Source organism: Brevundimonas diminuta 3F5N (assembly GCF_900163625.1).
GTDB lineage: Bacteria > Pseudomonadota > Alphaproteobacteria > Caulobacterales > Caulobacteraceae > Brevundimonas > Brevundimonas diminuta_A.
The window spans coordinates 1-43,111 of the sequence record NZ_FUIE01000058.1; the positions used below are offsets into that span (position 1 = coordinate 1).

Below are 43,111 nucleotides of genomic sequence, written 5' to 3' on the forward strand. Positions count from 1 at the left end.
GCCCAACCTGCCGCGCGGGCGGCGGACAACTGGCTGGTCGCCGGCCTGTCGCCCGCGCGGCAGGTTGGGCCGAGGCTGGAGGGGCTGAAGCTGCAATCCTCGGCCGAGGGGGCGCCGATGGCCTGCGTCTTCGGACGGGCGCGCATGGTCGGGCAGGTGATCTGGGCGGCGCGCTTTCTGGAGCGCAAAGAGAAGCGGTCGGGCGGCAAGGGCGGGCGGAAGACGGTCGACTACGCCTATTCGCTGAGCTTCGCCGTGGCCCTGTGCGAGGGGCCGATCGACGGGATCGGCCGGGTGTGGGCCGACGGCCAGCCGATGGACATGGCGGGCGTGACGATGCGGCTGCATCGCGGGACCGAGGATCAATTGCCCGATCCGCTGATCGAGGCGGTGGAGGGACGGTCGCCCGCCTATCGCGGGACGGCCTATGTGGTGTTCGAGGATCTGCCGCTAGATGCTTATGGCGACCGGCCGCCGCAATTGGCGTTCGAGGTGTTTCGGCGGCCGCAGGGGGCTGAGCCGCAGTTGGAGGACCGACTGGAGGGGGTGTGCCTGATCCCCGGCGCGGGGGAGTTCTGCCTGGCGACGGAGCCGGTGATGCGGCGCGAGGGGCTGGCGAAATCCACGCCCGAGAACGTGCACCTGACGGCGGGTCAGACCGACCTGGAGGCCTCGCTGGATCAGCTGACGGCCCAGGCACAGAGGTTGAAGCGGGTCAGTCTGGTGGTCGGCTGGTTTGGCGACGACGTGCGGATGGGTCACTGCCGTATCCGGCCAGGGGTGGAGCGGCGCGACAAGCCGACCCGGCCGCTGGCCTGGAGCGTGGCGGGGGTGACGCGCGCGGATGGGCACCTGATCTCGCAGACGGATGGCGGCCCGGCCTATGGCGGGACTCCGTCGGACGACAGCGTGCGACAGGCGATCCGGGCGCTGAAGGCGCGCGGGCTGGAGGTGACGCTGTATCCCTTCGTCTTCATGGACTGCCCCGGCTATCCGTGGCGGGGGCGGATCGCTGGGACGGACGGCGCGGGGGCGACGGCCGAGGTCGCGGCCCTGTTCGGGACGGCGGGCGGTTGGGGCTTGAGGCGGCTGGCGCTGCACTACGCCCGGATCGCCGCCGAAGAGGGGGCGGACGGCCTGCTGATCGGCTCGGAGATGCGGGGGCTGACGTGGACGCGCGATGCCGACGGGGGCTTTCCGGCGGTGGCGCAGTTCAGGGCGCTGGCGGCCGAGTGCCGGGCGGTGGTCGGGGCGGGGGTAAAGCTGAGTTACGCCGCCGACTGGTCGGAGTATTTCGGTTGGCAGAGGGGTGGAGAGGCAAGGTTTCACCTTGACCCGCTGTGGGCGGACCCGAATATCGATTACGTCGGCATCGACTGGTATCCGCCGATGGGCGACTGGCGCGGGGGCGCAGGCGGCCTGGATGGGCAAGCGTTCAAGGGGGCGTCAGACCCGGCCTATCTGGCGGCGCAGGTCGCGGGCGGCGAAGGGTATGACTGGTTCTACGCCAGCGCGGCGGATCGGGCGGCGCAGCGGCGCACGGTGATCACGGACGGCGCCCACGGCGAGGACTGGATCTGGCGCTACAAGGATCTGAAGGGCTGGTGGTCGAACCGGCACCATGAGCGCGTCGGCGGGGTGCGGCAGGCGGCGCCGACGGCCTGGGTTCCGGGGATGAAGCCGATCCGGCTGACCGAGTTCGGCTGTGCGGCGGTGGATCGCGGGGGCAATGCGCCGAACCTGTTTCAGGACCCGAAGAGCAGCGAGAACGCCCTGCCGCCGCACTCGACGGGCGCCCGCGATGACCGGATGCAGCGGCGGCTGATCGAGGCGGTGCTGACGCATTATGCCCAGCCGGCGAACAATCCGATCTCGGGCGTCTATGGCGGGGCGATGCTGCAGGGGGCGGACGTCTGGTGCTGGGACGCGCGGCCCTATCCGGCGTTTCCGGCGCTGGGCGAGGTGTGGGCGGACGCGGGCGCCTGGCGCACGGGGCACTGGCTGAACGGGCGGATGGGCGGCGATGCGCGGGGGCTGATCGAGGCGATCCTGAAGCGCGGCGGCCTGAGCGAGACGGACTATGCGGTCGGGGCGGTGGACGGTGCGGTGACGGGCTATGTCATCGACCGGCCGATGGCGACGAAGGATGCGCTGTCGCCGTTGGTGCAAGCACTGGGGGCGACGACGGCCGAGCGCGACGGTCGGGTGGCCGTGCTGGGCGAGACGGCGCGGGAGATGACGCTGCAGCAGGCGGTGCTGGCTCTGCCTGACAAGGGCGGGAGCGAGGCGGCGGATCGGCGGCTGACGCCTCGGCCCGGCGCGGCGCGGCTGCGCTTCATCGACGAGGCGGCGGATTATCAGCTGGGCGTGGCGACAGTGCGCGGCGACGGCGAGGGCGGCGGCGTGGATGCGGCCCTGCCCGCCGTGGTCGGGGCCGGGCTGGCGACGGCGGCGGCGCAGCGGCTGTTGCAGGGCGAGGCGGCGGAGCGTCTGACGTTGAAGCTGGGGCCGCTGGAGGCGCTGAGGCTGGAGCCGGGCGATGTGACGGCGGTGGAGGGGCATGCGGGCGACTGGCGCATCGAGCGGCTGGACTGGGACGAGACGCCCAGCGCGGTGTTGGCGCCGGTGGTCGAGGTGGCGGTCGTGGATGCGCCGGAGGACTGGCGCGGCGACGGCGGCGGGGTTGCGACGCCGGGGGCGCCGTTCCTGATGCTGCTGGACTTGCCGCCCCTGCCGGGGGAGGAGGCGGACGGGCGGCCGGTGGTCGCGGCGGCGGCCGAGCCGTGGACGCCGATGGCGCTGCATGGCGGGGCCTCGGTCGACAGTCTGACGCAGAGGGCGGTGGTGGAGACGCCAGCGACGGTGGGGACGCTGACGGCGGCTTTGCGGCCCGGCGTGGTCGGGCGCTGGGACGAGACGGGCGTGCTGACCGTGCGGATCGAGGGGCAGGCGCCGCAGAACCGACCGGCCGAGGCGGTGCTGTCGGGCGCCAATCTGCTGGCGGTGCGGAGTGTCGACGGATGGGAGTTGGTGCAGTTCCGTCGGGCCGAACTGGTCGGCGGCGACGTGTGGCGGTTGGGCGGCCTGTTGCGCGGACAGCAGGGGACGGAGGAGGCGGCCGCGGGCGGGGCGGAAGCGGGGGCGCTGGTCGTTATGCTGGAGCGCGGCACGCCGCGCGCCGAGGTTGATGCGGTCGAGCGCGGATTGCCTCGAATCTGGCGGGCGGGGCCTGTGGGCGCGCCGCCGGGCGGGACGGGGACGACGGAGGTCGGCTTCGTATGGAGCAACCGGAACGCGGCGCCGTGGCGACCGGCGCACCTACGGGCGACGGCGCAGGGCGGCGGGTGGCGGTTGAACTGGTTGCCGCGCGTGCGTCTGGGCGGCGACGGCTGGGAGGGCGAGCCGGTCGAAGTTGATCCGAGGCGTTTTAGGGTGCGGGTGCTGGACGGCGCGGTCGTGCGCCGGATCTGGGAGGTCGAGGGATTGGAGGCCGTTTATGGGGCGGCTGAGGTCGCGGGGGACTTTCCGGGCGGCTTCGGGGCGGGCGTGCGGGTCGCCGTGGCCCAGCGGGGCGACGGGTATGGCTGGGGAACGGAGGCGATAGTTCCGCTGAACCTGCCGATCTAAACCATGTCGGCCCCTTTCGGCGGGCGGGCGCATGGCTTAACTGACGCTCTGGTCCGTATTGATCCGAGTGGAGCGAAAATTGGCTGGCGATCCCTATCAGGAACTAGGCGTTTCCAAGGGCGCGAGCGCGGACGAGATCAAGAAGGCGTTCCGCAAGCTGGCCAAGGAACTGCACCCCGACAAGAACCCCGGCGACAAGCCGGCCGAAGAACGGTTCAAGCGCATCACCGCCGCCTTCGACCTGCTGGGCGACGCTGAGAAGCGCGCCAAATATGATCGCGGCGAGATCGACGCCGATGGACGCGAGCAGTTCCGCGGCTTCGGCGGCGGAGCGCAGGGCGGACGGCCCGGCGGCTTTGGCTTCGGCGGGCGCGGCGAAGGCGGCCCCGGAGGGCGCGCCAGCTTTGACGACATCGACTTGGAGGACATCTTCGGGGCCTTCGGCGGCGGACGGGGGGCCGGGCGCGGTTTCGGCGGCGGGCGCGGGCAGGACGTGCGCGCGACGCTGGATATCAGCCTGGAGGACGCCATCGCCGGGACGACGCGGCGCATCCAGTTCTCGGATGGGCGGATGCTGGACGTGGCGATCCCCAAAGGCGCTGCCGAAGGCCAGGTGATCCGGCTTAAGGGCCAGGGCGCGCCGGGACGCGGGGGGCAGGCGGGCGACGCCCTGATCGAGCTTCGCATCCAGCCGCATCCGGTGTTCAAGCGCGACGGGGCCGATCTGACGATGGACCTGGCGGTGTCGGTCCCCGACGCGGTTCTGGGCGGCAAGATCCAGGTGCCGACGCCCGAAGGCGCGGTGATGATGACCATCCCCAAGGGCTCGAACTCGGGCAAGGTGCTGCGGCTGAAGGCGCGCGGCGCCTATGCGAATGGCAAGCGCGGCGATCTGCTGGCCCGGCTGGTGGTGACGCTGCCGGAAACGCCGGACGACGAACTGGTCCGGTTTGCGACCGAATGGCGTGAGCGCCGGCCCTACAAGCCAGGCCGTTGATGGCCTAAGGGCTTCGCTTCCTTTCTTCTCCTCCCCGAGACTTCAGAGACCGTCATGACGCCCAAGCCCGCCGCCAAGCCCGCTCGCCCCTGGTTTTCGGCCGGGCCGACGGCCAAGCGTCCGGGCTGGTCGCTGGCGGGGCTGCCGACCAATCTGATGGGCCGGGGCATCCGCGCGCCGGAGGTGGTCGAACGCTTCGCCTATGGGCTGAAGCTGACGCGCGAGGTGCTGAGCCCGCCGGACGACTATGTGCTGCTCTATACGCCGGGGTCTGACACGGGCGCGGTCGAGGCGGCGCTGTGGTGCATGCTGGGCGAGCGGCCGGTGCAGGTCGTCGCCTATGAGAATTTCGGCCAGGTCTGGGCGACCGACGTGCGCGACCACCTGGAGCTGGAGCCGGAAGTGCTGACGGCGCCCTGGGGCGAGCTGCCGGACCTGTCCCAGGTCGATCCCAAGAAGGACGTGGTGTTTCCCTGGAACGGTACGACCTCGGGCGTGCGCGTGCCGAACGGCGACTGGATCGCTGATGATCGCGAGGGGCTGACCATCTGCGACGCGACCTCGGCAGCGTTTGCGATGGATCTGCCGTGGGACAAGCTGGATGTGACGACCTTCAGCTTCCAGAAGGCGCTGGGCGGCGAGGCGGGCATCGGCCTGATGGTGCTGTCGCCGCGCGCCGTGGCGCGGCTGGATGCGTATCGTCCGGACCGGGCGGTGCCCAAGGTGCTTCGGATCGTCGACAAGAAGGGCTTTGACCGGACCCTGGCGGACGGGGTGGTGATGAACACCTTCTCGGTCCTGACCATCGAGGACTGGATCGATGCGCTGGACTGGGCCAAGGTCGTGGGCGGATTGCCTGCGCTGATCGCGCGTACCGACGCCAACTATGCGGCTCTGGCCGAGTGGGTGGAGCGGACCGACTGGATCGACTTCCTGCCGGAACGACCGGACATCCGCTCGACCACTTCGGTCTGCCTGAAGTTCGTCGATCCGCGCATCGCGGCGATGGATGAGGCGGGACAGAAGGCCTTTGTGAAGCGGTTCAAGGCGCTGCTGGAAGACGAGGGGGCGGTCTATGACATGGAGCCGCACCGCTACGCTCCGCCGGGCCTGCGCCTGTGGTGCGGCTGCACGATAGAGACGGCGGACGTCGTGGCCGCGACGCCGTGGCTGGAATGGGCGTTCCAGACGGCGGTCGGTGAACGGGTCGGATAATTCTGCGGCCCATTCCGTGCCCTTTGGGGGGCGACTCCGGACGATTCAGGGGTTATAGGCTCCCACCGCATTCTGGATTGCGGAGAAACGATCTTGGCGAACGTCGCAGTAGTCGGCGCCCAATGGGGCGACGAGGGCAAAGGCAAGATTGTCGACTGGTTGTCGAACCGGGCCGACATGGTCGTGCGGTTCCAGGGCGGCCATAACGCCGGGCATACGCTGGTCGTCGACGGCAAGGTCTACAAACTCGCATTGCTGCCGTCGGGCGTGGTGCAGGGCAAGCCTTCGATCATCGGCAACGGCGTGGTCGTCGATCCCTGGCATCTGGTCGGCGAGATCGAGAAAATCCAGGCGCAGGGCGTGGCCATCACCCCCGACATCCTGACCATCGCCGACAACGCCTGCCTGATCCTGCCGATCCATCCGGCGCTGGACGTGGCGCGCGAGGCGGCCGCCAGCGCGCCGGGCGCCAAGATCGGCACGACCGGCCGCGGCATCGGCCCGGCCTATGAGGATAAGGTCGGCCGCCGCGCCATTCGCGTCTGCGACCTGGCCAATGAAGACGACCTGAAGATCAAGATCGACCGCCTGCGCTCGCACCATGATCCGCTGCGCGCGGGTCTGGGGCTGGAGCCGATCGACCCGGCGGCGCTGCTGGCGCAACTGCTGGAGATCGCGCCGAAGATCCTGCCTTACGTCAAACCGGCGTGGCGCGTGCTGGACGCCGCGCAGAAGGCGGGCAAGCGCGTGCTGTTCGAGGGGGCGCAGGGCGCCTTCCTGGACGTGGATCACGGCACCTATCCCTATGTGACCAGCTCCAACACCATCGCTGGACAGGCGGCGGCGGGGTCGGGCGTCGGCCCGCGCGGCGTCGGATACGTGCTGGGCATCGTGAAGGCCTATACGACCCGCGTGGGCGAAGGCCCCTTCGCCTGTGAACTGAACGACGAGGTCGGCGAGCATCTGGCGGTCGTCGGCCGCGAGGTCGGGGTGAACACGGGCCGGGCGCGCCGCTGCGGCTGGTTCGACGCGGTGCTGGTGCGCCAGTCGGTGGCGATCAACGGCATCGACGGCATCGCCCTGACCAAGCTGGACGTGCTGGACGGCCTGAAGACGCTGAAGATCTGCGTCGGCTATCGCATCAATGGCGAGGTGCTGGATTATCTGCCGTCGAGCCTGAAAGATCAGGCCTCGGCCGAACCGGTGTTCGAAGAGCTGGAAGGCTGGACGGAAAGCACGGGCGGCGTCCGCAGCTTCAAGGACCTGAACGCCCATGCGCTGAAGTATGTGCGGCGGATCGAGGAGCTGATCGGCGCGCCGGTGGCCCTGCTGTCGACCAGCCCCGAACGGGACGACACCATCCTGATGCGCGATCCGTTCCAAGGATAACCCTTGAAACGGAGGCCTGATGCGCGACTTGTTCCAAGGCTAGATTTACATTTTTGGTCGAGGCAACGACGCCTTAACCCGTGAGGCATAGGGTCGGGCTCTGAAATGGAGCTCGCCCCGTGTTCGCCCTAGACGCCAAAACGATACAGAGGATCGCGCCGGTGGTTCGGCGCGTGCTGATCGTTGACCCCAATCCCGCCGCCGCGCGCCTGCTGATGGACCTGTTGAAGGGGTTCGGATCGCGCGAGATCGTGGTCGAGGGCGACGAGGCGCGGGTGCTGGACCTGGCGCGCGAGATGGAGCCGGGCCTGATCTGCACCGAGCGGGCGGGACCGAAGCTGGACGGCGAGGCCCTGGTGCGGCGTATCCGTCGCTCCAGCCTGTCGTGCCGACGCGCGCCGATCATCATGGTGACGGCCGAGGCGACCGCCAGCGCCATCAAGGGCGCGCGCGATTCCGGCGTGCACGAGTTCCTGAGAAAGCCCTTCACCAGCGGCGATCTGCAACGGCGGATCGAGAACCTGGCGACCAAGCCGCGCGATTGGGTCGAGGCGGTGGGCTATGTCGGGCCGGATCGGCGACGCTTCAACTCGGACGATTACGCCGGGCCGCAGAAGCGCAAGGCGGACAAGCCGCGTTCCGGCGCGGAAGCCGCCGTGGCGGTCAAGGATCAGGCGATGCGGATCCTGTTCTCGGCCCTGACGCAGTTCGACAGCGATCCGATGCAGGCCGTGCGGGCTATCAAGCAGCAGGCGGAGACGCTGAAGGCCCTGGCCATCAAGACCGGCGATGCGCCGCTGGCGATCGCCGCGGCGGGGCTGGATACGGTGCTGGCCGCCGGCGCGCCGACCAAGGCCGCCCTGACGGCGCCGGTTCAGGCGGTGCTGAAGCTGGCGCCGCCCGAGACCCTGGCGCGGGCGGGGTAGGGGGAGAGATGGGTCGACGTCAGGCGTCGACCAGGTTCCGTTCCTCAGCCGCAGCCCGCATGGCTTTCTGCAGCTTTTCGAAGGCGCGCACCTCGATCTGACGCACGCGCTCGCGGCTGACGCCGTACTGGCCGGCGAGCTCCTCCAGCGTGACCGGGTCGTCCTTGAGGCGGCGTTCGGTCAGGATGTGCTTCTCGCGGTCGGTCAGTTCCTCCATGGCCTCTTGCAGCAGGCTCATGCGGATCGACTTCTCCTCGTTTTCAGCGAGTTGAGTCTCCTGGCTGACGGCGTTGTCGTCGGCCAGCCAGTCCTGCCACTCGCTTTCGCCGTCCGCGCGCAGCGGGGCGTTCAGCGAGGCGTCGCCGCCGAGGCGGCGGTTCATGTTGGTGACTTCTTCTTCCGACACGCCCAGCTTGGTGGCGATGGCCGCCAGGTGTTCCGGGTGCAGGTCGCCTTCCTCGAAAGCCGAGATCTGGCTCTTGGCCTTGCGCAGGTTGAAGAACAGCTTCTTCTGCGCCGCCGTGGTGCCCATCTTCACGAGCGACCAGGAGCGCAGGATGTATTCCTGAATGGACGCGCGAATCCACCACATGGCGTAGGTCGCCAGGCGGAAGCCCTTGTCGGGATCGAATTTCTTGACGGCCTGCATCAGGCCGACGTTGCCCTCGGAGATCACCTCGCCGATCGGCAGGCCGTAGCCGCGATAACCCATGGCGATCTTGGCCACGAGGCGCAGGTGAGAGGTCACGAGACGGTGGGCGGCCTCAGGATCCTGGTGTTCGCTCCACCGTTTGGCGAGCATGAACTCCTCATCCTTGGTCAGCATGGGAAACTTACGGATTTCCGTAAGATAACGGGACAGTCCCTGTTCAGGCGACATCACCGTCAGCGTATTGTTGGCCATATGGTCCCTCCGGCTGCATGAGCTGGCGCTACGGTTCCGACCACATGACGTGCATCATCACCTCGCCCCTCAACTGACAAGATGGGAATCCGTTGCCCGAAGCGAAAGGGGCGGATTGTCCCAATTCGGCGGCGACCCCTGGCCGTTCACCGTGGCGGATTATCTAGCACAGATATTGTTGCTAATAAAGCGGACAGTTTGGCGCAGCCGCGACGCCGGGGCAGAGCGTCAGAGCTCGGCCAGCAGGGCTTCCAGCCGTTGCATATCCTCTGGCGGGGCGGTTTCGAAGCGCAGCGCCTGGCCGGTGACGGGATGGACGAAGCCGAGGACGGCGGCGTGCAGGGCCTGGCGTTTCAGGCCGGACGCCTCGACGGCGGCGCGGACGGGGGCGGCGGGGCTGCCCGAGCCGTAGACGGGATCGCCGAGCAGGGGCGCGCCCTTGGACGCCATATGGACGCGGATCTGATGGGTGCGGCCGGTGTGCAGGGTGCAGGCGACGCGGGCCGCCAGGGGGGCGTTGGAGGCCTTGGCGGGGCGGCCGAATGTCTGCTGAACCACATAGTCGGTGATGGCCTCGCGTCCGCCGGAGCGCAGCACGGCCATCTTCTTGCGGTCGCCGCTGGAACGGCCGATTTGGGTCTGGATGCGGCCTTTCTCGGGCGTGGGCGCGCCGCGCGTAAGGGCCACATAGGTGCGCTCGATGTCGTGGGTCGCGAACAGGGCGGACAGCCCTGCATGAGCGGGGTCGGACTTGGCGGCGACCATGACGCCGGAAGTGTCTTTGTCGAGGCGATGGACGATGCCGGGACGGGCCACGCCGCCGATGCCGGACAGGCTGTCGCCGCAGTGGGCCAGGAGGGCGTTGACCAGGGTGCCGGTCTCGCAGCCGGGCGCGGGGTGGGCGGCCATGCCGGGGGCCTTGTCGATGACGATCAGGTCGGCGTCCTCGAACAGGACGGTCAGAGGGATGACCTCGGGCTGAGGCGTGGCCGGGGCGACCGGCGGCAAGGCGACGGCATAGAGGCCAGGCTGGGTCTTGGCCGAGCCGTTGGAGATCGCCTGACCGTCGCGGGTGACGGCGCCTTCGGCCAACAGGGCCTGAAGCCGGGCGCGCGACAGGGTCGGGAAGGCCTCGGCCAGGGCCTTGTCCAGGCGCACGCCGGGGGCGTCGATGCGCGCGTTAAGCACGTCCGGCGTTTCGTCGTCTTCCATCAGCAAAGGTTCATCGGCCATAGTGTGAAATAGCACGGCTTGCGTGAAGAGGCGTCATCGGACCTCAGGCGCGGCCTGCTATGGAGAAGACTAAATGAAGTTGCTCACCGCCGCCGTCATTGCGGTATCGAGCGTCGTCCTGTTGTCGGGCTGCGCCACGATGAGCGAAGGCCAATGCATGGTCGGCGACTGGGGCGGGCAGGGCTATCGCGATGGCGCGGAGGGGCGTCCGTCCAGCCGTCTGGATGACCACGCCAAGGCCTGCGCCAAGCACGGCGTCAGCCCGAACATGAGCGCCTATATGTCGGCGCGCGAGGACGGACTGCGGACCTACTGCACCTGGGAGAACGGTTTCCGCGCGGGGCGTGCGGGCGGAACCTATCAGGGCGTCTGTTCCCCGGCGGAAGAGCGGGCCTTCGTGCCCGCGCATCGCGACGGGCGACAGCTCTATGAGGTGGAGCAGGCGGTCTCTTCGGCCGAAAGCGCGCTGAACTCGGCGATCCGTCGCATCGAAAGCCGCGAGGACAAGCTGGACGCCAAGCGGCGCGAACTGCGTCAGGAAGGCCTGACCTCCGAAGAGCGCCAGCGTATCCGCAACCGCATTCGCGAGGTCGAGGGCGAACTGGACGACGCGCATCGCGCCGCGCGCCGGGCCGAAGACGACCTGCGCTACGCCGAGGTCGAGCTGCGGGCGGTGCGACGCATGCTGGATGGCCGTTACGGCGTCTGGTGAATATGAAGACGCCCGCCTCCGGTCGACGGAGGCGGGCGTTTCAATCTGATCAGACTGCGACCGGCGATCAGCCGATGCGCGGGTCCAGTTCGCCGCCGGCGTAGCGCTTGGCCATCTGGGCCGTGGACAGCGGCTTGATCTTGGAGGCCATGCCTTCGCAGCCGAACTGCAGGTAGCGCTCCTGGCACAGCTTGCGCATGGCTTCCTTGGCGGGCTTTAGATAGGCGCGGGGGTCGAACTCGCCCGGCTTCTCGGTCAGCAGCTTGCGGATGGCGCCGGTCATGGCCATGCGGTTGTCGGTGTCGATGTTCACCTTGCGCACGCCGTTCTTGATGCCGCGCTGGATTTCCTCGACTGGCACGCCCCAGGTCTGGGGCATCTGGCCGCCATAGGCGTTGATGATGTCCTGCAGGTCTTGCGGCACCGACGACGAGCCGTGCATCACCAGGTGGGTGTTGGGCAGGCGGCGGTGGATCTCCTCGATCACGTTCATGGCCAGGACTTCGCCGTCCGGCTTGCGCGTGAACTTATAGGCGCCGTGGCTGGTGCCCATGGCGATGGCCAGGGCGTCGACCTTGGTGGCCTTGACGAAGTCGACGGCCTGATCCGGGTCGGTCAGCAGGGCCGAGTGGTCCAGCTTGCCCTCGAAGCCGTGGCCGTCTTCGGCCTCGCCCATGCCGGTCTCCAGCGAGCCCAGCACGCCCAGTTCGCCCTCGACCGAGACACCGCAGCTGTGGGCCATCTCGGTGACGCGGCGCGTCACTTCGACGTTGTATTCGTAGGAGGCGGGCGTCTTGGCGTCTTCTTCCAGCGAGCCGTCCATCATCACCGAGGTGAAGCCGTACTGGATGGCGGTGGCGCAGGTGGCCGGGCCGTTGCCGTGGTCCTGGTGCATACAGACCGGGATGTGCGGATACAGTTCGGCCAGGGCGTCGATCAGCTTGGCCAGGACGACGTCGTTGGCGTAGGAGCGGGCGCCGCGCGAGGCCTGGATGATGACCGGCGCATTCACGGCGTCGGCGGCCTCCATGATGGCCAGGCCCTGCTCCATGTTGTTGATGTTGTAGGCGGGCAGGCCGTAGTCGTGCTCCGCCGCGTGGTCGAGCAGTTGTCGCAGCGTGATGCGCGCCATGGGTAGTCTCCTGAACCAGATATGATTTTGCCCGAGGTCTTAGCCGTTCGAGCGGGGGAAGTCACGCCGATGTGACAGGGCGCAAGCGTGGTGGACTTTGGACGCGCAGCCTCTAAGTGGACGCGACGCCTCGGGCGTGTCTGATCAAGGAGCGGCGATGAGCCAGAACGATGATGCGCTGGATGAAGACGGCGGCGGTTTCGACGTCGACGACTGGTCGCGGCTGACGCCCTTCGCGGGCGCGGTGGCGACGCTGGACGACGTTCAGGCGGGCAAGGCCGTCTTCGCCCTGGGCGACACCGAAGAGGCGCGCGTCATCGACATGGAACTGCCCCAGCCGGTCATCTGGTGGGAAGACGACGGCGAACAGGCGGCTGTGATCGTTCAGGCCGAGGCCCATGTCGGGCCTGACGGCGAACTGATGGAAGTGCTGGGCCTGATCCTGCCCGACGGCGGCGGCGCGGTGGCCCTGCTGGACGACGTTGATCTGGTGGACGACACCGATCCGACGTGGCGCGATCTGGTCGCGCGGGCCGTCGATATGGACGGCGAAGACTGAAGCTTCGGACATCAGGGGCGAGGGCTGCGAACAGCCCTCGCTTTGACGTTTTTAGGCGGCGCGCAGGGCTTCGACGCCCGGCAGAACCTTGCCTTCCATCCATTCCAGGAAGGCGCCGCCCGCGGTGGAGACGAAGGTCATGTCGTCGGCCGTGCCTGCGTGGTTCAGGGCTGCGACCGTGTCGCCGCCGCCGGCCACGGCGACCAGCTTGCCGGACTTGGCCAGTTCGGCGGCGTGCTTGGCGGCCTCGACCGTGGCCTTGTCGAAGGGCGGAACCTCGAACACGCCCAGCGGGCCGTTCCAGATCAGGGTCTTCGACAGGTCCATGGCGCGGTTCAGGCGGGCGACCGTCTCCGGCCCGGCGTCCAGGATCAGGTCGTCGGCGACGATGCGGTCCAGAGCGCGGACGCCCGATTCGATGCCCGGCTTGACGCCCTTGGCCACCACCACATCGACCGGCAGCAGCAGTTCGCAGCCCTGGCGGCGGGCTTCCTCGATGATCTCGCGGGCGGTGTCGGCCAGATCCTTTTCGCACAGCGAACCGCCGACATCGACGCCCTGGGCGAACAGGAAGGTGTTGGCCATGCCGCCGCCGATGGCCAGGTAGTCCAGCTTGGCGACCAGGTTCTTCAGCAGGTCCAGCTTGGTCGAGACCTTGGCCCCGCCGACGATGCCGATGACCGGCTTCTGCGGCGCGCCCAGTGCGGCGTCCAGCGCCTGAAGCTCACGCTTCATCGCCTCACCCGCATAGGCGGGCAACAGGCGGGCCAGACCCTCGGTCGAGGCGTGGGCGCGGTGCGCGGCCGAGAAGGCGTCGTTGACGTAGAGGTCGCCCAGTTCCGCCAGCTGTTGGGCGAAGGCGGGGTCGTTCTTTTCCTCGCCCTTGTGGAAGCGGACGTTCTCCAGCAGCAGCACGCCGCCCGCGTCCAGATCGGCCACGGCCGCCTTGGCGTCATCGCCCACGCAGTCGTCGGCGAAGCGGACGGGGCCGTGCAGCAGCAGTTCCAGCGGCTCGACCACAGGCTTCAGGCTCATCGACGGCACGCGCTCGCCCTTGGGACGGTCGAAGTGGGCCAGCAGGACGACCTTGGCGCCGGCTTCGCGCAGGCGGTGGATGGTCGGCAGGGCGGCCTTCAGTCGAGTGTCGTCGGTGACGTTCCCGTCCTCCATCGGCACGTTGAAGTCCACGCGGACCAGGGCGGCCTTGCCTGAAAGGTCGGAAACGTCGTCGAGGGTGCGGAAGGTCATCGGTGATCCGTCTTTTGATCTAGGGCGGCGAGCCCGTCGTCTTGAAACAAGGGGCTCTCAGCCGTTCGGCGAGAGCCCCTCATAGGTCAGCGGTCTGTCAGGCGCGAGGCCGGATCAGAGGAACTTGGCCATCACCAAGGCGGTGTCGGCCATGCGGGTCGCGAAGCCCCACTCGTTGTCGTACCAGGTCAGGACGCGGGCCAGCTTGCCGTCGACGACCTGCGTCTGGGGCAGGGCGGCGGTCGAGGAGGCGGCGACGTGGTTCAGGTCGATCGACACCAGCGGATCGGTGGTCGTGGCCAGGACGCCGTTCATCGGGCCGTTGGCGGCGGCCAGCAGGGCGGCGTTGATTTCCTCGACCGTGACTTCGCGACCGGCGACGACCTTCAGGTCGACGACCGAGACGTTCGGGGTCGGGACGCGGATGGACGAGCCGTCCAGCTTGCCCTTCAGTTCCGGCAGGACCAGGCCTAGGGCCTTGGCGGCGCCGGTCGAGGTCGGGATCATGCTGAGGGCGGCGGCGCGGCCGCGGTACAGATCCTTGTGCATCGTATCCAGCGTCGGCTGGTCGCCGGTGTAGGCGTGGATGGTGGTCATGTAGCCACGCTCGATGCCGAACAGGTCGTGCAGCACCTTGGCCACCGGGGCCAGGGCGTTGGTCGTGCACGAGCCGTTGGACACGACGATGTCGTCGGCCGTCAGGGTCTCATGGTTGACCTTGAAGACGATGGTCTTGTCGGCGCCGTCGGCCGGGGCCGAGACCAGCACGCGCTTGGCGCCAGCCTTCAGGTGGGCCGAGGCCTTGTCCTTCGAGGTGAAGATGCCCGTGCATTCCAGGGCGATGTCCACTTTCAGCTCGGCGTGCGGCAGGTTGGCCGGGTCGCGCTCGGCCGTGACCTTGATCTTGCCGGCGCCGACGTCGATCCAGTCCTCGCCGGTCGTGACCGTGCCGGGGAAGCGGCCGTGCACCGAGTCATAGCGGAACAGGTGGGCGTTGGTCTCGACCGGGCCCAGGTCGTTGATCGCCACGACCTCGATGTCCTTGCGGCCGTGCTCGACGATCGAGCGGAGGACGAGGCGGCCGATGCGGCCGAAGCCGTTGATGGCGACGCGAACGGTCATGGGGCGGGGTCTCCAGAGCAGGGGCGATTATGATGGGCGCCTTAGTGGGACGGAGCGCGCGCAGTTGCAACCCCGTCGCCGTAACAAGGCCCGTAACAAGATATGATCGCCTGTAACCGTCCGAGGACGGTCAAGCCGCCTCAGCAGCAGCGGAAGCCGCCGCCTTCGCCGAAACGCCGGGCTTCATGCAGGCGGAAGAAGGCGGTGCGGTCCAGCGGCTCCTGATCCGGGTGGGTGACGGCCGCATGGGCGACATAGGCGTCATAGTCCGGCTGGCCGATCATCAGCCCGGCGGTGCGGCGGGCGTCCTTGCCCCACCGCACCAGCGTATCCCGGCAGGCGCAGAGCAGGTCCGCGCCGCCGGTTGATGCCGAGGATGACGACGACCTAAGCACGGGCGATGTCCATGGCCTCGTCGGCCAGGGTCAGCTCATGCGCGGCCGGGGTCTCGACCACGGTCGGCTGGTCGGACTTCAACGCCTTGAGGCAGGCTCCGACGCCATAGACCACGACCGTCAACACCACGAACAGGAAGCCCGCGGTCAGCGCCGAGTTGACGTAGTCGTTGATGATGACCCGGTGCATGTCGCCGATGGTCTTGGCCGGGGCCAGGATGTCGCCGGCGGCCATGGCGTCCTGATACTTCCGCGCGTGGGCCAGGAAGCCGATCTTCACGTCGGGATGGAACAGCTTCTGCAGCCCCGCCGTGACCGTGCAGATCAGCAGCCAGACCGCGGGAACCGCCGTGGCCCAGGCGAACCTCTGCCGCTTCATCTTGAACAGGACGACCGTGCCCAGGATGAGGGCGACCGCCGCCAGCATCTGGTTGGCGATGCCGAACAGGGGCCACAGGCTGTTGATCCCGCCCAGGGGATCGACCACGCCGGTATAGAGGAAATAGCCCCACAGGCTGACCGTCAGGGCGGTGGCCACGACGTTGCCGGTCCAGGACTGGGTCTGGCGCATCTTGGGCACGGCCATGCCCAGCAGGTCCTGGATCATGAAGCGGCAGACGCGGGTGCCCGCATCGACGGTGGTCAGGATGAACAGGGCCTCGAACAGGATGGCGAAGTGATACCAGAAGGCCATCATGGCCTTGCCGCCGATGACGCCCGACAGGATGTGCGCCATGCCGACGGCCAGGGTCGGCGCCCCGCCCGCGCGCGACAGGATGGAGTGCTCGCCCACATCCTTGGCCAGTTGCTCCAACTCGGCCGGGGTGATGTGGAAGCCCCACTGGGCCACGGCGGCGGCGGCCGATGCGGCGTTGTCGCCGATGACGGCGACCGGGCTGTTCATGGCGAAATAGACGGCCGGGTCCAGCACGGTGGCGGCGATCAGGGCCATGATGGCCACGAAGCTTTCACACAGCATGGCGCCGTAGCCGATCAGCGGAATCTGGTTCTCGTTCTCCAGCAGCTTGGGCGTGGTGCCGGACGAGATCAGGGCGTGAAAGCCGGACACGGCCCCGCAGGCGATGGTGATGAACAGGAAGGGGAACAGGGCGCCCGAGAAGACCGGCCCGGTCCCGTCGATGAAGGGGGTGATGGCGGGCATCTGCACATGCGGCCGCACGATCAGTATGCCGATGGCCAGGGCGACGATGGCGCCGATCTTCAGGAAGGTGGACAGGTAGTCGCGCGGCGCCAGCAGCAGCCACACCGGAATGACCGAGGCGATGAAGCCATAGGCCATCATGGCCAGAGCCAGGGTCGTGCCCGACAGGGTGAAGGCCGGACCCCAGAACGGATCGGCCGCAATATGGCCGCCGCCGATGATGGCCAGGACCAGCAGCACCACGCCGATGACCGACACCTCGCCCACGCGACCCGGCCGCAGATAGCGGGTGTACAGGCCCATGAAGATGGCGATGGGAATGGTGGCGGCGACGGTGAAGGTGCCCCACGGGCTCTCGGCCAGGGCCTTGACCACCACCAGCGCCAGCACGGCCAGGATGATGACCATGATCATCAGCACCCCGACCTGGGCGATGACGCCGGGGATCGGACCCATTTCGGTGCGGACCATGTCGCCCAGCGAGCGGCCGTCGCGGCGGGTCGACATGAACAGGACGATCATGTCCTGCACGGCCCCGGCCACGACGGCGCCGACCAGAATCCACAGCACGCCGGGCAGATAGCCCATCTGCGCCGCCAGCACCGGACCGACCAGCGGTCCCGCGCCCGCGATGGCTGCGAAGTGGTGGCCGAACAGCACGTTCCTGGGCGTCGGGACATAATCCAGCCCGTCGTTGTGCCGGACGGCGGGCGTGGGCCGCCTTGCGTTCAGGCCCAGGACCTTTCCGGCCAGATAGCGGGCGTAGAAACGGTAGGCGATGGCGTAGACGCACAGCGCCGCAACCACGATCCACACGGCGCTGATGCTTTCGCCCTGGTGCAGGGCGATGACGGCGAGGGACACGGCCCCCAGGATGGCGATGGCGCCGAATATCAGCGCCGTCTTGAGCTTGCCCATGGCGAACGGTCCTCCGGGTCGACTGGGTGCGACCTTTCGCCTTTTTTGAACCTTAATCGCGCGCGGCGCCAATCGACAAAAGTCGAAGAAGCGGTGCGGGAGACGTCAGGGCTTCACCACCCGCACCTTGCCCGCCGCCTCGGTCGCGCGCTGGCGGGCTTCGTCGGTGTCCGCGCCGCGGGCCAGGGCCACGCCCATGCGGCGGCGTTCGAAGGCTTCGGGCTTGCCGAACAGGCGCAGGTCGGCGGTCGGGACCGACAGGGCTTCGGCCACGCCCTCAAACACCACGCCCTCGGCCTCCATCCCGCCGTAGATGACAGCGCTGGCGCCTGGCTCGCGCAAGGTCACGTCGACCGGCAGGCCCAGAATGGCGCGTGCGTGCAGGGCGAACTCGCTCATGACCTGCGTGGCCAGCGTCACCAGTCCGGTGTCGTGCGGACGCGGCGACACCTCCGAGAACCAGACCTCGTCGCCCTTCACGAACAGCTCGACGCCGAACACGCCGAGACCGCCCAGCGCCTCGGTCACCTTGGCGGCGATGGCCTGCGCCGCCTTCAGCGCGGCGGAGCTCATGGCCTGCGGCTGCCAGCTTTCGACATAGTCGCCCTTCTGCTGGCGGTGGCCGATGGGGGCGCAGAAGTCGGTGCGGATGGCGCCGTCACGCAGCGATCGCACCGTCAGCAGGGTGATCTCATAGTCGAAGTCGATCCGCCCCTCGACGATGACGCAGCCGCCCGCGACCCGGCCGGACGCTTCTGCATAGGCCCAGGCGTCGGCCACGCCCTCGGGGCCTTCGACATAGGACTGGCCCTTGCCCGAGGACGACATCACCGGCTTGACGAAGCAGGGGAAGCCCACGGCCTCGGCGCCCGCCGCCAGTTCCTCGGCCGAGACGGCGAAGGCGTAGGGGCTGGTCGGCAGGCCCAGCTCCTCGGCGGCCAGACGGCGGATGCCCTCGCGGTTCATGGTCAGTTGCGTCGCCCGCGCGGTGGGGATGACGCGGGCCAGACCTGCCGCCTCGATGCCGGCCAGGACGTCGGTGGCGATGGCCTCGATCTCAGGCACGATGATGTGCGGGGCTTCAGCCAGGATGACGCCGTTCAACACCTGGGCGTCGGTCATGGGGATGACGTGGCTGCGGTGCGCCACCTGCATGGCGGGGGCGTTGGCGTAGCGATCCACCGCGATCACCTCGGTGCCGAGGCGTTGCAGCTCGATCGCGACCTCCTTGCCCAGTTCGCCCGAGCCTAGCAGCATGACGCGCGTGGCGTGGTCGGTAAGCGGCGTGCCGATCTTCATGGCGTCAGGCTCCAGCAGCGGGTTCGATCAGGTCCCAGGCGTTGCCGTAGAGGTCTTCGAAGACCACCACCTTGCCATAGGCCTCGTGACGGGGCGTTTCGCGGAAGACAACGCAGGCCTCTAGCCAGGCGGCGTGATCGCGCATCAGGTCGTCGGTGTAGAGAAACAGCCAGACGCGGCCGCCCGCCTGATCACCGATCCGGGCGACCTGTTCCGGCGTCGCGGCGCGGGCCAGCAGTAGGGAGGTCTGGCCGCCTTTCGGCGTGACGCGAACCCAACGCTTGCCGCCGCCCATGTCTGTGTCTTCGCTGAGGTCGAAGCCCAGCTTGCCGACATAGAAGGCGATGGCCTCGTCATAGTCGCGGACCAGCAGGCTGACGGCGCCGAGGTGGCTCATGGGGCAGGCGCCGCATAGAGGCGGCGGAAGGCGTCCAGCGCGGCGCCGTGATAGATGGTGGCGTGGCTCTCGTTCGGGCGCGGGGTGAAGTCCCATTTGACGCCGGGCAGGGCGTGGTCGCGCAGGTTGGCGGTCAGCACATCCATCGGCGCCTGCATCATCTCGCCCTCGTCGCCGAGCGTCAGGATCAGGGTGCGCGGGTCATTGGAGTGGTCGCGCAGATGCGCTCCCGACTGCCGCGCCAGCTTGCCGCCGTCCCACCACAGGCTGGGGCTGACGGCGACATAGGCGTCGAACGTCTGCGGCTCTTTCAGGAAGGTCTCGACCACGAACAGGCCCGCCAGAGACTCGCCCATCAGCGCCGTCTCGCCGCTGGTGCGCAGGCGGCTTTCGATGAAGGGCTGGACCTCTTCGGCGATGAAGCGGCGGAAGCGGTCGGAATGGCCCTGCGTCGGATAGCGGGCGATCAGTTCGGCGTCGTCGGTCGGCAGGGCCAGCTCGTTGCGGCGGTCGACCGAGGCGATGCCCACGACGATGACGTCGCGCGTCGTACCGACGATGGTCCCCAACTGGGCGATGCCCGAGATGTGGTGGAAGTCCTGATCCTGTCCGCCGTCCAGCACATAGAGGATCGGATAAGTCTGGCCGCTTGCAGCATAGCCGGGCGGCAGCCAGACGTTGATCTCGCGCGTCTGGTTCATGACGGCTGAGGGCAGGGCGTAGGACTGGCCGATGACAACGGGCGTCTCGACCGCCAGGGAGGCGCTTGTCTCGGCGAAGGCAGACGCGCCGCCCGCCATCGACAAGCCGAGGCTCAGGGCGAGGGCGAGGCGGCGCATGAGGTTTACAGCCGCGCCTTGGCGGCTTCGACCACGGCCTCGGCAGTGATGCCGAACTCGCGGTAGAGGACGTCGGCCGGAGCCGAAGCGCCGAAGCCGGTCATGCCGACGAAGCCGCCGTCCTCGCCGATGAAGCGTTCCCAGCCCTGCTTGATCGCGGCCTCGACAGCGACGCGGACGGTGCCGCGGCCGATGACGGCGTCCTGATAGGCCTTGGGCTGCTGCTCGAACAGGGCGAAGCAGGGGACCGAGACGACGCGGGTGGGCACGCCTTCGGCCTCCAGCGTCTCGGCGGCCTTCAGGGCCAGGGCGACTTCGGTGCCGGTGCCGAACAGGGTGACTTTCGCCTCGCCGTTGGCGGCCTTCAGCTCATAGGCGCCCTTCCTGGAGAGATTTTCGCCCGCGTCGGTCACGCGCACGGCCGGGGTCTTCTGACGCGACAGGCACATGGCGGTCGGCGTGGTCTTGTTCTGCAGGGCGACCTGCCAGCACTCCAGAGCCTCGACCGTATCGGCGGGGCGCATGGTCAGCAGGTTGGGGATGGCGCGCAGGGCCGCCAGATGCTCGACCGGCTGGTGCGTCGGGCCGTCTTCGCCCAGGCCGATGCTGTCGTGCGTCAGGACGTGAATCGCGCGCACGCCCATCAGGGCGCCCAGGCGGATCGCTGGACGGCTGTAGTCCGCGAACGCCATGAAGGTGCCGCCGTAGGGGATGACCCCGCCGTGCAGCGCCAGACCGTTCATCGCCGCGGCCATGCCGAACTCGCGGATGCCGTAGTTCAGGTAACGGCCAGCGTAGTCCGGCGCGTCCATGATCTGGGTGTTCTTGACGAAGGTGTTGTTCGAGCCGGTCAGGTCGGCTGAGCCGCCGACCATTTCGGGGATGGCGTTGAACACCGTCTCCAGCGCCTCGCCCGAGGACTGGCGCGTGGCCAGGGCGGGCTTATCGACGACCAGCTGCTTCAGCTTGGCGTCCAGCGTCTCGAAGGCGCCGGTGGGCAGGTCGCCGGCCATGGCGCGGGTGAAGTCGTCGCGCTGGGCGTGGTTCAGCAGGCGGGCTTCCCAGGTCTTGCGGGCCTTGCCGCCCTGCTTGCCGACCTTGGCCCAGGCCTTCTGGACGCCTTCCGGCAGTTCAAACGGCTCGAACGGCCAGTGCAGCGCCTGACGCGTGGCGGCGATCTCCGTGGCGCCCAGGGCGGCGCCGTGGGTCTTGTGGCTGCCTTCCATGGTGGCGGCGCCCTTGCCGATCTTGGTCTTGCAGGCGATCAGCGTCGGCTTGTCCTGCTTGGTCGCCCAGGCCAGGGCCTTCTGGATCTGCTTGTAGTCGTGGCCGTCGATGGCCTTGACCGCCCAGCCCGAGGCCTTGAAGCGGGCCAGCTGGTCCGTCGCGTCCGACAGCGACACCTTGCCGTCGATGGTGATCTCGTTGTCGTCCCACAGGACGCACAGCTTGTTCAGCTTCAGGCGGCCCGCCAGGGCGATGGCCTCCTGCGACACGCCTTCCATCAGGCAGCCGTCGCCGGCGACGACCCAGGTGCGGTGATCGACCAGATCCTTGCCGAAACGCGCCGCCAGATGCCGCTCCGCCAGGGCGAAGCCGACCGAGGTGGCCAGACCCTGACCCAGGGGGCCGGTGGTCGTCTCGATCCCCGCCATGTGGCCGTATTCCGGGTGGCCGGCGGTCTTGAAGCCCCACTGGCGGAAGTTTTCCAGCTGTTCCCGCGTCGCGTCTTTGTAGCCCGTCAGGTGCAGCAGGCTGTAGATCAGCATCGAGCCGTGACCGGCTGACAGGATGAAGCGGTCGCGGTCGGCCCAGTCGGGGCGGCTGGCGTCGAACTTCAGGAATTTCGAGTAGAGGACGGTGGCGACGTCGGCCATGCCCATCGGCATGCCGGGGTGGCCGCTCTTGGCCTTTTCGACCGCATCCATGGACAGCACCCGGATGGCGTCGGCCATCTGCTTGGGCGAAGGCTTGGCGAATGCGGCTTGGGCGTCGGTCACGGCGAGACCTTTCCTCAGGAACAGGATAAAGCGGGGGTGGCGCCGCTTTACCCCGGCGCGCCGGCAGGTTCTACACGGAATCTGGAAGAAAGGACCCCCATGGACGCCGTTACGGCTGCAAAGGCGCGGATCGATCGAGCGTTAGCCGATCTGGAGCGCAAGGTGCTGGAGCTGAAGGCGAGGCCCGCCTCGGCGCCGCCTATCGCGGACGACGACCTGTTCGCGCCGCGTCCCTCGAACGCGGCCGACTTGGCGCGCATCGCCGAGCTGGAGACGGCTGGTCAGGAAACCGCCCAGGCGCTGGCCCGCGCGGCCGACGCCGTGCGCGAGGTGCTGACGCAGCAACAGGCCGCGCAGCAAGAGGAGGCGAACTGATGGCGACGGTGACGGTAGAGGTCCACGGCCGCCCCTATGCGGTGGGTTGCGCCGACGGTCAGGAGGCGCGCGTGCGCGACCTGGCGGCTCAGTTCAACGAGCGGGTGCAGGGCGTGGCAGATCAGGTCGGCCAGGTCGGCGACGTGCGCCTGTTCCTGATGGCGGCGCTGATGCTGGCCGATGAGCTTGGGGAGGCGAAGCGTCAGGCGGCGGTTCAGAACTCCGGCCGCGCCAAGGCGGCGACGGCGGTGGTTGCGGCGCCCGCCTCGGCCAGCGACGGCGTGGCCGAGGCGCTGAACGCGGTGGCCGCTCGCATCGAGAAGATCATCCAGACGATATAGGGCGACGCCCCTCTTCCTCTCCATGAAGGGGAGGGATAAACACGCGCTTCGCCATTGTTGAAAGCGCCACGAACGCCTATCTTGCGCAGCGGCGGGTCCTGCTGCGGCTCACGTCGAAGACAACATATCCTTCTGACCTTAATTCACTCATAGGGATCTGTCCCTGTCCGGGCTTGAGGGCCTGGGCATACGGAGCCCACCTGGCTACCCAGGTCGAGAGGATTTAAACGTTCTTCACGGCTCACGCGGCGCCGCCAACCCTCTTCTTTTCCCGCTAACGCTTGCCGCGCGGCGGCGCGCTGCTTGAGCGCCTTCTCCTCCCCATTTGATGGGGAGGTGGATCGGACGCGATAGCGGACGAGACGGAGGGGCTGCTGGGTTCCGCTGATGTAAAGCCCCTCCACCGCTTCGCGGTCCCCCTCCCCACGGTGTGGGGAGGAAAGGCGGGCGGCGTTGGTGTAGAGAGCCCTCATGACCCCCAAGCACCAACTCCGCGCCGCCATGCGCGCCCTGCGCAAGCGTCTGGCCGAGACCGACCCCGAGGCCGCCGAACGCGCAGCGGGTCATGCCGAAGCCTTGCCGAGCGGCGCCGTCGTCGCCCTGTATCGCGCCATGGGGTCGGAACTGGACACGGACGCCTTGGCCAATGTGCTGCATCAGGCGGGGCGTCGCCTGTGCCTGCCGGTGGTGATCGAACGCGACGCAGCCATGATCTTCCGCGCCTGGACGCCGGGCGAGCCGCTGGAGCTGGACGCCGCCGGTTGCCCCGCGCCCCTGCCGCTGGGCGAGGTGGTGCGGCCGGACCTGATCCTGACGCCCCTGCTGGCTTTCGACGGTCACGGCGGCCGGTTGGGGCAGGGCGGCGGCTATTACGACCGGACGTTTGCGGTGCTGCCTGACGCGCGCCGGGTCGGCTTCGCCTACGCGGGACAGGCTGTGGATCGCCTTGATCTGGAGCCGCACGACATCCGCCTGCATGGCGTTCTGACCGAGACCGGTTATAGAGCCATCCCATGAGATTGGCATTTTTCGGTGACGTGGTCGGCAAGTCCGGGCGCGATGGACTTTCGGACCACCTGCCGGGGCTGAGGCGTGACCTCAAGCTCGACTTCGTGGTGGTCAATGCGGAGAACGCCGCGGGCGGTTTCGGCATCACCGAAAATACGGCCAACGACATCTTCAACGCCGGGGCCGACGTCCTGACGCTGGGCAACCACAGCTGGGACCAGCGCGAGGCCCTGACCTATATCGTGCGCGAGCCGCGCCTGATCCGTCCGGCCAACTATCCGCGCCTGATGGACGCGCCGGGGCGCGGCGCCGACGTCTTCGTCACGCCGGACGGTCGCCGGGTGTTGGTCATCAACGTCCTGGGCCGCGTCCACATGGACCCGATGGACGACCCGTTCAGCGCGGTGGAGCGCGAGCTTGAGGCCGCGCCCTTGGGCGTCGTCGCCGACGCCGTCATCGTCGATATGCACGCCGAGGCGACCAGCGAGAAGATGGGCATGGGCCACTTCTGCGACGGCCGCGCCAGCCTGGTGGTCGGCACCCATACCCACGTCCCGACCGCGGATGCGCAGATCCTGCCCGGCGGCACGGCCTATCAGACCGACGCGGGCGGCTGCTGCGACTATGACTCGGTCATCGGCAACGACAAGGAAGAGCCGTTGCGTCGCTTCACCACTCGCCTATCTGGCGGGCGCTACACCCCGGCCAGCGGCCCGGCGACTATCTGCGGCGTCTTTGTCGAGACGGACGACCGCACGGGCCTGGCTACGCGTGTCGAGCCGATCCGCGTCGGCGGCCGTCTCAGCCAGGCGATTCCGCAGGTCTGAGGGCGTTTACGCGCGCTTGGCCTGCACCAGCCGCTGACGCAGGGCGGCCAGTTGTTCGGCGCGGTGCGACGGCGTGTGGGTCTGGGTGACATAGGTCTGGGCCGCGCGCGCCATATCCAGGCGACGCTCAGGCTCCTGCACCAGTCGGCTGATGGCGTCCTCCAGCGTCTGCGGCGTCAGGTCGTCGACATAGAGAGCGTGGGGGCCGCTGGCCTCGCGCAGGCCGCCGCGTCCCGATGAGATCAGCGCTGCGCCCGCCGCATGGGCCTCCAGCGCCGTCAGGCCCAGAGGCTCGGCCCAGACCGAGGGCGTTAGGGCGATCGCCGCGCGCTGCATCTCGGCGCGCACCTGCGCCAGCGGCGCGGATTTCAGCACACGCACCCGCTCGCCGAACCGTTCCAGCGGCGCAATGTGGGGCGCGGCCCAGTCCGCATGACGGTCCCAGTCGTTGAGCATCAGCACGGCGCGCCAGTCGGGATGGCGCTCCAGCACGGCAGGCAGGGCGGCGCAGATCAGGTCCACGCCCTTTTCCGGCATGGCGCGCCCGGCGAAGGCGATCAGCGGCTCGCGCCCCTCGACCGGCGCGCGCCACAGGTCCACGTCGATGGGGTTGGGCACGGCGAAGGCCTTGGCCTCCAGTCGGGGAAAATCCTTCAGGAAGTCCAGCCGCGCCGCCTCGCTGACGAAGATCAGACCGTCCATGCGGTCATAACGCCGCTCATAGCGCCAGCGGTCGATGACGTGGCGCGGCGGTTTCACGGCATTGTGGCGATACAGGGTGATGGCCGCATGCGGGAAATGCGGAGCCAGCGCGACGGCCTGCTGCGTCTGCTGGTGGAACTCGATGACGTCGGGGCGATAGTCGGTCAGCGCCTGACGCAGGGCCTTCAGCCGGTTCGCAGCGGGCAGGGTCTGCACCGGCAGGTCGCCGTGCTCCTGGGCGCCTTCGCAGCAGAAGATGCGAACCTCGCCGCTGTCGGCCTGCGCCAGCGTGCGCGCCACCGTCTCCATCGAGTTCGGCTGATGCAGGTCGAAGCGCGCGCCGACAGGCATGACGACGGCGGTTCTCATGACCCTGCGTGTCTCCGGTTAGTTGGACGCTCTGGCGGCGGCGCGGGCTTCCAGCGCGCGCAGACTGGCTTCTTCAGCCTTCAGGTCTTCGGTCAGTTGAGCCTTCAGCGCCGGATCGGCGATGGCGGCCAGGGCCGTGCGTGTCTCTTGCACCGCCTGACGGCGGGCGGCGATCAGGCGCGACAATTCGTCCGGCTCATGCAGGGCCGGGCCGGAGGCGGTCGGGCGACGGATCGCCTGAGCTTCTTCTTCCTCGGTGGTCTTGAGCGCGGCGGCCTGCCGGGCGGCGGCCGCGTCGCGCAGGGCGTGCTGGACGGGATCGCCGCCCTCGAACTCGCAGGCCGACAGCAGGGCGGCGCCCGCGACGACGAGGATGAGGGCGGCGCTGCGCATCAGCCTTCGATCCAGTTCGGCATCCAGCCTTCGTGGAACTCACGTAGGTGGGCGACCGGCAGGCGGAACAGCTCGCCCTTCGGACCAGAGGAGGCGAAGTCCGTTCCCTTGACCAGGCCCACGACCGAGGCGTGCAGCCCCGCGTCCTTGGCCTTGGCGATCAGGGCGTCGGCGTCGGCCACGGCGACCAGATAGCGGGCCTGGTCCTCGCCGAACAGGAAGGCGTGGGCGTGGGCGGCGCTGGAGGCGTTCAGCTCGACACCGACGTCCGAAGCCAGGGCGATGTCCGCCGCCGCCCCGACCAGGCCGCCGTCCGACAGATCGTGGACCAGGGTCAGTTCGCCCGCTTCGATCAGACCGCGCACGAAGTCGCCGGTCTTGCGTTCCAGCTTCAGGTCCACCGGCGGCGGGGCGCCGTCCTCGCGGCCCAGAACCTCGCGCAGATAGATGGAGGCGCCCAGTTCGCCGTGCGTCTGGCCGATCAGCACCAGTTGGTCGCCCTCAGCCGCGCCGCCGAAGCCGGTGGTCACGTCATAGTTGGTCAGCAGGCCCACGGCGCCGACAGTCGGCGTCGGCGGAATGGCGACGCCGTTGGTCTCATTATACAGGCTGACGTTGCCGCTCACGACCGGGAAGTCCAGCTCGCGGCAGGCCTCGGCCATGCCGTCGGTGGCGCGCACGATCTGGCCCATGATCTCAGGGCGCTGCGGGTTGCCGAAGTTGAGGTTGTCGGTGATGGCGATGGGGCGGGAGCCCACGGCCGTCAGGTTGCGCCAGGCCTCGGCCACGGCCTGTTTGCCGCCTTCATAGGGGTCGGCCTGAACATAGCGCGGGGTGCAGTCGCTGGTGACGGCCAGACCCTTTTCCGTGCCGTGGACGCGGATCACGCCCGCGTCGGCGCCGGTCGAGGAATCCTGAAGCGTGTCGGCCATGACGTGGCGGTCGTACTGCTCCCAGATCCAGCGCTTGGACGCCATGTCGGGGCAGGCGACGACCTTCAGCACGGCGTCGTTCCAGCTTTCCGGCGCCGGGACTTCGGCCGGGTCGAGGCGCGGTTGCAGCTCGGGCTGGACCCACGGGCGGTCGTACAGCGGCGCATCGTCGAACAGCGGAGCCAGCGGCACGTCGCAGACCACGTCGCCATGGTGCTTCAGCACCAGATGGCCGGTGTTCGTGGTCTTGCCGATGACGGCGAAGTCCAGGCCCCATTTCTGGAAGATGCGATAGCCGACGTCTTCATAGCCGGGCTTCAGGACGGCCAGCATCCGCTCCTGGCTTTCCGACAGCATCATTTCATAGGCGGTCATGCCGGTTTCGCGCTGAGGCACCTTGTCGAGGTCCAGCTCGACGCCGACGCCGCCCTTGCCCGCCATCTCGACGGAGGACGAGGTCAGGCCCGCCGCGCCCATGTCCTGAATGGCGGCCACGGCGCCAGACGCCATCAGCTCCAGCGTGGCCTCGATCAACAGCTTCTCGGCGAAGGGGTCGCCGACCTGCACCGTGGGGCGTTTGGCGTCCGACTCATCGTCGAACTCGGCCGAGGACATGGTGGCGCCGTGGATGCCGTCGCGGCCGGTCTTGGAGCCGAAATAGACCACGTCGTGGCCCGCTTCCGGCGCGGCCGAATAATAGATCTCATCGGCGCGAGCCAGGCCGACGCACATGGCGTTGACCAGGATGTTGCCGTTGTAGCCCTTGTGGAAGTTGGTCTCACCCGCAACGGTCGGCACGCCGACGCAGTTGCCGTAGCCGCCGATGCCGCTGACGACACCCTTGACCAGACGCTTGGACTTCTCATGCGACGGATCGCCGAAGCGCAGGGCGTTCAGCAGGGCCACCGGGCGCGCGCCCATGGTGAAGACGTCGCGCATGATGCCGCCCACGCCCGTCGCCGCGCCCTGATAGGGCTCGATGTAGGAGGGGTGGTTGTGGCTCTCCATCTTGAAGATGCAGGCGTCGCCGTCGTCGATGTCGATCACGCCCGCGTTCTCGCCGGGGCCGCAGATGACGCGGTCGCCCGTGACGGGGAACTTCATCAACTGCTTCTTGGACGACTTGTAGGAGCAGTGCTCGGACCACATGACCGAGAACACGCCCAACTCGACCTGGTTGGGCTCGCGGCCCAGCCGGTCCAGCAGGACCTGATATTCATTGGGGGCGAGGCCGTACTCTTCGGCCAGCTGGGCGATGGTCTTTTGGGGCGCGCTCATGGGCGGGCCTTCTAGCCGTCTCTGGAGCGTCTGTCAGCCCGTCACCGGCGTTCGATACCGCGCCTCAGACCGAAGACGATGATGACCCCCGCCACGACCAGCGCGAAGGCGGCCGCCAGGGCCGTGAAAGCCAGCACTGGCTTGACCTCCTGCTCGGCCACAAAGGCCCCCACCAGCCCCCAGGCGATGGGCAGGGGATAGGCCAGGGTCCGCAGCGCCCAGGTCACGCCGACGCCGACCAGGGTCGTCACGACCACGGCCAGAACGGCCCAGCCGGTCGGCGACAGGGCGGCGGGCAGGGCCTCGAACGCCGTGGCCACGGTGATCAGGTTCAGCGGCGCCGCCACGGTCAGCCAGCCCGCCAGCGCCGCCAGCGGCCAGATCAGGAACCAGCGGTCCCGCTCCATCGTCCCTGTGGCGCGGATGGCGCGCGCGCTGGCCAGCATCGGCAGCAGTAGGGCCAGGAGCGAGGCGAGGATGACGACGACGCTGGCCGCCTTCAGGTTCAGCGCCGCCATGACGATCCAGAAGCCGATACCGAAGAAGGCCACGACCGACGGCCAGCCCATGCGGTTGATCAGTACGCTCTCGCCCGTCTGGGGCAGGGCCTGACGCCCGGCGTAGATCAGTATGCCCAGATACAGCAGGCTCCAGATCGAAAAGGCGTAACCCGCCACCCGCAGCGTCTGGTTTCCGTCGGCGGCGAACTCCGCCTGGCTCAGGCCGAAACCGCCCAGCATCTGAACCAGCGGGACCATGACAGCGAAGATGGCGGCGGCTAGCACGGCCAGGCGGCGCGTCTGCTGGGCGGGGGTGGGGCGTTCGATGGCGGTCATGCGTCTCTCCGGCTCAGCTTCGCCGTATCTACGCGCCGCGCTGAAGAAGGTTCAAGGGAACTTGTTCGCGGCTTTTCGCCTTGCTTTGAGACAGACCGAGAAGGAAGCCGCCATGCCTGATCCCAACGCTCCCGCGCCGATCGAGCAGACGCTCGAGGAAGAAGTCGAAACCAACCGCGCCCTGGAGCGGGGCCTGGGCGTCGGCGCCCGTGAATTGGCGGCCATCCACGAATCCGGCGCCGAAGGCACGCTGGAGCGCGCGGTCGACGAGGACGGCGAACCGATCGAGGAAGACGTCGAGGTCGGGGACGCCGGGCGCAGCGCCAGCGTTCTGGATCGCAAGGACGGCTGAACGCTTGACCGTCGCCGCAGGGGGCGGTTCCATCCGCTCATGACCGACGTTCACCCTGCGGATCCGCAGCTTCAGGCCGACGCCCTCATCCGCGAGGCTCGCCAGGCGCGCGAGCGGTCGGATGCGGTGACCCTGGCGGCGGCGGCTGAGGCCCTCTTGCGGCTCAATCCGCGCGAGCCGCGCGCCCTGGTGTTCAAGGGCGACGCCCTGAGCGCCCAGGGGGATCATCGCTCGGCCATGAGTTTTTACGGCGCCGCCCTGGCTCAGGGGCGGGCGATCGCCGCCCCGCCGCCGGACCTGCGCGCCGAGCTTCAGCACGCCGCCGCGGCTCAGGCTGAAGGCGCGCGCCGCTTTGAGCAGGGGCTGCGGGACGGCCTGGCCCAGCGCGGCTTCGACCCCGCGACGTCCAGCGCACGCTTCGCCGCTTCTCTGGATCTGATGACGGGACGGCGGCGGCTCTATTATCAGCAGCCGAAATTCTACATGTTTCCGGGCCTGCCGCAGATCGAGTTTCAGCCGCGCGAGACCGTCGCCTGGCTGGCGGAGGTGGAGGCGGCGGCGCCAGCCATTCGCGCCGAGCTTGACGCCATCCTGGCCGAACCGGCCCTGTTCGCGCCCTACATCGAGGATCGCGCCAACCGCCCCCGGCACGATCAGGCGGGCCTGCTGGGCAATGACGCTTGGAGCGCGGTTTTTCTCTGGAAAGACGGGGTCGAGGTTCCCGAGGTCGCCGAGCGCTGCCCGCAGACGATGAAGGCGCTGGCGGCGGCGCCCTTATGCCGCATCCCCGGCCGCTCGCCCTCGATTCTGTTCTCCAGACTTCAGGCGGGGGCGAAGATTCCGCCGCACCATGGACTGATCAATACGCGGCTGATCTGCCACCTGCCGCTGGTCGTGCCGCCGGACTGCTGGTTCCGCGTCGGCGGCGAAGAGCGTCAGTGGAAGGCGGACGAGGCCTGGGCCTTCGACGATACGATCGAGCACGAGGCCGCAAATGACAGCGACCAGGATCGCACCATCCTGATCTTCGATGTCTGGAAACCCGAGATCACCGCCGAGGAGCAGGAACTGATACGGGCCCTGTTCGCGACGATCGACGCCAGCGGCGCGGCTGCGCCTAAACTGGGCGTTTAGGCCGCCGCGTAGATGCTCTGGAACAGGGTCGCGCCGTCGGCGCTGCCCAGTTCGGCTTCGAACGCACGGTCCGGGTGGGGCATCATGCCCAGGACATTGCCGCGTTCGTTCTGCAGACCGGCGATGTCGCCGACCGAGCCGTTGGGGTTGTCGACGTAGCGGAAGACCACCTGGCCCTCGCCCTCGATGCGCTTCAGCGTCTCGGCGTCGGCGAAGTAGTTGCCGTCGGCGTTGCCCTGGGTCATGACGACTTCGCGCTGGCCCTGATAGCCCGAGGTGAAGCGGGTCTGGGCGTTGGCGACGGTGATGCTGATCGGCTTGCAGATGTATTTCAGGCTGCTGTTGCGCATCAGGGCGCCCGGCAGCATCCCGGCTTCGCACAGGACCTGGAAGCCGTTGCAGATGCCGACCACGGTGACGCCGTCGTCCGCAGCCTTCTTGACCGCCTGCATGATCGGGGCCTGGGCCGCCATCGCGCCGCAGCGCAGATAGTCGCCGTAGGAGAAACCGCCCGGCAGCACGATCAGATCGAGGCCCTTGGGCAGCTCAGTCTCGGCGTGCCAGACCATCTGGACCTGCTCACCAGTGGAACGTTCGACGGCGACCTTGCAGTCGCGATCGCAGTTGGAACCGGGGAATACAATGACGGCTGCGCTCATGGCCGGGCCTCCTAGCACCCTTCGCGACGAATGTCAGGCGTCGCTTTGCTGCGTGTTACGTCCTGTCGTCCACGCCACGACCCAGACGGCGAAACCGGCCAGCGACAGGGCGACGCCGACCCAGCCGGTCGAAGTCCAGCCCCAGCCCGCCGCCACGGCCATGCCCGCCAGCAGGGGGCCGATGGCGTTGGCCGTATTGAAGGCCGAGTGATTCAGGGCTGCGGCCAGGGTCTGGGCGTCGCCGGCCACGTCCATCAGCCGGGTCTGCAGCACCGAGCCCAGCCCGCCGCCGCCGCCGATCAGCAGCACCACGATCATCATCGCCCACAGGTGCGGCGCGGCGAAGGGGTAGAGGGCCAGCGCCGCCGCGCTCCACAGCAACAGGCCGCCCGCCGCCAGCATGCCGAAGCGGTCGGCCGCCCAGGCGCCCAGCAGATTGCCCGCCACCATGCCTAAGCCGAACAGGGCGAAGACCCAAGGCAGAACCTCCGGCCCGACGCCCGTCACCGCCTTCAACGTCGAGGCCAGATAGGCGTAGACCGCGAACATGCCGCCGAAGCCGACCGCGCCGACGCCGAGCGTCAGCCAGACCTGGCCGCGCTTCAGGGCGCCCAGTTCGCGCCAGGGGCTGACGTCGGGATGGGCCGGATCGCGCGGCGCGAACAGGGCGACCAGGGCCATGGTCAGCACCGCCAGCACGCTGACGATGGCGAAGGTCCAGCGCCAGCCGAAATGGTGGCTGATGGCGTTGGCGACCGGCACCCCGATCACTGTCGCGACCGTCAGGCCCAGCAGGATGGTGGAGACGGCGCGGGTTCGGAGCCTGAGCGGCACCAGCGACGCCGCCACCAGGGCCGCCACGCCGAAATAGGCCCCGTGCGGCACGCCGCTGAGGAAGCGGAAGGCCAGCATCCACTCATAGGTCGGGGCGATGGCGCTGAGCGCATTGCCGACGGCGAACAGGGCCATGAAGCCGATCAGCAGCAGCCAGCGCGGCAGGCGCGCGCCCAGCACGGCCAGAATCGGCGCTCCGACCACCACCCCGGCGGCATAGGCGCTGATGACATGGCCCGCCTTGGGCTCGCTGACGCCAAGACCCGCCGCGAAGTCGGGCAGGACGCTCATGGCCGCGAACTCGGTCACGCCGATGGCGAAGCCGCCCATGGCCAGCGCCAGCAGCACCAGCGCCACCTTGCCCGGCTCGGCTATGCGCTCGTCGCTGCCGGGCGCAACGTAGCGCGGATCGTCGATGCAGGGAGCGTCGGCAGAGGCCATGGATTGTCGCGATGCAGCAAGGGGGAGGTTGCGTTGCAAAATAAGGACGCCGCCCACGGCATCAACCGGGGCGGCGTCGAAGCGGTCATCACGCTTTGTGTCGGCTGGTCAGCCCCGGTTCTCGTAGGTCGCCGTGATCGATGTCTTGGCCAGGGTGTGGAAGTGCAGGTTGAAGCCGAAGACGGCGCCCGAGTTGTCCTCGTTCACGTCCAGCCGATCCACGTCGACGGCGAAGACGGTGAAGATGTAGCGGTGCGGGCCGTGGCCGGGCGGCGGGGCGGCGCCGCCGAAACCGGCCTCGCCGTAGTCGGTGCGGCCTTGAACGGCGCCTTTGGGCAGGTTCGCGCCGCCCTCGGCGCCCGCGCCGGCGGCCAGAGCGTTCACATCGGTCGGGATGTTGGCGACCGTCCAGTGCCAGAAGCCCGAGCCGGTCGGGGCGTCGGGATCATAGCAGGTGACGGCGAAGCTCTTGGTTCCTTCGGGGGCGCCCGACCACGACAGCTGCGGCGAGATGTTTCCCAACGCCTTGACCTGGGCGTCGGGCAGGACGCCTCCGTCGGAAAAATCGGTCGAGGTGACGGTGAAGCTCATGGCGGCGCTCTCCCTTGGGCGGCGGATCAGGCGACCCAACTAACGAAAGACTGGTCACGGACGTTGCGTCGCGACATTCTGTCCCTAGCTAAGGTCAAGCTGTCTTGATGAGCGGAGGAACGGGATGCTGCAAGCCCTGTTGGACCGAACCTTTCAAACGCGGTCGATCCGGGTGCGGCTTCCGGATGGTCGCGAACTGACGGCGGGGCCGGGCGAACCGGAACTGACGGCCGTGCTGGCCGATATGAAGACCGCCGTCGCCATCGCCGCCAATCCCGATCTGGCGCTGGGCGAAGCCTTTATGGACGGGACGTTCCGGATCGAGGGCGGAAGCATCTATGACTTCCTGCAACTGACGACCTCGCAACTGGCCCTGCGTCCGCGGTCGCCCAAGCTGACCTGGATGCAGCGGCTCAAGCGCGGAGCGGAGCAGGCCAACGACCGGCTCCACGCGCGTAGCAACGTCAGCCATCACTATGATCTGACGGTCGACTTCTATCGCCTGTTCCTGGACGAAGACCTGCAATATTCCTGCGCCTTCTTCGAGACGCCGGACGCCAGTCTGGAACAGGCCCAGGTCGCCAAGAAGCGCCGCCTGATCGACAAGCTTCTTTTGGAGCCGGGACACAGCGCCCTGGACATCGGCGCCGGGTGGGGCGGGCTAGGCCTGTCCATGGTCGAGCGCGGAGCGCGCGTGACCGGCGTCACCCTGTCCACCGAACAGCACCGCACGGCCAATGAGCGGGCGACGGCTTTGGGCGTCACGGACCGGGTCGATTTCCGGTTGCAGGACTATCGCGACCTGAACCAGACCTTCGACCGCATCATCTCGGTTGGGATGTTCGAGCACGTCGGCGTGCCGAACTATCAGGAGTATTTCGACACGGTCGCCCGTCTGCTGGACGACGACGGCGTGGCGGTGATCCACGCTATCGGCCGCAAGTCGCCGCCCAACCGAACCCAGCCGTGGGTGCGCAAATACATCTTCCCCGGCGGCTATATCCCGGCCCTGTCCGAAGTGCTGCCCGCCATCGAGCGCGCGGGCCTGTGGGTCACGGACATGGAAGTGCTGCGGCTGCACTACGCCGAGACGCTGCGGCTTTGGCGCGAGCGGTTCCTGGCGAGGCGCGGCGAGGCCCTGGCCATGTATGACGAACGCTTCTGCCGGATGTGGGAGTTCTATCTCGCGGCCAGCGAGGTCGCCTTCCGCGAGCTGGGCCACATGGTGTTCCAGCTGCAGCTGACGAAGAAGCAGACGGCCGTGCCGCTCAGCCGCGACTATCTGTGCGGGTGACTTTCCTCCCCATGCAATGGGGAGGGGGACCGCGTAGCGGTGGAGGGGCTTTACGACAGCGGAACCAAGTAGCCCCTCCGTCACGTCGGCTGCGCCTCCGCGCCACCTCCCCATTGCATGGGGAGGAAAAGAAAAAGGCCGCCCTTTCGAGCGGCCTTGATCGTCTGAACCGTCATCGCCCTCAGGCGACTTCGATCCGGTAGCTTTCGATGACCGTATTGGCCAGCAGGGTCTCGCACATGCGCTTCACCTCGGCCTCCTTGTCGGCGACGGCGTCGTCGAGGTCAAACTCGATCAGCTTGCCGACGCGGGCGTTGGCGACGCCGTTCCAGCCCAGACCCTGCAGGGCGCCTTCGACGGCCTTGCCCTGAACGTCCAGGACGCCGGGCTTGAGGAAGACGTGAACTTTAACCTTGGCCATTAATGCAGCCCTCCCTGAATCACGGTCGGCATGTCCTTCATGATGCCGAGGCGGCGGGCCACCTCGGTGTAGCTTTCGATGACGTCGCCCATGTCGCGACGGAAGCGGTCCTTGTCCAGCTTCTCGCCCGTGGTCGAATCCCACAGACGGCACGAGTCGGGGCTGATTTCATCGGCCAGGATGACGCGGGCGAAGTCGTTCTCCCACACGCGGCCGAACTCGATCTTGAAGTCGACCAGGGTGATGCCGACGGCGCCGAACATGCCGCACAGATAGTCGTTCACCCGCACCGTCATGGCCAGAATGTCGTCCAGTTCCTGGGTGGTGGCCCAGTTGAACGCGGTGATGTGCTCTTCCGTCACCATCGGGTCGTTCAGCTCATCCTTCTTGTAGTAGAATTCGATGATCGAACGGGGCAGGGGCGTGCCCTCTTCCTGGCCCAGGCGCTGGGCCAGCGAGCCGGCGACGACGTTGCGGCAGACGACTTCCAGCGGAATGATCTCGACTTCGCGGATCAGCTGCTCGCGCAGGTTCAGGCGTTTGATGAAGTGGTTGGTCACGCCGATCGAGTTCAGGCGCGACATGATGAATTCGCTGATGCGGTTGTTGATGACGCCCTTGCCCTCAAGCGTCGCCTTCTTCTGCGCGTTGAAGGCGGTCGCGTCGTCCTTGAAATACTGGATCAGCGTGCCCGGCTCAGGACCCTCGTACAGGATCTTGGCCTTGCCCTCGTAGAGCTTCTTGCGCTTGGTGTTCATCTTCGGGTCCCGGACGGGAAGGAAACGGACGGTCTCAAAACGAAAAACGCGCGGCCCGAAGGTCAGGGCGGCGCGGTTCTGAATCGATGGCGGCTATATAGAACCTCGCGCCCTTTAGCCGAAGGGCGTCTGTGACACAAATATCCTGAACCGCCCCTAGGTCAGCTTGTCCGACCGAAGTCTGGTTGCGTTCGGTCGCGCCGGGGGCCATAGAGCCGTTTGCGGACGAGACTGGTCCGTGACTGGAGTTACGACGCGCATGACGACCTTCGACGATCGGGAACAGGCCTATGAGGCCAAGTACGCCCTCGATCAGGAACAGGAATTCAAGGCCATCGCGCGTCGCAACAAGATGCTGGGCCTGTGGGCTGCCGAGAAGATGGGCCTGTCGACCGAGAGCGCCGAGCAATACGCCGCCGCCGTGGTCCGCGCCGACTTCGAACAGCCCGGCGAGGAAGACGTCTTCCGCAAGGTGGCCGGCGACTTCAAGGCCTCGGGCATGACCGTGTCCGAAGGCGAGCTGCGCTCCAAGATGGACGAACTGGCCTCGATCGCGCGCGAGCAGATCCGCGCCGGCGAGTGATCTGCGTCACAGACTGATCCCAGAAGGGCCGCAACCGTCGCCGGTTGCGGCCCTTCTTCGATCTGCCTCCCGCCGGGGAAACGGGAGTGACCGGAGGCGCCGGGGCGCATCTGATCAACGCGCCCGCAGCCGGTCGGTTCGATCCGACGTCTATTTCGGCATCAACACCGTATCGACGACGTGAACCACGCCGTTCGACTGGGCGACGTCGGCCTGGGTGATGGTCGAGGTTCCGCCCTTGGCGTCGGTGATCCGCCACTGGCCGCCGCCGGCGTCCTTGACCATCAGCTTCTCGCCCTGGACCGTGGTCAGGGTGGCTGTTCCGCCGTTGGCCTGGGCCTGGGCGGCGATGTCGGCGGCGGTCAGACGACCGGGCACGACGTGATAGGTCAGCAGCTTGGTCAGCGCCGCCTTCTGGGCGGGCTGCATCCAGCCCTCGCGCGTGGCCGCGGGAATCTTGTCAAAGGCCGCGTTGTCAGGGGCGAAGACGGTGAAGGGGCCGGGGCCTTGCAGCCGTTCGGTCAGACCGGCGGTCTGGATCGCGCTGACCAGGGTGGTCAGGTTCGGGGCCTTGGAGGCGTTGGCGACCAGGTTGTCGGACGGATTCATCGCCACGCCGCCGACCATGGGCTCGGTCGTGGCGGGAGCCATGGCGGGCGGGGCGGTCTCGACCGGCGCCGGCTCCTTCTTCGTCTCGTTCTGGCCGCAGGCGGCCACGGCCAGCAGGGCGGCGGACGATACGGCGAGGGCGGTGGTGCGGGTGAATGTCATGTGATTCCTCCATCGACGTCGGCTTGCGGGCGGGGGAAGGCCGCGTCGGGAAGGAATACGGCTGCCCGCGCAAAAGGATGCGCTCTCGATCAATTTTTCCGGCGCGGCGCGTGATGTGCGGTGAGGCTCGTCTCAGCTCAGATAGGGGGCGAGGGCTGACCAGTACGACAGTTTCTCGGCGAAGGGCCGGGCATGGGCGGCGCTGGACGAGGGCAGGTCGATAATGGCGACGCCGGACATTTCGGACAGGGCGCGTCGACCCAGTCGCGCCGCCGTCCCGCCGTTGAAGGCGACCGCGCGCAGGTCGGGCAGGCGCGCCGTCAGGTCGGCCAGGTCGGCTCCTTCGGGGTTGCGGATGGCGGCGTCCAGGCTGCCCTGCCGCTCGGCCGAGGCGATCACGTCCCACAGGCCGATCCGCGTCGCCCGCAAGCGCTCCAGCCGCGCCTCATAGGGCAGGGCCGCCAGGTCCGGCTGAGCGGCGACGACCCCGATCAGCCGCCAGAAGCCGTTTTGCGGATGGGCGTAATACTGAGCCGCCTTCAAGGAGGCGTCGCCCGGCAGGCTGCCGAGAATCAGGACGCGGGTGCGTGCGTCGACGACGGGGGCGAAGCCTTGCCGGCGCGCGTCGTCCGGGGACGTCATCTCAGCGGGGATTTTGAGGCGGGTCGTCCCGCAGCCAGCCGGTCACGGTCAGGCGCGGCTTGGCGGCGTAGTTGGCCACCTGAGAGACGGAATGGAGCTGAGGGGTGCGGAAGACGGTCCAGGCGTTGAAGCGCGGCTTGAAACCGCGCAGCACGTCGCCGCCTGCGTCGTGGAACAGAAGCTGGCCGCCCCAGTCCCCGCGCCATTCACGCGTCAGGCCCAGGGTATAGGCCGCGCGCCGCTCTCCATCACCCGTATCGTCGTGCAGGGTCAGGAAGTTGCCCGGCTGAAAGCAGGTCGCCTGGGCGTCGATCTTGGTCAGATTGGGCTCGCGGGTCACGGCGCGGGCGAAGGCGAGGAAGGTCGGGCTGTTGAAGAACTCGGCCAGGACATGGGTCGGGTGACCGGGATCTTCACCGTCCAGCAGGGCGCTGATGATGGGGTAGGCTTGATAGACGAAGGCGAACCCGTTGGCGGCATCCGCGCTTGCGGCCGCGACGCGGCGTTGCAGTTCGGCGCCGCCGAGAGCGCGGGCGTCCTCGGCTTTCAGCATCTGTCCGCGCCCCTGGTGAGACAGGGCCAACTGCCAGGGCGTCGCCCGTTCAAGCGTAGAGGCCAGCCATTCGGCGCTTTCCTCGGTCAGGAAGTCGCCGATCTGCACCATGCCGTCGCGGGCGTAGATTTCCGCGTGGTCGGCGGCGACCAGCGCGGGGTTGAGCGCCAGGCCGCCTGCCGGAATCATGCCCCGAACACCCGCTCGAAGATCACATCCACGTTCTTGGTGTGGTAGCCGAGGTCGAACAGGGCCTCCAACTCGTCGTGGGGGAGGGTGACGCGGGCGTCGGCCTTCAGGAAGTCGATGAAGACGCCTTCGCCGCGCCAGACCTTCATGGCGTTCTCCTGAACCGCCGCATAGGCGTCCTCGCGCGACACGCCCGCCTGGGTCAGGGCCAGCATGACCCGTTGCGAGAAGACCAGGCCGCCAAGGCGGTCGATATTCTTCTGCATGTTCTCAGGATAGACGTTCAGGCGCTCGACCACGTTCGCCAGACGGTGCAGGGCGAAGTCCAGGTGGATGGTGGCGTCCGGACCGATGCCGCGCTCGACCGAGGAGTGGCTGATGTCCCGCTCGTGCCACAGGGCGACGTTCTCCATCGCCGGGGTCACGGCCGAGCGGACCAGACGCGCCAGACCGGTCAGGTTCTCGGTCAGGATCGGGTTGCGCTTGTGCGGCATGGCCGACGAGCCCTTCTGACCCTTGTCGAAGAACTCCTCGGCTTCGAGGACTTCGGTGCGCTGCAGGTGGCGGATTTCCACGGCCAGACGCTCGACCGAGGAGGCGACGACGCCCAGGGCGGCGAAATAGGCGGCGTGGCGGTCGCGCGGGATCACCTGGGTCGAGACCGGCTCGACGGCGAGGCCCATCTGGTCGGCGACGTATTGTTCAACGGCCGGATCGACGTTGGCGAAGGTGCCGACGGCGCCCGAGATGGCGCAGGTGGCGATCTCTTCACGGGCGGTGATCAGGCGGCGCTTGGCGCGCTGGAACTCGGCGTGATAGCCGGCCAGCTTCAGGCCGAAGGTCACCGGCTCGGCGTGGATGCCGTGCGAGCGGCCGACGGTCGGGGTGTATTTGTGCTCCTTGGCGCGCGTTTCCAGCGCGGCCAGAACGCGATCGACGCCGCCCAGCAGCAGGTCGGTCGAGCGCGCCAGCTGCACCGCGAAGCAGGTGTCCAGCACGTCCGAAGACGTCATGCCCTGGTGCAGGAAGCGGGCTTCCTCGCCGACGATTTCCGACACATGGGTCAGGAAGGCGATGACGTCATGCTTGGTGGTGCGCTCGATCTCGTCGATGCGGTCGGCGTCGAAGGTCGCGTCCTTGCCGTTGGCCCAGATGGCCTCGGCCGATTCCTTGGGGATCACGCCCAGCTCGGCCATCTTGGTGGCGGCGTGGGCCTCGATCTCGAACCAGATCTTGTACTTGGTCTCTTGCGACCAGATGGCGACGGCGTCGGGGCGGGAATAGCGCGTGATCATGGTTGGGTCGTGTCGGTCCAGAGGGGCTGGGAGTCAAGACGGGGGGCGGGTTTCCTTCTCCCCTTGAGGGAGAAGGTGGCAGGCGGAGCCTGACGGATGAGGGGTGTTTGCGTCACAGATGACAATTTTGCTCCGACAGCCCGCGCCTCTTTTCGGCATGTCGCGCCGCCACCCCTCATCCGAGCGCCTCCGGCGCCCACCTTCTCCCTCAAGGGGAGAAGGAAAAAGAGAGTCGAATTCGTCTGAATCGTCTGAAATCCCCTGTGGCGGACAGGGCAGTCTGGCACAGGCGCCGGAGTAGGCTGGCCGATTGCAGAAGAAAAAATTCAGAGGGCGCGCATGATGAAGGCGGTGAAGCCCGCCTCATCCTCGAACCGGGTGACGACGGGCCAGGCGGCGACGGCGGCGCGCTGGTCGGGCGTCAGGCGCACCCAGTCCTTTTCGGTGGTGACGAGGCCCGCCTCATAGACGGCGGCGCGGTCGTTCAGGAAGGCGAAGTCGCGGTCGGACAGGGCGGCGTGGTCGGGGAAGGGGACGAAATCCTTGAGGTCGCAGCCTGCGGCGACCAGCGACCGCTCGACCTTCCACGGCTTGGCTATGCCGGCGAAGCCGACCTGAGGGCCGGGCGGCGGCGGGGCGGCGGGCTCCAGCCGGGCGATGAAGACGGGCAGGTCGCCGAAGACCTCCAGCAATTCGGGATCGGCGGCGTCCGCATCGGTTGGCAGCATGACAACCACGCCGTCGGCGCGCGCCAGACCAGCCTTCAGCGGCTCGCGCATCGGGCCGGAAGGGAAGACGGAGCCGTCGCCGAAGGGCCATTCGTCGCCGCGCGTCTCGCCATCGACCACGATCAGGCTGAGGGTCTTCTTCAGCGCCGGGTTCTGGTGGCCGTCGTCCAGCACGAGGGCCTGCACGCCGTCGGCCGCGGCGGCGCGGGCGCCCGCCACGCGGTCGCGCGCGATCCATGCGGGGGCGTCCTGCGCCAGCATCAGGGGTTCGTCGCCGACGTCGGCGGCGGTGTGTTGGTTCAGGTCGACGCGGACGGGGCCTTCCAGCCTGCCGCCATAGCCGCGCGACAGGGCGGCGGCGTTGACGCCCTGGGCGCGCAGCAGACGCAGCGTCTCGCGCGCGACGGGCGTCTTGCCCGATCCGCCGACCGTCAGATTGCCGATGGAGATGACCGCCGCGCCCGGATCGACCGGCGTGGCGCGGGCGATCCTGCGCGCCGTCACGCCCGCCCACAGCCAGGAGGCGGGCTTCAGCATCATCCGCGTCATCGGGGCGTGGCGACGGTCGCGGCTGTACCACCAGCGGGGGGTGTTCAGTTTCATGGGCGCCTGCGTGAAGGGGCGGCGGGCAGGTGGGACTGAAGCGCCAGCCACAGGCGGTCCAGCCCGGCGGCCGCTGCTTCTGCGGATCGCCGGGCGCGCTCGCCCATGTCGCGGGCGGCCTCGGGATCGGCCAGCATGGGACCGACGACCGAAGGCAGTTCGGCGGGCGACAGGACGGAGACGAGGCCGCCCGCCTGTTTCAGCATCCGGGTCACGGCCTGCCAGTTGCTGGCGTCGGGGCCGGTGACGATGGGTTTGGCGAGGCGCGCGGGCTCCAGCGGGTTGTGGCCGCCGACCGCGCCGCCGCCCAGCGCCGGGGCGAAGGAGCCGCCCATGACCACCACATCGGCCAGCCGCAGGAACAGGCCCAGCTCGCCCAGCGTATCGGCCAGATAGATGTCGGTCTGGTCGCAGATCGGCTGGCCCTGACTACGCCGGGCGAAACCGTAGCCGTCGTGGGCCAGGGCTTCGGCGATGGCGTCGCCGCGTTCCGGGTGGCGTGGCACGACGATCAGGAACAGGCGGTCGGCCAGATGATCCAGCGCGCCGACGATGGCCATTTCCTCATGCTCATGGGTGCTGGCGGCGACGACGACGGGGCGGTCGTCGATCAGGGCCGACAGGCGGGCGAACTCGCCCTTGTCATAGGGCAGGGGCTCGCCGGACAGCTTCAGGTTCACCTGACCGTCGACGCGGGCGCCCAGCGCGCTCAGCCGGTCAGCGCTGTCCTGATCCTGCGGCCAGACGTGCGAAAAGCCGTTCATCAGGGCGCGGGCCATGCCGGGGGCCTTCTTCCACCCCTGCGCCGTCTTGTCGGTGATGCGGGCGCTGACGAGGGCCAGAGGCACGCCGCGCTTTTGCGCCGTGGTCAGCAGGTTCGGCCACAGCTCGCTTTCGACGAAGACGCCGACATTGGGCCGCCAGTGGTCGAGGAAGGCCGCGACGGCCGAGGGAGCGTCGACCGGGGCGAACTGATGGATGACGCCGCGCGGCAGGCGGCTGGCCAGCACCTGAGCCGAGGTCAGGGTGCCGGTTGTGACCAGCACGGTCACATCGGGCCGGTCCTTGCGGATGCGCTCGGCCAGCGGAAGGATCGACAGGGCCTCGCCGACGCTGACGCCGTGGATCCAGACCAGAGGCCCGCCCGGGCGCGCCATGCCGGGCTGGCCCAGCCGTTCATCGACGCGGGCGGGGTCTTCCTTGCCCTTCTGGACGCGCGCGTCCAGAAGGCGCGGGGCCAGCGGCTCCAGCAGGCGGGTCAGCAACTGATAGGCGATCAGGGCGGGGCTGAAGGACACGCTCAGACGCGCTCCAGCCCGGTGAGGGCGTCGGCGCGCGCCTCGACGGCGGTCAGGCGCTCGCCCCACTCGGCGGCGACGGCGGCCAGATCGCCGCCTTCGGGCCAGTCGACCCGGTCCCAGACCACGGCGCCCTTGCCGAACGGCAGGGGCAGCAGGGCGCGGTCCCAGCTGTTCAGCCGGATCGCCGGTTTGCAAGACATGCCGATCAGCAGCACGGGCGCGCCGGAGATCTTGGCCATCAGGGGCAGGCCCTCGGCCATCTGGCGGGCGGGGCCGCGCGGGCCGTCGGGGGTCAGGGCCAGGGCGCCGACCTTCAACTGTTTCAGCCCGTCGCGCAGGGCCTGCGTGCCGCCCTTGGCCCTTTCCGCCTTGTCCTTGTTGGTCGAAGAGCCGCGCACGGCCGGAAAGCCCTGACGCGACACGGCCTTGGCGATGAACTCGCCGTCGGCGGACAGGGAGATCAGCACCTTGGCGGGCTGGGCGCGGTCGCGCGGCCAGCAGGACGGCGCCAGGCTGATGCGCGAGTGCCAGAAGGCGCACAGCACCCCGCCGCCGTCGCGCCAGACCTCCTCGGCCAGATGCTGGTCTTCATGGGTCCAGCGGGTGGTGGCGATGCAGAAGCGCATCCATTGGGCCAGGGTCCAGGCCAGGGCGTTCTGGATGGCGGGGTTGCGCAGCGGCCTCATGCGCCGGTCTCGTCGGGCAGTTCAGCCAGCGGGGGCAGGGCGACCGGGTCGCTGTCCAGCGACTGCTGCCGGGCCAGGCGGGCGTAGAGGCCGCCGCGCGCGACCAGGGCGTCGTGGGTTCCTTCCTCGACCACGCGGCCG

General features: G+C 68.5%; 42 protein-coding genes and 1 other RNA gene. 16 read left to right on the top strand and 27 right to left on the bottom strand.

Annotated elements, in window-relative coordinates; all coding sequences use genetic code 11:
• The 5 genes from FM111_RS11390 to FM111_RS11410 form a co-directional block, all read left to right on the top strand.
• Window positions 1–3,627, top strand: a 3,627-nt coding sequence (locus FM111_RS11390; protein ID WP_143276106.1) for a baseplate multidomain protein megatron, incomplete at its 5' end; no start/stop codon positions are given.
• A gap of 79 nt (window positions 3,628–3,706) precedes the next feature.
• Complete coding sequence (locus tag FM111_RS11395; protein ID WP_087141061.1) at window positions 3,707–4,624, top strand: DnaJ C-terminal domain-containing protein; 918 nt, start codon at window positions 3,707–3,709, stop codon at window positions 4,622–4,624.
• Between the two features lie 54 nt (window positions 4,625–4,678).
• Complete coding sequence (locus FM111_RS11400; RefSeq protein ID WP_087141062.1) at window positions 4,679–5,839, top strand: phosphoserine transaminase; 1,161 nt, start codon at window positions 4,679–4,681, stop codon at window positions 5,837–5,839.
• A 93-nt stretch (window positions 5,840–5,932) separates the two neighbouring features.
• Window positions 5,933–7,228: an adenylosuccinate synthase gene (locus tag FM111_RS11405; protein ID WP_040345924.1), complete on the top strand. Its 1,296-nt coding sequence runs from the start codon at window positions 5,933–5,935 to the stop codon at window positions 7,226–7,228.
• A 119-nt stretch (window positions 7,229–7,347) separates the two neighbouring features.
• Complete coding sequence (locus FM111_RS11410) at window positions 7,348–8,154, top strand: response regulator (RefSeq protein WP_087141063.1); 807 nt, start codon at window positions 7,348–7,350, stop codon at window positions 8,152–8,154.
• Between the two features lie 19 nt (window positions 8,155–8,173).
• Here the strand turns inward: FM111_RS11410 and rpoH are convergent, their stop codons facing one another.
• A complete protein-coding gene (gene rpoH, locus FM111_RS11415; RefSeq protein ID WP_087141064.1) occupies window positions 8,174–9,058 on the bottom strand; it encodes an RNA polymerase sigma factor RpoH in 885 nt (294 codons plus the stop codon).
• Between the two features lie 228 nt (window positions 9,059–9,286).
• Complete coding sequence (locus FM111_RS11420; RefSeq protein ID WP_256968229.1) at window positions 9,287–10,270, bottom strand: RluA family pseudouridine synthase; 984 nt, start codon at window positions 10,268–10,270, stop codon at window positions 9,287–9,289.
• A 94-nt stretch (window positions 10,271–10,364) separates the two neighbouring features.
• On the opposite strand from FM111_RS11420, the gene FM111_RS11425 reads away from it, so the two are divergent.
• Window positions 10,365–11,003, top strand: a complete 639-nt coding sequence (locus FM111_RS11425; RefSeq protein WP_087141066.1) for a DUF2799 domain-containing protein — start codon at window positions 10,365–10,367, stop codon at window positions 11,001–11,003.
• Window positions 11,004–11,070: 67 nt separating this feature from the next.
• Here the strand turns inward: FM111_RS11425 and fba are convergent, their stop codons facing one another.
• Window positions 11,071–12,135, bottom strand: coding sequence for a class II fructose-bisphosphate aldolase (gene fba / locus FM111_RS11430; protein ID WP_087141067.1), 1,065 nt, complete (start codon window positions 12,133–12,135; stop codon window positions 11,071–11,073).
• A 157-nt stretch (window positions 12,136–12,292) separates the two neighbouring features.
• Here fba and FM111_RS11435 point away from each other — a divergent pair, with 157 nt between their 5' ends.
• A complete protein-coding gene (locus FM111_RS11435; RefSeq protein ID WP_087141068.1) occupies window positions 12,293–12,694 on the top strand; it encodes a hypothetical protein in 402 nt (133 codons plus the stop codon).
• 51 nt (window positions 12,695–12,745) lie between these two features.
• Here the strand turns inward: FM111_RS11435 and FM111_RS11440 are convergent, their stop codons facing one another.
• The 8 genes from FM111_RS11440 to tkt form a co-directional block, all read right to left on the bottom strand.
• Complete coding sequence (locus tag FM111_RS11440) at window positions 12,746–13,942, bottom strand: phosphoglycerate kinase (RefSeq protein WP_087141069.1); 1,197 nt, start codon at window positions 13,940–13,942, stop codon at window positions 12,746–12,748.
• Window positions 13,943–14,056: 114 nt separating this feature from the next.
• Window positions 14,057–15,064 carry a type I glyceraldehyde-3-phosphate dehydrogenase gene (gap, locus tag FM111_RS11445; protein WP_087141070.1) on the bottom strand — a complete coding sequence of 336 codons (1,008 nt, stop codon included), beginning with the start codon at window positions 15,062–15,064 and terminating at the stop codon, window positions 14,057–14,059.
• A 140-nt stretch (window positions 15,065–15,204) separates the two neighbouring features.
• Window positions 15,205–15,387, bottom strand: coding sequence for a YbdD/YjiX family protein (locus tag FM111_RS11450; protein ID WP_087141071.1), 183 nt, complete (start codon window positions 15,385–15,387; stop codon window positions 15,205–15,207).
• Window positions 15,388–15,451: 64 nt separating this feature from the next.
• Complete coding sequence (locus FM111_RS11455; protein ID WP_087141072.1) at window positions 15,452–17,539, bottom strand: carbon starvation CstA family protein; 2,088 nt, start codon at window positions 17,537–17,539, stop codon at window positions 15,452–15,454.
• Window positions 17,540–17,644: 105 nt separating this feature from the next.
• On the bottom strand, window positions 17,645–18,838 hold the full coding sequence (purT, locus tag FM111_RS11460) for a formate-dependent phosphoribosylglycinamide formyltransferase (protein WP_087141073.1): 1,194 nt from the start codon (window positions 18,836–18,838) through the stop codon (window positions 17,645–17,647).
• Between the two features lie 4 nt (window positions 18,839–18,842).
• On the bottom strand, window positions 18,843–19,235 hold the full coding sequence (locus FM111_RS11465) for a VOC family protein (protein WP_087141074.1): 393 nt from the start codon (window positions 19,233–19,235) through the stop codon (window positions 18,843–18,845).
• On the bottom strand, window positions 19,232–20,074 hold the full coding sequence (locus FM111_RS11470) for an alpha/beta hydrolase (protein WP_087141075.1): 843 nt from the start codon (window positions 20,072–20,074) through the stop codon (window positions 19,232–19,234). The genes FM111_RS11465 and FM111_RS11470 overlap by 4 nt, the downstream gene beginning before the upstream one ends.
• A 5-nt stretch (window positions 20,075–20,079) precedes the next feature.
• Entirely contained in the window at window positions 20,080–22,029 is a 1,950-nt protein-coding gene (tkt, locus tag FM111_RS11475; protein WP_218779209.1) for a transketolase, read from the bottom strand.
• Window positions 22,030–22,173: 144 nt separating this feature from the next.
• Here tkt and FM111_RS11480 point away from each other — a divergent pair, with 144 nt between their 5' ends.
• From FM111_RS11480 to FM111_RS11500, 5 genes are all read left to right on the top strand, one after another.
• Window positions 22,174–22,449, top strand: coding sequence for a hypothetical protein (locus FM111_RS11480; RefSeq protein ID WP_087141077.1), 276 nt, complete (start codon window positions 22,174–22,176; stop codon window positions 22,447–22,449).
• On the top strand, window positions 22,449–22,790 hold the full coding sequence (locus FM111_RS11485) for a cell division protein ZapA (protein ID WP_087141078.1): 342 nt from the start codon (window positions 22,449–22,451) through the stop codon (window positions 22,788–22,790). The genes FM111_RS11480 and FM111_RS11485 overlap by 1 nt, the downstream gene beginning before the upstream one ends.
• A 95-nt stretch (window positions 22,791–22,885) precedes the next feature.
• Window positions 22,886–23,046: non-coding RNA, 6S RNA (gene ssrS, locus FM111_RS11490), on the top strand.
• A 215-nt stretch (window positions 23,047–23,261) separates the two neighbouring features.
• On the top strand, window positions 23,262–23,807 hold the full coding sequence (locus tag FM111_RS11495) for a 5-formyltetrahydrofolate cyclo-ligase (RefSeq protein ID WP_087141079.1): 546 nt from the start codon (window positions 23,262–23,264) through the stop codon (window positions 23,805–23,807).
• Window positions 23,804–24,625, top strand: a complete 822-nt coding sequence (locus FM111_RS11500) for a TIGR00282 family metallophosphoesterase (protein WP_087141080.1) — start codon at window positions 23,804–23,806, stop codon at window positions 24,623–24,625. Before FM111_RS11495 ends, FM111_RS11500 begins: the two co-directional genes overlap by 4 nt.
• A gap of 6 nt (window positions 24,626–24,631) precedes the next feature.
• Here FM111_RS11500 and FM111_RS11505 read toward each other — a convergent pair whose 3' ends face one another.
• Genes FM111_RS11505 through FM111_RS11520 form a run of 4 tightly spaced genes read right to left on the bottom strand, consistent with a single transcriptional unit; the run spans window position 24,632 to window position 29,135 of the window.
• Window positions 24,632–25,696 carry a glycosyltransferase family 4 protein gene (locus tag FM111_RS11505; protein ID WP_256968231.1) on the bottom strand — a complete coding sequence of 355 codons (1,065 nt, stop codon included), beginning with the start codon at window positions 25,694–25,696 and terminating at the stop codon, window positions 24,632–24,634.
• Window positions 25,697–25,714: 18 nt separating this feature from the next.
• Window positions 25,715–26,089 (bottom strand): indole-3-glycerol-phosphate synthase, encoded by a 375-nt coding sequence (locus tag FM111_RS11510; RefSeq protein WP_087141081.1) that lies wholly within the window; start codon window positions 26,087–26,089, stop codon window positions 25,715–25,717.
• Complete coding sequence (gene purL / locus FM111_RS11515) at window positions 26,089–28,299, bottom strand: phosphoribosylformylglycinamidine synthase subunit PurL (RefSeq protein WP_087141082.1); 2,211 nt, start codon at window positions 28,297–28,299, stop codon at window positions 26,089–26,091. The genes FM111_RS11510 and purL overlap by 1 nt, the downstream gene beginning before the upstream one ends.
• 41 nt (window positions 28,300–28,340) lie before the next feature.
• A complete protein-coding gene (locus FM111_RS11520) occupies window positions 28,341–29,135 on the bottom strand; it encodes a hypothetical protein (RefSeq protein ID WP_087141083.1) in 795 nt (264 codons plus the stop codon).
• A 112-nt stretch (window positions 29,136–29,247) separates the two neighbouring features.
• Here FM111_RS11520 and FM111_RS11525 point away from each other — a divergent pair, with 112 nt between their 5' ends.
• Together FM111_RS11525 and FM111_RS11530 are read left to right on the top strand one after the other, a co-directional pair.
• Window positions 29,248–29,487, top strand: a complete 240-nt coding sequence (locus tag FM111_RS11525) for a hypothetical protein (RefSeq protein ID WP_256968233.1) — start codon at window positions 29,248–29,250, stop codon at window positions 29,485–29,487.
• Between the two features lie 39 nt (window positions 29,488–29,526).
• The gene (locus tag FM111_RS11530; RefSeq protein WP_087141085.1) at window positions 29,527–30,621 is read left to right on the top strand and encodes an aspartyl/asparaginyl beta-hydroxylase domain-containing protein; all 1,095 of its coding nucleotides are present in this window, start codon (window positions 29,527–29,529) and stop codon (window positions 30,619–30,621) included.
• Here the strand turns inward: FM111_RS11530 and purQ are convergent.
• From purQ to FM111_RS11545, 3 genes are all read right to left on the bottom strand, one after another.
• Window positions 30,618–31,280, bottom strand: a complete 663-nt coding sequence (purQ, locus tag FM111_RS11535; protein WP_087141086.1) for a phosphoribosylformylglycinamidine synthase subunit PurQ — start codon at window positions 31,278–31,280, stop codon at window positions 30,618–30,620. The two genes, FM111_RS11530 and purQ, sit on opposite strands and share 4 nt — an antisense overlap.
• 33 nt (window positions 31,281–31,313) lie before the next feature.
• A complete protein-coding gene (locus tag FM111_RS11540; RefSeq protein ID WP_256968234.1) occupies window positions 31,314–32,555 on the bottom strand; it encodes an MFS transporter in 1,242 nt (413 codons plus the stop codon).
• Window positions 32,556–32,663: 108 nt separating this feature from the next.
• Complete coding sequence (locus FM111_RS11545) at window positions 32,664–33,146, bottom strand: YbhB/YbcL family Raf kinase inhibitor-like protein (RefSeq protein ID WP_087141087.1); 483 nt, start codon at window positions 33,144–33,146, stop codon at window positions 32,664–32,666.
• Between the two features lie 124 nt (window positions 33,147–33,270).
• Between FM111_RS11545 and FM111_RS11550 the strand changes: the two genes are divergently transcribed.
• Window positions 33,271–34,440: an SAM-dependent methyltransferase gene (locus FM111_RS11550; protein ID WP_087141088.1), complete on the top strand. Its 1,170-nt coding sequence runs from the start codon at window positions 33,271–33,273 to the stop codon at window positions 34,438–34,440.
• A gap of 181 nt (window positions 34,441–34,621) precedes the next feature.
• On the opposite strand, the gene purS is transcribed toward FM111_RS11550, so the two are convergent.
• Both purS and purC read right to left on the bottom strand, forming a co-directional pair.
• Complete coding sequence (gene purS / locus FM111_RS11555) at window positions 34,622–34,861, bottom strand: phosphoribosylformylglycinamidine synthase subunit PurS (protein ID WP_087141089.1); 240 nt, start codon at window positions 34,859–34,861, stop codon at window positions 34,622–34,624.
• Window positions 34,861–35,619, bottom strand: a complete 759-nt coding sequence (gene purC / locus FM111_RS11560; RefSeq protein WP_003165779.1) for a phosphoribosylaminoimidazolesuccinocarboxamide synthase — start codon at window positions 35,617–35,619, stop codon at window positions 34,861–34,863. The genes purS and purC overlap by 1 nt, the downstream gene beginning before the upstream one ends.
• Window positions 35,620–35,878: 259 nt before the next feature.
• Here purC and FM111_RS11565 point away from each other — a divergent pair, with 259 nt between their 5' ends.
• Window positions 35,879–36,202: a DUF1476 domain-containing protein gene (locus FM111_RS11565; protein ID WP_003165778.1), complete on the top strand. Its 324-nt coding sequence runs from the start codon at window positions 35,879–35,881 to the stop codon at window positions 36,200–36,202.
• A 150-nt stretch (window positions 36,203–36,352) separates the two neighbouring features.
• Here FM111_RS11565 and FM111_RS11570 read toward each other — a convergent pair whose 3' ends face one another.
• The 7 genes from FM111_RS11570 to FM111_RS11600 all read right to left on the bottom strand — a co-directional run bounded on the left by FM111_RS11570 (window position 36,353) and on the right by FM111_RS11600 (window position 42,970).
• Window positions 36,353–36,973 carry a fasciclin domain-containing protein gene (locus tag FM111_RS11570; RefSeq protein WP_087141090.1) on the bottom strand — a complete coding sequence of 207 codons (621 nt, stop codon included), beginning with the start codon at window positions 36,971–36,973 and terminating at the stop codon, window positions 36,353–36,355.
• 132 nt (window positions 36,974–37,105) lie between these two features.
• Window positions 37,106–37,615: a DNA-deoxyinosine glycosylase gene (locus FM111_RS11575; RefSeq protein ID WP_087141091.1), complete on the bottom strand. Its 510-nt coding sequence runs from the start codon at window positions 37,613–37,615 to the stop codon at window positions 37,106–37,108.
• Between the two features lies 1 nt (window position 37,616).
• Window positions 37,617–38,357, bottom strand: coding sequence for a 2OG-Fe(II) oxygenase family protein (locus tag FM111_RS11580; RefSeq protein ID WP_087141092.1), 741 nt, complete (start codon window positions 38,355–38,357; stop codon window positions 37,617–37,619).
• A complete protein-coding gene (gene purB, locus FM111_RS11585; protein ID WP_087141093.1) occupies window positions 38,354–39,652 on the bottom strand; it encodes an adenylosuccinate lyase in 1,299 nt (432 codons plus the stop codon). The genes FM111_RS11580 and purB overlap by 4 nt, the downstream gene beginning before the upstream one ends.
• 326 nt (window positions 39,653–39,978) lie before the next feature.
• Entirely contained in the window at window positions 39,979–40,983 is a 1,005-nt protein-coding gene (gene lpxK, locus FM111_RS11590) for a tetraacyldisaccharide 4'-kinase (protein ID WP_087141094.1), read from the bottom strand.
• Window positions 40,980–42,281: a 3-deoxy-D-manno-octulosonic acid transferase gene (locus FM111_RS11595; protein ID WP_087141095.1), complete on the bottom strand. Its 1,302-nt coding sequence runs from the start codon at window positions 42,279–42,281 to the stop codon at window positions 40,980–40,982. The genes lpxK and FM111_RS11595 overlap by 4 nt, the downstream gene beginning before the upstream one ends.
• Before the next feature lie 2 nt (window positions 42,282–42,283).
• The gene (locus tag FM111_RS11600) at window positions 42,284–42,970 is read right to left on the bottom strand and encodes a lysophospholipid acyltransferase family protein (RefSeq protein WP_087141096.1); all 687 of its coding nucleotides are present in this window, start codon (window positions 42,968–42,970) and stop codon (window positions 42,284–42,286) included.
• Between the last annotated feature and the right edge of the window lie 141 nt (window positions 42,971–43,111).

What these genes read in the sequence shown, in the direction of transcription:
- FM111_RS11400 (WP_087141062.1), top strand. Translation starts at nt 4,679, where the DNA reads ATGACGCCCAAGCCCGCCGCCAAGCCCGCTCGCCCCTGGTTTTCGGCC.
- rpoH (WP_087141064.1), bottom strand. Translation starts at nt 9,058, where the DNA reads ATGGCCAACAATACGCTGACGGTGATGTCGCCTGAACAGGGACTGTCC.
- FM111_RS11420 (WP_256968229.1), bottom strand. Translation starts at nt 10,270, where the DNA reads ATGGAAGACGACGAAACGCCGGACGTGCTTAACGCGCGCATCGACGCC.
- FM111_RS11425 (WP_087141066.1), top strand. Translation starts at nt 10,365, where the DNA reads ATGAAGTTGCTCACCGCCGCCGTCATTGCGGTATCGAGCGTCGTCCTG.
- fba (WP_087141067.1), bottom strand. Translation starts at nt 12,135, where the DNA reads ATGGCGCGCATCACGCTGCGACAACTGCTCGACCACGCGGCGGAGCAC.
- FM111_RS11435 (WP_087141068.1), top strand. Translation starts at nt 12,293, where the DNA reads ATGAGCCAGAACGATGATGCGCTGGATGAAGACGGCGGCGGTTTCGAC.
- FM111_RS11440 (WP_087141069.1), bottom strand. Translation starts at nt 13,942, where the DNA reads ATGACCTTCCGCACCCTCGACGACGTTTCCGACCTTTCAGGCAAGGCC.
- gap (WP_087141070.1), bottom strand. Translation starts at nt 15,064, where the DNA reads ATGACCGTTCGCGTCGCCATCAACGGCTTCGGCCGCATCGGCCGCCTC.
- FM111_RS11455 (WP_087141072.1), bottom strand. Translation starts at nt 17,539, where the DNA reads ATGGGCAAGCTCAAGACGGCGCTGATATTCGGCGCCATCGCCATCCTG.
- purT (WP_087141073.1), bottom strand. Translation starts at nt 18,838, where the DNA reads ATGAAGATCGGCACGCCGCTTACCGACCACGCCACGCGCGTCATGCTG.
- FM111_RS11465 (WP_087141074.1), bottom strand. Translation starts at nt 19,235, where the DNA reads ATGAGCCACCTCGGCGCCGTCAGCCTGCTGGTCCGCGACTATGACGAG.
- FM111_RS11470 (WP_087141075.1), bottom strand. Translation starts at nt 20,074, where the DNA reads ATGCGCCGCCTCGCCCTCGCCCTGAGCCTCGGCTTGTCGATGGCGGGC.
- tkt (WP_218779209.1), bottom strand. Translation starts at nt 22,029, where the DNA reads ATGGCCGACGCCATCCGGGTGCTGTCCATGGATGCGGTCGAAAAGGCC.
- FM111_RS11480 (WP_087141077.1), top strand. Translation starts at nt 22,174, where the DNA reads ATGGACGCCGTTACGGCTGCAAAGGCGCGGATCGATCGAGCGTTAGCC.
- FM111_RS11485 (WP_087141078.1), top strand. Translation starts at nt 22,449, where the DNA reads ATGGCGACGGTGACGGTAGAGGTCCACGGCCGCCCCTATGCGGTGGGT.
- FM111_RS11495 (WP_087141079.1), top strand. Translation starts at nt 23,262, where the DNA reads ATGACCCCCAAGCACCAACTCCGCGCCGCCATGCGCGCCCTGCGCAAG.
- FM111_RS11500 (WP_087141080.1), top strand. Translation starts at nt 23,804, where the DNA reads ATGAGATTGGCATTTTTCGGTGACGTGGTCGGCAAGTCCGGGCGCGAT.
- FM111_RS11505 (WP_256968231.1), bottom strand. Translation starts at nt 25,696, where the DNA reads ATGAGAACCGCCGTCGTCATGCCTGTCGGCGCGCGCTTCGACCTGCAT.
- FM111_RS11510 (WP_087141081.1), bottom strand. Translation starts at nt 26,089, where the DNA reads ATGCGCAGCGCCGCCCTCATCCTCGTCGTCGCGGGCGCCGCCCTGCTG.
- purL (WP_087141082.1), bottom strand. Translation starts at nt 28,299, where the DNA reads ATGAGCGCGCCCCAAAAGACCATCGCCCAGCTGGCCGAAGAGTACGGC.
- FM111_RS11520 (WP_087141083.1), bottom strand. Translation starts at nt 29,135, where the DNA reads ATGACCGCCATCGAACGCCCCACCCCCGCCCAGCAGACGCGCCGCCTG.
- FM111_RS11525 (WP_256968233.1), top strand. Translation starts at nt 29,248, where the DNA reads ATGCCTGATCCCAACGCTCCCGCGCCGATCGAGCAGACGCTCGAGGAA.
- FM111_RS11530 (WP_087141085.1), top strand. Translation starts at nt 29,527, where the DNA reads ATGACCGACGTTCACCCTGCGGATCCGCAGCTTCAGGCCGACGCCCTC.
- purQ (WP_087141086.1), bottom strand. Translation starts at nt 31,280, where the DNA reads ATGAGCGCAGCCGTCATTGTATTCCCCGGTTCCAACTGCGATCGCGAC.
- FM111_RS11540 (WP_256968234.1), bottom strand. Translation starts at nt 32,555, where the DNA reads ATGGCCTCTGCCGACGCTCCCTGCATCGACGATCCGCGCTACGTTGCG.
- FM111_RS11545 (WP_087141087.1), bottom strand. Translation starts at nt 33,146, where the DNA reads ATGAGCTTCACCGTCACCTCGACCGATTTTTCCGACGGAGGCGTCCTG.
- FM111_RS11550 (WP_087141088.1), top strand. Translation starts at nt 33,271, where the DNA reads ATGCTGCAAGCCCTGTTGGACCGAACCTTTCAAACGCGGTCGATCCGG.
- purS (WP_087141089.1), bottom strand. Translation starts at nt 34,861, where the DNA reads ATGGCCAAGGTTAAAGTTCACGTCTTCCTCAAGCCCGGCGTCCTGGAC.
- purC (WP_003165779.1), bottom strand. Translation starts at nt 35,619, where the DNA reads ATGAACACCAAGCGCAAGAAGCTCTACGAGGGCAAGGCCAAGATCCTG.
- FM111_RS11565 (WP_003165778.1), top strand. Translation starts at nt 35,879, where the DNA reads ATGACGACCTTCGACGATCGGGAACAGGCCTATGAGGCCAAGTACGCC.
- FM111_RS11570 (WP_087141090.1), bottom strand. Translation starts at nt 36,973, where the DNA reads ATGACATTCACCCGCACCACCGCCCTCGCCGTATCGTCCGCCGCCCTG.
- FM111_RS11575 (WP_087141091.1), bottom strand. Translation starts at nt 37,615, where the DNA reads ATGACGTCCCCGGACGACGCGCGCCGGCAAGGCTTCGCCCCCGTCGTC.
- FM111_RS11580 (WP_087141092.1), bottom strand. Translation starts at nt 38,357, where the DNA reads ATGATTCCGGCAGGCGGCCTGGCGCTCAACCCCGCGCTGGTCGCCGCC.
- purB (WP_087141093.1), bottom strand. Translation starts at nt 39,652, where the DNA reads ATGATCACGCGCTATTCCCGCCCCGACGCCGTCGCCATCTGGTCGCAA.
- lpxK (WP_087141094.1), bottom strand. Translation starts at nt 40,983, where the DNA reads ATGAAACTGAACACCCCCCGCTGGTGGTACAGCCGCGACCGTCGCCAC.
- FM111_RS11600 (WP_087141096.1), bottom strand. Translation starts at nt 42,970, where the DNA reads ATGAGGCCGCTGCGCAACCCCGCCATCCAGAACGCCCTGGCCTGGACC.